At 55.1% G+C, this 57,671-nt stretch carries 53 protein-coding genes (2 of these 53 only partly in view); 27 read left to right on the top strand and 26 right to left on the bottom strand.

All coding sequences use genetic code 11. From position 1 onward, the window contains the following. Nucleotides 1-1,822, top strand: partial view of a Fe-S protein assembly chaperone HscA gene (hscA, locus tag INT32_RS01515; protein ID WP_193086961.1) — the 3' portion only. It extends 41 nt beyond the left edge of the window; only the last 1,822 of its 1,863 coding nucleotides appear in the window; its start codon lies beyond the left edge, outside the window; its stop codon occupies nt 1,820-1,822. 24 nt (nt 1,823-1,846) lie between these two features. Further along, the gene (gene fdx, locus INT32_RS01510) at nt 1,847-2,188 is read left to right on the top strand and encodes an ISC system 2Fe-2S type ferredoxin (RefSeq protein ID WP_193086960.1); all 342 of its coding nucleotides are present in this window, start codon (nt 1,847-1,849) and stop codon (nt 2,186-2,188) included. 1,010 nt (nt 2,189-3,198) lie between these two features. On the opposite strand, the gene INT32_RS01505 is transcribed toward fdx, so the two are convergent. The 7 genes from INT32_RS01505 to INT32_RS01480 all read right to left on the bottom strand — a co-directional run bounded on the left by INT32_RS01505 (nt 3,199) and on the right by INT32_RS01480 (nt 10,705). Continuing rightward, nucleotides 3,199-5,313, bottom strand: coding sequence for an acetate--CoA ligase family protein (locus tag INT32_RS01505; protein WP_193086959.1), 2,115 nt, complete (start codon nt 5,311-5,313; stop codon nt 3,199-3,201). Between the two features lie 23 nt (nt 5,314-5,336). Further along, a complete protein-coding gene (locus INT32_RS01500; RefSeq protein ID WP_193086958.1) occupies nt 5,337-6,326 on the bottom strand; it encodes a YhdH/YhfP family quinone oxidoreductase in 990 nt (329 codons plus the stop codon). A gap of 9 nt (nt 6,327-6,335) precedes the next feature. Next, nucleotides 6,336-7,493, bottom strand: coding sequence for an acyl-CoA dehydrogenase family protein (locus INT32_RS01495; RefSeq protein WP_193086957.1), 1,158 nt, complete (start codon nt 7,491-7,493; stop codon nt 6,336-6,338). An 18-nt stretch (nt 7,494-7,511) separates the two neighbouring features. Further along, on the bottom strand, nt 7,512-8,474 hold the full coding sequence (locus tag INT32_RS01490) for a tripartite tricarboxylate transporter substrate binding protein (protein WP_193086956.1): 963 nt from the start codon (nt 8,472-8,474) through the stop codon (nt 7,512-7,514). Nucleotides 8,475-8,494: 20 nt separating this feature from the next. Further along, complete coding sequence (locus INT32_RS01485; protein ID WP_370540161.1) at nt 8,495-9,196, bottom strand: Bug family tripartite tricarboxylate transporter substrate binding protein; 702 nt, start codon at nt 9,194-9,196, stop codon at nt 8,495-8,497. After that, nucleotides 9,145-9,468: a Bug family tripartite tricarboxylate transporter substrate binding protein gene (locus INT32_RS22305; RefSeq protein ID WP_370540148.1), complete on the bottom strand. Its 324-nt coding sequence runs from the start codon at nt 9,466-9,468 to the stop codon at nt 9,145-9,147. Before INT32_RS22305 ends, INT32_RS01485 begins: the two co-directional genes overlap by 52 nt. 70 nt (nt 9,469-9,538) lie before the next feature. Then, nucleotides 9,539-10,705 carry an acyl-CoA dehydrogenase family protein gene (locus INT32_RS01480; protein ID WP_193086955.1) on the bottom strand — a complete coding sequence of 389 codons (1,167 nt, stop codon included), beginning with the start codon at nt 10,703-10,705 and terminating at the stop codon, nt 9,539-9,541. A 161-nt stretch (nt 10,706-10,866) separates the two neighbouring features. On the opposite strand from INT32_RS01480, the gene INT32_RS01475 reads away from it, so the two are divergent. Both INT32_RS01475 and INT32_RS01470 read left to right on the top strand, forming a co-directional pair. Continuing rightward, complete coding sequence (locus tag INT32_RS01475) at nt 10,867-11,661, top strand: IclR family transcriptional regulator (RefSeq protein WP_193086954.1); 795 nt, start codon at nt 10,867-10,869, stop codon at nt 11,659-11,661. Continuing rightward, the gene (locus tag INT32_RS01470) at nt 11,654-12,436 is read left to right on the top strand and encodes an IclR family transcriptional regulator (RefSeq protein ID WP_193086953.1); all 783 of its coding nucleotides are present in this window, start codon (nt 11,654-11,656) and stop codon (nt 12,434-12,436) included. The genes INT32_RS01475 and INT32_RS01470 overlap by 8 nt, the downstream gene beginning before the upstream one ends. 151 nt (nt 12,437-12,587) lie before the next feature. Here the strand turns inward: INT32_RS01470 and INT32_RS01465 are convergent, their stop codons facing one another. Then, the gene (locus tag INT32_RS01465; protein ID WP_193086952.1) at nt 12,588-14,537 is read right to left on the bottom strand and encodes a PhoX family phosphatase; all 1,950 of its coding nucleotides are present in this window, start codon (nt 14,535-14,537) and stop codon (nt 12,588-12,590) included. 627 nt (nt 14,538-15,164) lie between these two features. On the opposite strand from INT32_RS01465, the gene INT32_RS01460 reads away from it, so the two are divergent. Both INT32_RS01460 and INT32_RS01455 read left to right on the top strand, forming a co-directional pair. Beyond that, a complete protein-coding gene (locus INT32_RS01460; RefSeq protein ID WP_193086951.1) occupies nt 15,165-15,929 on the top strand; it encodes an alanyl-tRNA editing protein in 765 nt (254 codons plus the stop codon). A gap of 713 nt (nt 15,930-16,642) precedes the next feature. Continuing rightward, a complete protein-coding gene (locus INT32_RS01455; RefSeq protein WP_193086950.1) occupies nt 16,643-16,831 on the top strand; it encodes a helix-turn-helix transcriptional regulator in 189 nt (62 codons plus the stop codon). 67 nt (nt 16,832-16,898) lie between these two features. Here INT32_RS01455 and INT32_RS01450 read toward each other — a convergent pair whose 3' ends face one another. Next, nucleotides 16,899-17,090 carry a hypothetical protein gene (locus INT32_RS01450; RefSeq protein WP_226816373.1) on the bottom strand — a complete coding sequence of 64 codons (192 nt, stop codon included), beginning with the start codon at nt 17,088-17,090 and terminating at the stop codon, nt 16,899-16,901. Nucleotides 17,091-17,459: 369 nt separating this feature from the next. Here INT32_RS01450 and INT32_RS01445 point away from each other — a divergent pair, with 369 nt between their 5' ends. Further along, nucleotides 17,460-18,722, top strand: a complete 1,263-nt coding sequence (locus tag INT32_RS01445; protein ID WP_193086948.1) for a Zn-dependent hydrolase — start codon at nt 17,460-17,462, stop codon at nt 18,720-18,722. A 69-nt stretch (nt 18,723-18,791) separates the two neighbouring features. Here INT32_RS01445 and lysS read toward each other — a convergent pair whose 3' ends face one another. The 7 genes from lysS to INT32_RS01410 all read right to left on the bottom strand — a co-directional run bounded on the left by lysS (nt 18,792) and on the right by INT32_RS01410 (nt 26,250). Next, entirely contained in the window at nt 18,792-20,318 is a 1,527-nt protein-coding gene (lysS, locus tag INT32_RS01440) for a lysine--tRNA ligase (protein ID WP_193086947.1), read from the bottom strand. Nucleotides 20,319-20,433: 115 nt separating this feature from the next. Beyond that, complete coding sequence (locus INT32_RS01435) at nt 20,434-21,186, bottom strand: SDR family NAD(P)-dependent oxidoreductase (RefSeq protein WP_193086946.1); 753 nt, start codon at nt 21,184-21,186, stop codon at nt 20,434-20,436. A 1-nt stretch (nt 21,187) separates the two neighbouring features. Then, nucleotides 21,188-22,292 (bottom strand): peptide chain release factor 2 gene (gene prfB / locus INT32_RS01430; RefSeq protein WP_193086945.1). Its coding sequence is split into 2 segments (ribosomal slippage): nt 21,188-22,210 and nt 22,212-22,292, totalling 1,104 coding nucleotides; the frame shifts between segments, so codons are not numbered across the junction. Between the two features lie 141 nt (nt 22,293-22,433). Beyond that, nucleotides 22,434-22,580, bottom strand: a complete 147-nt coding sequence (locus INT32_RS01425; protein WP_193086944.1) for a hypothetical protein — start codon at nt 22,578-22,580, stop codon at nt 22,434-22,436. Between the two features lie 140 nt (nt 22,581-22,720). Continuing rightward, entirely contained in the window at nt 22,721-24,433 is a 1,713-nt protein-coding gene (recJ, locus tag INT32_RS01420; protein ID WP_370540160.1) for a single-stranded-DNA-specific exonuclease RecJ, read from the bottom strand. Next, a complete protein-coding gene (locus tag INT32_RS01415) occupies nt 24,421-25,380 on the bottom strand; it encodes a hypothetical protein (RefSeq protein WP_193086943.1) in 960 nt (319 codons plus the stop codon). The genes recJ and INT32_RS01415 overlap by 13 nt, the downstream gene beginning before the upstream one ends. A 483-nt stretch (nt 25,381-25,863) precedes the next feature. After that, nucleotides 25,864-26,250: a hypothetical protein gene (locus INT32_RS01410; RefSeq protein ID WP_193086942.1), complete on the bottom strand. Its 387-nt coding sequence runs from the start codon at nt 26,248-26,250 to the stop codon at nt 25,864-25,866. Between the two features lie 163 nt (nt 26,251-26,413). Here INT32_RS01410 and INT32_RS01405 point away from each other — a divergent pair, with 163 nt between their 5' ends. Next, on the top strand, nt 26,414-26,611 hold the full coding sequence (locus INT32_RS01405) for a hypothetical protein (RefSeq protein ID WP_193086941.1): 198 nt from the start codon (nt 26,414-26,416) through the stop codon (nt 26,609-26,611). Nucleotides 26,612-26,880: 269 nt separating this feature from the next. Here INT32_RS01405 and INT32_RS01400 read toward each other — a convergent pair whose 3' ends face one another. Next, complete coding sequence (locus INT32_RS01400; protein WP_193086940.1) at nt 26,881-27,213, bottom strand: DHCW motif cupin fold protein; 333 nt, start codon at nt 27,211-27,213, stop codon at nt 26,881-26,883. A 519-nt stretch (nt 27,214-27,732) separates the two neighbouring features. On the opposite strand from INT32_RS01400, the gene INT32_RS01395 reads away from it, so the two are divergent. The 5 genes from INT32_RS01395 to INT32_RS01375 all read left to right on the top strand — a co-directional run bounded on the left by INT32_RS01395 (nt 27,733) and on the right by INT32_RS01375 (nt 32,553). Further along, nucleotides 27,733-28,215, top strand: a complete 483-nt coding sequence (locus INT32_RS01395) for a hypothetical protein (RefSeq protein WP_193086939.1) — start codon at nt 27,733-27,735, stop codon at nt 28,213-28,215. Nucleotides 28,216-28,219: 4 nt separating this feature from the next. Continuing rightward, nucleotides 28,220-28,846 carry an OmpA family protein gene (locus INT32_RS01390; protein ID WP_226816372.1) on the top strand — a complete coding sequence of 209 codons (627 nt, stop codon included), beginning with the start codon at nt 28,220-28,222 and terminating at the stop codon, nt 28,844-28,846. Nucleotides 28,847-29,781: 935 nt separating this feature from the next. Further along, entirely contained in the window at nt 29,782-31,014 is a 1,233-nt protein-coding gene (locus INT32_RS01385) for a lipoprotein-releasing ABC transporter permease subunit (RefSeq protein WP_226816426.1), read from the top strand. Then, on the top strand, nt 31,007-31,717 hold the full coding sequence (gene lolD / locus INT32_RS01380) for a lipoprotein-releasing ABC transporter ATP-binding protein LolD (RefSeq protein ID WP_193086938.1): 711 nt from the start codon (nt 31,007-31,009) through the stop codon (nt 31,715-31,717). The genes INT32_RS01385 and lolD overlap by 8 nt, the downstream gene beginning before the upstream one ends. A gap of 35 nt (nt 31,718-31,752) precedes the next feature. Next, nucleotides 31,753-32,553, top strand: coding sequence for a TatD family hydrolase (locus INT32_RS01375; RefSeq protein WP_193086937.1), 801 nt, complete (start codon nt 31,753-31,755; stop codon nt 32,551-32,553). A 272-nt stretch (nt 32,554-32,825) separates the two neighbouring features. Here the strand turns inward: INT32_RS01375 and INT32_RS22055 are convergent, their stop codons facing one another. Continuing rightward, the gene (locus INT32_RS22055; RefSeq protein ID WP_226816371.1) at nt 32,826-33,170 is read right to left on the bottom strand and encodes a hypothetical protein; all 345 of its coding nucleotides are present in this window, start codon (nt 33,168-33,170) and stop codon (nt 32,826-32,828) included. A 46-nt stretch (nt 33,171-33,216) separates the two neighbouring features. Between INT32_RS22055 and INT32_RS01370 the strand changes: the two genes are divergently transcribed. The 4 genes from INT32_RS01370 (at nt 33,217) to greB (ending at nt 38,252) form a co-directional block, all read left to right on the top strand. Further along, a complete protein-coding gene (locus INT32_RS01370) occupies nt 33,217-35,562 on the top strand; it encodes a DNA internalization-related competence protein ComEC/Rec2 (protein ID WP_226816370.1) in 2,346 nt (781 codons plus the stop codon). A 139-nt stretch (nt 35,563-35,701) separates the two neighbouring features. Continuing rightward, nucleotides 35,702-36,625 carry an alpha/beta fold hydrolase gene (locus tag INT32_RS01365; RefSeq protein ID WP_193086935.1) on the top strand — a complete coding sequence of 308 codons (924 nt, stop codon included), beginning with the start codon at nt 35,702-35,704 and terminating at the stop codon, nt 36,623-36,625. 216 nt (nt 36,626-36,841) lie between these two features. Continuing rightward, a complete protein-coding gene (locus INT32_RS01360) occupies nt 36,842-37,690 on the top strand; it encodes a 3',5'-nucleoside bisphosphate phosphatase (RefSeq protein ID WP_193086934.1) in 849 nt (282 codons plus the stop codon). A gap of 4 nt (nt 37,691-37,694) precedes the next feature. Continuing rightward, on the top strand, nt 37,695-38,252 hold the full coding sequence (greB, locus tag INT32_RS01355) for a transcription elongation factor GreB (protein ID WP_193086933.1): 558 nt from the start codon (nt 37,695-37,697) through the stop codon (nt 38,250-38,252). Here greB and INT32_RS01350 read toward each other — a convergent pair. Continuing rightward, nucleotides 38,233-39,090 (bottom strand): 23S rRNA (adenine(2030)-N(6))-methyltransferase RlmJ, encoded by an 858-nt coding sequence (locus INT32_RS01350; protein ID WP_193086932.1) that lies wholly within the window; start codon nt 39,088-39,090, stop codon nt 38,233-38,235. The two genes, greB and INT32_RS01350, sit on opposite strands and share 20 nt — an antisense overlap. Before the next feature lie 11 nt (nt 39,091-39,101). Beyond that, complete coding sequence (ugpQ, locus tag INT32_RS01345) at nt 39,102-39,863, bottom strand: glycerophosphodiester phosphodiesterase (protein WP_193086931.1); 762 nt, start codon at nt 39,861-39,863, stop codon at nt 39,102-39,104. A gap of 219 nt (nt 39,864-40,082) precedes the next feature. On the opposite strand from ugpQ, the gene INT32_RS01340 reads away from it, so the two are divergent. After that, nucleotides 40,083-42,047: a SurA N-terminal domain-containing protein gene (locus tag INT32_RS01340; RefSeq protein ID WP_193086930.1), complete on the top strand. Its 1,965-nt coding sequence runs from the start codon at nt 40,083-40,085 to the stop codon at nt 42,045-42,047. On the opposite strand, the gene INT32_RS01335 is transcribed toward INT32_RS01340, so the two are convergent. Next, on the bottom strand, nt 42,022-42,696 hold the full coding sequence (locus INT32_RS01335) for an arylesterase (protein ID WP_226816369.1): 675 nt from the start codon (nt 42,694-42,696) through the stop codon (nt 42,022-42,024). The genes INT32_RS01340 and INT32_RS01335 overlap by 26 nt on opposite strands. On the opposite strand from INT32_RS01335, the gene INT32_RS01330 reads away from it, so the two are divergent. Continuing rightward, nucleotides 42,677-43,372, top strand: coding sequence for an ABC transporter ATP-binding protein (locus INT32_RS01330; RefSeq protein ID WP_193086929.1), 696 nt, complete (start codon nt 42,677-42,679; stop codon nt 43,370-43,372). The two genes, INT32_RS01335 and INT32_RS01330, sit on opposite strands and share 20 nt — an antisense overlap. Here INT32_RS01330 and INT32_RS01325 read toward each other — a convergent pair. The 3 genes from INT32_RS01325 to gmk are packed head-to-tail and all read right to left on the bottom strand — an operon-like array spanning nt 43,344 to nt 46,582. Next, nucleotides 43,344-45,704: a bifunctional (p)ppGpp synthetase/guanosine-3',5'-bis(diphosphate) 3'-pyrophosphohydrolase gene (locus tag INT32_RS01325; protein ID WP_193086928.1), complete on the bottom strand. Its 2,361-nt coding sequence runs from the start codon at nt 45,702-45,704 to the stop codon at nt 43,344-43,346. The genes INT32_RS01330 and INT32_RS01325 overlap by 29 nt on opposite strands. Before the next feature lie 21 nt (nt 45,705-45,725). Continuing rightward, complete coding sequence (gene rpoZ / locus INT32_RS01320; RefSeq protein ID WP_100696355.1) at nt 45,726-45,932, bottom strand: DNA-directed RNA polymerase subunit omega; 207 nt, start codon at nt 45,930-45,932, stop codon at nt 45,726-45,728. 41 nt (nt 45,933-45,973) lie between these two features. Beyond that, nucleotides 45,974-46,582, bottom strand: coding sequence for a guanylate kinase (gmk, locus tag INT32_RS01315; protein ID WP_255509657.1), 609 nt, complete (start codon nt 46,580-46,582; stop codon nt 45,974-45,976). Nucleotides 46,583-46,838: 256 nt separating this feature from the next. Between gmk and INT32_RS01310 the strand changes: the two genes are divergently transcribed. Together INT32_RS01310 and INT32_RS01305 are read left to right on the top strand one after the other, a co-directional pair. Next, nucleotides 46,839-47,600, top strand: a complete 762-nt coding sequence (locus tag INT32_RS01310; RefSeq protein WP_193086926.1) for an SDR family oxidoreductase — start codon at nt 46,839-46,841, stop codon at nt 47,598-47,600. Between the two features lie 107 nt (nt 47,601-47,707). Continuing rightward, on the top strand, nt 47,708-48,601 hold the full coding sequence (locus INT32_RS01305; protein WP_193086925.1) for a pirin family protein: 894 nt from the start codon (nt 47,708-47,710) through the stop codon (nt 48,599-48,601). Between the two features lie 39 nt (nt 48,602-48,640). Here INT32_RS01305 and INT32_RS01300 read toward each other — a convergent pair whose 3' ends face one another. Continuing rightward, nucleotides 48,641-49,573 (bottom strand): YicC/YloC family endoribonuclease, encoded by a 933-nt coding sequence (locus INT32_RS01300; protein ID WP_193086924.1) that lies wholly within the window; start codon nt 49,571-49,573, stop codon nt 48,641-48,643. A 161-nt stretch (nt 49,574-49,734) separates the two neighbouring features. Between INT32_RS01300 and rph the strand changes: the two genes are divergently transcribed. The 6 genes from rph (at nt 49,735) to ntrC (ending at nt 57,174) form a co-directional block, all read left to right on the top strand. Then, complete coding sequence (gene rph / locus INT32_RS01295) at nt 49,735-50,481, top strand: ribonuclease PH (RefSeq protein WP_193086923.1); 747 nt, start codon at nt 49,735-49,737, stop codon at nt 50,479-50,481. 329 nt (nt 50,482-50,810) lie between these two features. Next, on the top strand, nt 50,811-51,404 hold the full coding sequence (gene rdgB, locus INT32_RS01290; RefSeq protein ID WP_193086922.1) for an RdgB/HAM1 family non-canonical purine NTP pyrophosphatase: 594 nt from the start codon (nt 50,811-50,813) through the stop codon (nt 51,402-51,404). Beyond that, nucleotides 51,401-52,618: a radical SAM family heme chaperone HemW gene (gene hemW, locus INT32_RS01285; RefSeq protein ID WP_193086921.1), complete on the top strand. Its 1,218-nt coding sequence runs from the start codon at nt 51,401-51,403 to the stop codon at nt 52,616-52,618. The genes rdgB and hemW overlap by 4 nt, the downstream gene beginning before the upstream one ends. Nucleotides 52,619-52,869: 251 nt before the next feature. Then, on the top strand, nt 52,870-54,282 hold the full coding sequence (gene glnA / locus INT32_RS01280) for a type I glutamate--ammonia ligase (RefSeq protein ID WP_193086920.1): 1,413 nt from the start codon (nt 52,870-52,872) through the stop codon (nt 54,280-54,282). A 190-nt stretch (nt 54,283-54,472) separates the two neighbouring features. Continuing rightward, a complete protein-coding gene (locus INT32_RS01275) occupies nt 54,473-55,612 on the top strand; it encodes a nitrogen regulation protein NR(II) (RefSeq protein ID WP_193086919.1) in 1,140 nt (379 codons plus the stop codon). After that, nucleotides 55,609-57,174 carry a nitrogen regulation protein NR(I) gene (ntrC, locus tag INT32_RS01270; protein ID WP_193086918.1) on the top strand — a complete coding sequence of 522 codons (1,566 nt, stop codon included), beginning with the start codon at nt 55,609-55,611 and terminating at the stop codon, nt 57,172-57,174. The genes INT32_RS01275 and ntrC overlap by 4 nt, the downstream gene beginning before the upstream one ends. Nucleotides 57,175-57,476: 302 nt before the next feature. Here the strand turns inward: ntrC and INT32_RS01265 are convergent, their stop codons facing one another. Next, on the bottom strand, nt 57,477-57,671 hold the 3' portion of the coding sequence (locus INT32_RS01265) for an ABC transporter ATP-binding protein (RefSeq protein WP_193086917.1). 522 nt of this gene lie beyond the right edge of the window; only the last 195 of its 717 coding nucleotides appear in the window; its start codon lies off the right edge, out of view; it ends in the stop codon at nt 57,477-57,479.

Genomic DNA, 57,671 nt, shown 5'->3' with positions numbered 1-57,671 from the left:
CCCCCATCAACGTCGTTTCGCTGTTGGTATTGATCTGGGCACGACCCACTCGCTGGTTGCCGCAGTGCGCAACAGCATTCCCGAAGTCCTGGCCGACGAGAACGGCAAGGAACTGTTGCCGTCTGTTGTGCGATACCTGGATGACCAGGGCGTGGAAATTGGCTACCCGGCCGTTCGCAAGCAAAACACCGATCCGTTGAACACACTGGTTTCCGTCAAACGGCTTATGGGCCGCTCCTATGACGAAGCGATCAGCATGAAATTGCCCTATGAGTTTTCGCCAGGCGAGGGTACAGTGCGCATTCGTACTCGCCAGGGCGACAAAACACCGGTAGATGTCTCGGCGCAGATCCTGGCCAAATTGCGTCAGCGTGCCGAAGATGTGCTGGGCGACGATCTGGTGGGTGCGGTCATCACCGTGCCGGCTTATTTTGACGATACACAGCGTCAGGCAACCCGCGATGCCGCTCGCGTGGCGGGCCTGAACGTATTGCGCCTGCTGAACGAACCGACAGCGGCAGCGATTGCCTATGGGCTGGATAATGCCTCCGAAGGGATGTTCGCTGTATACGATCTGGGCGGCGGCACATTTGATATATCCATACTGCGCCTGAGCAAAGGCGTGTTTGAAGTGGTAGCCACTGGTGGTGACACGCAACTGGGTGGCGACGATTTTGACGAAGCCATAGTGGCCGATATCATGAAGCACCACAGCCAGGAGCAACTGACTGTCGCGGATCGCCGGCTTTTGCTCAGCCGCGCGCGTCAGATGCGGGAAAAACTCTCCGGCGCCACCAAGGCTGCCTTTGAGGTGTCATTGTCCAATGGCCTGAATATTGACCAGATGTTCCCCCAAAACCATTTCGAAAACATCAGCCGTCATCTGATTACACGGACGCTGACGCTGGTAGACGACGTGCTGCACAGTGCCGGGCTGGCCCTGCAACAGATCAATGGCGTGGTGCTGGTTGGTGGTGCGACCCGTATGCCGGTGGTGCGTAACCGCGTGCGCGAGTATTTCAATCAGCAACCGTTGACTGATCTGGATCCGGACAAAGTCGTGGCGCTTGGCGCAGCGCGCCAGGCGCATTTGCTGGCAGGCAACCGCGCCCCTGGCGAAGATTGGCTGCTGCTGGACGTGACGCCGCTGTCGTTGGGTTTGGAAACCATGGGCGGCCTGGTCGAGACAATCATTCCACGCAACAGCACCATTCCGGTAGCCCGCGCACAGGAATTTACGACCTACAAGGATGGGCAGACCGCCATGAGCATCCATGTGTTGCAGGGCGAACGCGACCTGGTCACCGATTGTCGCTCATTGGCGCGTTTTGAACTGCGGGACATCCCACCGATGGTGGCCGGTGCAGCGCGCATCCGCGTGACTTTCCAGGTGGATGCGGATGGACTGCTCAGTGTCACTGCCGCTGAGCAAAGCACCGGCAAAGAATCGCAGATTACCGTCAAACCCTCTTATGGTTTGACCGACGAACAGATTACCGCCATGTTGCAGGAAAGCATGCAGAACGCCGGCGAAGATTCAGAGCAGCGCATGCTGCGCGAACAGCAGGTAGATGCACGCCAGTTGATCGACTCAGTCAAGGCCGCCATGGAAAAAGACCGTGACCTGTTGAGCGAAGAGGAAATTCGCGACATTACCGAGCACATTCAATCGCTATCGGGTCTGTCCGATACCGATGATATAGTCGATTGGCGTGACGCCACTGACCGGTTGGCCAAGGTCACCGAAGATTTTGCTGCTCGTCGCATGGACAGAAGCATTCGCGATGCGCTCGCCGGCAAATCGCTTAACGATATCGCTTAACGATCTCATAACGGACCCAAGTTTATGCCCAAGATTACCGTATTGCCGCATCCCGATGTCTGCCCGGAAGGCGCCGTCATTAACGATGCACCAGAAGGCACATCCATTTGCAGGATTTTGCTAGACAATCATATTGAGATCGAACACGCCTGCGAACTGTCCTGTGCCTGCACCACCTGCCACGTCGTGATCAAGGAAGGTTTCAATTCAATGGAAGAAGCCACTGACGACGAGGAAGACTTGCTGGATAAAGCCTGGGGGTTGACCCCGGTATCGCGATTGTCATGTCAGGCAATGGTGGCCGATCAGGATCTGATTGTGGAAATTCCCAAGTACACTATCAATCATGCCAAGGAAAACCACTGACAGGTAGCCGCTAGCTGCCTTGCCAGCTGACCAGGAACGCCCCTGAATCCATTTGTGATTTTCAGGGGCGTTTTTGATTCAGGACGCGCGGTGCCGCGCCTTGGCATGGTGACTTGCCTGTAGGGTCGCGCAAGGTGATTCCATGGCGTTCAACGTCAGTCGTAGTGTCGAAGAATGTTGATTTTTGGCAAGATCATGACATGACCAGCGGCGCCAGCTGCATAGCGGACTCTGGGTGATTATTTCAAAAATGGATTGCTTCAGAAGCGGATCATTTTGAAAATGAATCACCTCATAAGAGGATCATTTCAAAAGCGGGTTCCTTCAAAATGATATGGGGGTAGATGACGCCCAGCAGGCCTGTGACCATTGTAGGCGGGAGCACCTGCGGATTTGTGCGGACTGGAGGCGGAGGCGTAGTGGTGGCCAATGCCCGGCAAATCACAAACAGCAGTAATACAAACATAGCCCGCGCTCTAAACCTCATGGGTCACCCCTGAGCCGTGTTTACTCACATTCCTGTTGGGTTGATTCGGGCTCATATAGTCGTCTTTTTCTCTCAACGTTGATGTGAAGGATGCACCTGTCTTGCCGGGACAGCGTCCTATGCAGCGTTTGATTAAAAATCCGAAAACGGTCTTGGCTTGTGCGTTGGCAAGACAATTAAGTTGCGGCAAGTGCAGGCCGAAATGACCATGCTGCAAGTACCCAAGTATGACGCATGTGATGCGAAATCGAATTGACACGGATCAAGAAAAAGGCCACCGCAGGTGAAAATTTTAGCAGTCAGCCTCGTGGCACGATTGGAGAGGCTGGCAACGAGTGCCGACGCTGCCGAATGCCAGATATCAGCCATGCAGGACGAGCCTGGATGGCATGCCAATGTCGGTTCACGAATGCAGGGCTCGGCATTTTTGCATTCAATGAACCAGTGTCCTTCTAAACAGCCGAAGCAGGCATGCAATTGAGCGCTTCTGGATGGACCTTCGGCCGGCGTAGCGCAGTCCGACTCAGTTCACCGGTTGAGCAGTTCGATTGCGAATAATGACGCCATCCAGTGCCAGTACCCCTTGTCCTTCAGGTAATGCAAGAATCGGATTGATATCGATTGACTCAATATACTCACGTTGCTCATAAGCTAATCTAGAGAGAGCGACCAGTGTGTCGGCAAGTGCCGGAATATCTGCCGGGCCCTGACCTCTGGCGCCAGAAAGCAATGCTGTTGCCCGAATTTCCTGAATCATTGAAAGGGCTTGCCCACGGTCGAACGGAGCAAGGCGAAAACTGACATCTTTCAGGATTTCTACAAAAATGCCTCCCAGCCCGAACATGACGACGGGGCCGAAAACAGCGTCGCGATGCACGCCCATAATGCACTCGATACCCCCATTGCGCATGGGTGCAACCAGTACGCCGTCAATTTTCGCCTGCGGCATTTTGGATTGCACAGACGATAATATGTCGTCGTAGGCGTGTGAGACTGCTTGGTCGCCTTTGATGCCAAGCTTGACGCCGCCCACATCACTTTTGTGCAGGATGTCGGCCGATACAATTTTCATCACGGCCGGACTATTCCACCGGCGGGCAATGGCTTGGGCTTCAGACGCTGAGTTTGCAACGGCAAACGGGATGACCGGGATTGTGGCATTGTTCAGCAGTGCCAATGAGTCTGCTTCATTGAGCGCGCCGACGCCTTCGGGCGGACTCACAGAAGACTGTCCGTCAGTCACTGCCGGGATCATTGCCGGCCGGTGACGCATGATTCTGGAAAGGGTACGGATTGCCACGCTTGGATCAGCAAACACCATCGACCCGCTTTGTTGCAGCACGTTTTTGCGTTCGGGTGGTAGCAGGGCGCTGATCGTCAGCGGTATATCAGGGTACTCAGTATGAAGCACGCTGACCAATTCCTGCAAATAGGGCCACAGTGTTTCCGAAGATCCAGCTGCCGCCAGAAAAATGGCCAGGGCGCCGTAGTTGCCAGTCGAAAGCAGATCGCGGCTGGTATCCAGAAGGATAGACAGGTCGGTCAGTGCATGGCCGGTCACATCGACAGGATTATTCGCACCAGCAAACGGAATACGGGCCAGTAGCCTGGCTTTCACTTCATCAGGCGGCGTTGGCAGGTTCAGCCTATGTTCATCTGCTTCATCGGCCATCAGTGCGCCGACACCGCCGGATATGGAAATAATGGCCAGGTTATGGTTGGCCGAACGGCGAGGCCATTTGCTCAGCGCCTGTCCCACGTTGAAAAATTCTTCAATTGTGTAGGCCCGAATTGCGCCGTACTGTTTGAACAGCGCGTCATAAACCGCATCATCACCGGCGAGCGCCGCGGTATGCGAGGCGGCAGCCAGAGCCCCCGAGTTTGTCCTGCCGATTTTGGTCACAACCACAGGCTTGCTGGCATTATTTGCTGCCGCCAGTGCACGCTTGAGTTTGTCGCCATTTTTGCAGCCTTCGATATAGGCCATGATAACGTTGGTATCGGGGTCGTCGACCAGCCATTGGATGCAGTCGGCAACATCAAGATCGCTTTCGTTTCCGGTACTGATCCAGCATGACAGGCCGAGATGGCGTTCGCGTGCCAGGCAATAGGCATACGCGCCGAAAGCGCCGCTTTGAGTGACCATGCCGACGTCGCCCGCCGGCAACCGGCCGTTGAGCGGAGCAGGGGAGAAGGTTGCATAGGTATGAGTGCGAACATTGATAAAGCCAAGACAGTTCGGTCCCAGCAACCGTATGTGCCGCTCCTGCGCAAAGGCACGAAGCTGTTGTTGCAATTGAAAGCCGGTATCTCCCACCTCGGCAAATCCGGAGCTGAAGATCACTGCGTTGCTAATCTGCCCAGGCCGGGATTTTTCAAGAGCAGCAAGTACATGGGCGGCGGGGACGGCAACAATGACAAGGTCAATCGCATCGTCGATATCGCTCAGACAGGCATGGCAGGGCAGGCCGTAAATCGTATTCTGCCTGGGGTTGACCGGATAAATTTTTCCGGCATATCCGGCCTCAAGAAGAAGCGCAATGGGTACGGCCCCCGATTGACCGGCCGTATTGGACGCGCCCAGAATGGCAATGCTCTTGGGCGAAAACAGAGAGTTCAGTGTCTGGCATGTATTCATATTAAGCATATCAACTAGGGGTTTCAAAGTGCCATGTCAATGACATTGCGACCGGTTGTCTTGCGTTCCAGCATTTGTTTCGTAACCTGTGGCAGGCTGCGCAGTGATACCACCTGGCAGATATCATCCAGATGATCGGGACGATAGACCGTAGCCAGCTTGTCCCAGATTTTCCTGCGCAGCGCCATCGGGCCGCCCGCGTTGATACCCAGCAGCTTGACTCCTCGCAGAATGAAAGGAAATACGCTGGTAGAAAGGCTGGCACCACCAGCGTTGCCGAAGGCGGTGATAATGCCTTCCGGTTTTGTTGTCCGGAGCAGCCAGGCCAGGACCGGGCCGCCCACCGAGTCAATGGCACCGGCCCACTGGCCGGAAGCAAGCGGTCCGTTCGGTGCAAGATCGGGAACCGCCATCACTCTGGCCGCGCCAAGCTTTTTGAGATAATCATGCGCCGCGTGCTTGCCGGTGATGGCGACCGCCTGATAGCCGCAATGATTCAATATGTCAATCGCAATGCTGGCGACGCCACCTGTCGCACCGGTGACAGCGATTTCGCCTTGATCGGGGCATAATCCGCACATCTCCATCCAGTGCAGTGCCAGTGCCGCAGTGTATCCGGCAGCGCCAAGCGTCGCTGCCTCGCGCAGGCTGAGTCCGGCAGGCAAGGGCAGAACCCAGTCGGACGACACACGCGCATACTGTGCATGCCCGCCGTCGTGCTCGACACCCAGTCCGAACCCGTGGACAACCACAGGATCTCCTTCTTTCAGTTGGCCGTTCGCAGACGAGACGATGTGCCCGCTCAAATCAATGCCACTGATGCGTGGATAATCCCGGACAATTTTTCCCTGACCGTTTGCAGCGAGTGCATCTTTATAGTTCACCCCGGCGAAAGCCACTTTGATGAGGGTGTCGCCTGGCGACAGGTCATCAACCTGCAGTTGCCGGATATGACTTTCGGGCGGCGTCTGCGCACCCGGAATCTCCAGGCGAAAGGCTGAGAATGAAGTCATGCTGTTTCCTTATGGAGTGGTGGAGGACTGTAAAATACGCCGTGCCAGGAACGCCCGGTGCAGCTCATTGGCACCATCGTAAATGCGAAACGGACGTGCTTCGCGCCAAATGCACGAGACAATGGTGTCATCCGATACGCCAAGCGCGCCCATCATCTGTACGCATCGATCGGCAACCCGGCCGACAGCTTCCGATACGAATATCTTTGTCATTGCAGATTCATTTTTTACCGACGTATGCTGATCCATTAGCGTGGCGCATTCCCGTGTCATGAGCCGGCTCGCATGCAGATCTATATGGGAGTCGGCAATCATGGCTTGAATCTGCTGCAGGTCCGATAAACGGTTACCAAAGGCGTCTCTTGTCTGCACATAGTCTTGCGCAACTTCCAGGGCACGCCTGGCCCGGCCGATAAATCGCATGCAATGTGAAAGACGAGCCGGTTCCAGGCGCAGTTGAATGTGCTTCATCCCCATGCCAATCTGGCCCAGCACGGCGCTATCAGGGACATGGCAGTTTTCAAGCTGGATTTCTGCATGACCGCCAATTTGGTAACCGGTGACGGTCGCGATATCCCGGGTGACACGATAGCCAGGCGTGTTAGTGGGAACGATAAACAGCGTCACACCCTCGTTCGTTTTTGCGGGGACAATGGCGAAATCGGCAGCAACGCCGCCACTGATGAATTTTTTGTGCCCATTGATCAGCCAGCCGTTTGTGCTCCGTGTTGCCTTGGTTTGCAACATATTGGGATCAGAACCTGCGCCGGGCGCCGGCTCGGTCATGGCAAAACACGCACGTTTTTCACCGCGGGTCAGCGGGCCGAGATAGGCCTGTTTTTGTTCTTCGGTGCCAAGATGTAGCAGGGTCAGCATATTCGGCTGATCCGGTGGCGCGCAATTGAGCGCAAGCGGACCGAGCATGCCGCGACCCGCCTCTTCAAAAACCTCGGCGCATTCGATCCAGTTCAAGCCGAGCCCACCCCATTCGCGGGGTAACTGCGGGCCGTAGATACCTGCTATCGTGGCTTGTGCACGCAGTTGCCTGCAGGCGGCATCCAGTTGAGCAACATCTTTTTCCAGCGCTGGGTGCTCAAGGGGTATCGCTACCGTATCGATAAAGTGCCTGACTTTATCCTTGAGGGATTCTGTTTTTTCATCCAACATAAGTCAATATGTCCTGGTTCAATTTTCTAGATGCAGATCGGCCTCACGAACAATGGCTTGCCATTTTTCGGATTCCTCGTGGATGTACTGCGTAAATTGTTCTGGTGTCCCGCCGACGGTGTGAATACCTTGTTGAAGCAGAAAGTCTTGTACCGATTTATCTTTGACCACGTCGTTAATCTGTGTATTCAACTTGCGGATCACCGCTGGCGGGGTGCCGGCCGGCGCAAGGACGCCCCACCAGGATGCCGCGACCACGGGGATGCCCAGTTCCTTGAGCGTTGGTATATCCGGCAGGGCAGGGCTGCGTTTGTCGGCGGCGATGGCCAATGGCACCAGGCGGCCTGCCTTCACCTGTCCGTAAGCGGGTGCCAGATTGTCAAAACTCAAGGGAACCTGATTGCCGGCGGCCGCAACGACGGCTTCGGCGCTACCCTTGTATGGCACATGTTGTAAATGCAGGCCTGTTTTGCGATTGAAGATTTCAGCTGCCATATGTGGAATGCTGCCAACCCCCGCGGTGGCATAAGATAAAGCCCTGCCTTGTTTGCTTTGGGTCCGAATGTCTTGAACCTTTTTGACGCTGGCATTGGGGCTGGTAAATATGTAAACCGGCACATCGGTTGCCAGCACGACCGGTGTCAGATCTGTTTTTACGTTATAGGGTAGCGTTTTATAAAATGCAGGATTGGTAGCCAGGTTTGCAGTGCCCATTAGCAGGGTATAACCATCGGGCTTGGCACGGACCACGTAGCTGGTGCCGATCTGCGTCGCACCACCTGCCTTGTTTTCGACAACAACCGGCTGCTTCAGTTTCCTGGCGAGCTTTTTGGCTATGATACGTGCCGCCGTATCCGTACCGCCGCCGGCGGCGTACGGAACAACAAGTGTGATTGGTTTGTTCGGATAGTCATTGGCCTGCACCAATGCAGGAAGCCCGGTCGCTGCAGATAGGGCGACGAGGAGAATCGTGTTTTTCATATCATTACTCCGGTGGCCTGTTAATTGACGCTGACATTGGTCTGTTTGATCATATCGGCCCACCAACGTGTTTCTTCACTGATCTGCTTCGCAAAGGCTTCTGGCGTATTGCCTTCGGGCTCTGCCCCCAGTTCGGTCAGGCGCTTGCGAATGTCGGGACGCTTTAACACTTGTATTGCCGCATCATGCAGAGCCCGGACAATGGGCTCCGGAGTGCCTTTGGATACCATCAAGCCCTTCCAGGCCATGATGACATAACCGTTAAGTCCCTGTTCTTCAAATGTAGGAACATTGGGCAGGGCCTCGGCTCTTTTTGAACTGGGCACGCCCAGTGCGTGAAGCTTTCCGCTAAGCACATGGGGCAATAGCGGCGGCATATTGTCAATCATCACACTGATATGGTTGGCCAACAGGTCACTAATCGCCGGGCCCGACCCCTTGTAGGGCACATGCTGCATTTTCAGACCCGCCATTTTATTCAGGAGTTCGCCTGCCAGATGTGCCGGACTTCCCGCGCCTGGAGAGCCGATGGACAGGGTCTGCGGGTGGTTCTTTGCGTAAGTAATGAACTCCTTGAGATTTTTGGCGGGGATTTCCGGATTGACGACCATCAGGTTGTGTTCTCGGGTCAATGCAGTTACGGGCACAAGATCCTTGCCGGGGCTGTAGTTCATCTCTTTGTACAGGCTGGGATTGATGACCGTTGGGCCCGCTGCTGCCAGAAGGACCGTATAGCCATCCGGCTTTGCCTTGGCGACAAAAAATGCCCCCCAATATTGCCGCCTGCCCCAGGTTTGTTTTCGACCACGATCACCTGGCCCAGAACAGGACGCATGGCTTCGGCAAGCAGCCGGCCCAAAATATCGGTTGATCCACCTGGCGCAAATGGGACAATCAGCCTGATCGGCTGGTCGGGATACGCGGCACTGGCTAAGCCGGGCGCGATACCGAATATGGCAGTTGCAATAATCGTGGCAATGGTTCTTTTCAACATGATAGTCTCCGTTGTTAATGTGCCTTCTGACGAGGCAATGCGGTACTGCGATGGAAAAATAACAGGGCCCTTAACGTGCGGGTTCGAAGCCGGCGCTTTTCAATGTCAGGCGGGCAATATTGAGTTGGTGAATCTGGCTGGTTCCTTCATACAGGCGGAACAGCCGTACATCGCGGTAGAAGCGTTCTATGCCAAAGTCCGCGATATAGCCATAGCCGCCAAACATCTGTACGCAACGATCGGCGACCCGCCCGCACATCTCCGAGCAAAAGTATTTGCAAATGGATGCGTTCATGGTGACGTCCTTGCCTTCGTCGCGCTCTCGAGCCGTTTGCAGCACAAGCGCTTTTGCCGTTTCAATGTCAGTTTTACAATCGGCGATCATTGCCTGGATCAATTGAAAATTCATCAGAGGCTGACCGAATTGAGAGCGTTTGCCCACAAACTGCATGGCTTCGTCCAGCATGCGGATTGCCGGACCAATACACAGCGCCGCCAGATGGATACGCTGTTTGTTCAATACTTTCATGGCGGTTTTGAAACCCATGCCTTCTATGCCGCCAATCAGGTTGGACGCGGGAACGCGGCAGTTGTCAAAATGCACTTCCGACACGGGTGAACCGGCCTGTCCCATTTTCTCGTATGGTTGCCCGGTAGTCAGGCCTGGCATGCTGCGTTCTACCAGAAATGCGGAAATACCGCCTGCTTTGCGGTTATCTGGATCGGTGCGAGCCATCACGGTAAATAGGTCGGCCAGCGGGGCATTGGTAATAAAGCATTTTGTGCCGTTAAGCACATAATGATCGCCTTCGCGTCTTGCAGTGGTCTGCAATGCAGTGGCATCTGAACCGGCTTCGGGTTCAGTCAAGGCAAAAGAACCAGTCATTCGTCCGCTGGCCAGTTCGGGCAGATAACGCTGCTTCTGTTCCGGTGTGCCATCGGCCACCAGCCCTTCGGATCCGATACCGGTATTGGTGCCTACACGTGCTCGAAATGCGACTGAGCATTGGGATAGCTCCATCGCGGCAAGGACCAGTTCTTCCGTTGTCATGCCGAGTCCGCCGTATTCCTCGGGTATCGAGTAGCCGAACATATTCTGCTTTGCCATGTCCCTGACAACATCGTCAGGAACCTCGTCGGATTGTGCAACGTGCTTCTCCTGTGGCACCAGGCGTTCTTGTACAAAACGTCGCAGTGAATCTAAAAACATGGTGAACGACTCGGGATCCCGCAGCATATTGATGCTCCTTGTCTGCTTTGGTTGGTGGTGCGATGGCTATAGTGCTAACGTTGTAAAAGCATAGCAATTTATATTTAATAGCGATATTATTGTTTTGATATATTGAATTTAAAGTTAATATACTTCGATTGTGAACCGTTTTTTTTTGGGCAGTCGGCATGAAAGACACAGATAGACACAGCGATCCCCGTTTTGCGACAACCGTAGCGCATGGCATGTCGGTCTTGCAGTGTTTCCGGATGGCAGAGCCCGCGCTCAGCAACAAAGAGCTGGCTGAACGGACGGGCCTGTCCAAAGCGACCATCTCGCGGCTGACCTATACCCTTGCGCTCAAGGGGCTATTGCTGTACGACGTGCAGTTGCGACGATACCGTCTGGGGGCCGGTATTCTGTCGCTGGCACATCCCATGCTTAGCGGTATTCGCTTGCGTCAAATGGCAAGACCCTACATGCGGGCGCTGGCTGATCATTGCGAAGGATCTGTGTCGCTTGGTCTGAATGACAAGCTGCATATGGTGTACATCGAAACCAGTCGAGGTCACGAGGTGATCGGCTATAGGCCGGATATCGGCGCTCGCCTGCCATTGCTGGCCTCAGCAATGGGGCGCGCCTGGCTGGCGAATGCGTCCTCGGAAATACGTGAACGCGTGCTGGATCAGATTCGTAGCGAAGATGCGTCGCAGTTGCAGATGCATGGTGCTGCCTGGGAGCGGGCCCGACATGACTGGAACACAAAAGGTTATTGCCTCTCTTATGGCGACTGGCAGGCTGATGTCCACGCGGTTGCGGTGGCGTTGCGCGATCCGGTAGGCGGCGACTACCTGGTCTTCAATTGCGGGGTGCCAGTATCAAGGCTGAAAGATAGAACCATTGAGACGGTCGCAGCCCGACCGTTGCTTGCTATGGTAGATGAAATAAATAAATGCCGGCTTCAGGAGGCACATAATGACTGACCCCGATAGCAAAGTCACTGATCCGCAATTTGCCTCGACGCTGGCTCAGGCAATTGACGTGCTTGCCTGCTTCAGATCAGGAGAGCCGACGCTGGGAAATAAGCAGATTTCGGTGCGTACCGGCCTGTCTCCGAGCACGATTGCCAGACTGACCCATACGCTTGTTCAGCTCGGATATTTGCGGCGCGCACCGCAGGGCAGGCGCTATTTGCTGGGACCGGCGCTACTGACATTGAGCTATCCACTTCTTGCGAGCTTGCAGTTAAGGCAGATTGCTCGTCCTCTGATGTTGCGGCTGGCGCTGGAGATCAACGGGGCTGTCTCACTGGTTATTCGGGATCGTTGTAATATGGTTTATGTGGAAACATCGCGCGCCAACGAAACCCTGCAAGCTCATCCCGATATTGGCGCCGCATTGCCCATGATGTCAACCGCTGCCGGCAAGGCCTGGCTTTGCCGCGCCTGCGCAGAAGAGCGCAATGCAGCCCTGAATCGCATTCGGGTGGAGCAGCCAGACCACTACAAGGCGCATCATCACAGTCTGGCCGCGACTTATCGAGAATTCGAGCGCTATGGTTATTGCTCGAATAACCAGCAATGGGTACCGCATTCGTTCGGCTTTGCGGTTCCCTTTGCGAAGCCGATAGATGGCAATATTTTTGTCCTAAACTGCGGTGTCCCAATCACTGATGGATCATTTGCCGAGCGCAACAGGCAAATCCCAAAACGGCTGCAGGTACTGATCAACAGTGTGCAAAATACGCTTGGTTTGTGAGCGCTTAATCAGTAAGTGCTGTAAGCAAAAAAACGACGCTGATCAATCGTTAGCAAACCGGCCATTTCCGTCATCGCCAGCAAAAAAGCCGGCCATCAAAACCTGCATTGCACAGGCTCCGATGGCCGGCTTCGAACCGGTTGCTTTGCAATTAAAGCTTGACGGCTTTTTCCTTGCCAGTCAGATAGCCTACTGCGGCGCTGAAACGATCATGATATTTTTCATCAATCAGCGGGGCGACCTTGTCCTTGACCACGTCGTGCAGGCCAGGTTTACCGCCTTTGCCTTTTTCCCAGTCACCGGGGTGCTGGAAGTTGCTCATGATGTAAGTCCAGCCATTGAGCTCGTCCACCGATTGCAGGCCTGTTGATTCGGCACCAGCAGGACAGGACAGCAGGCGTGTCAGTTGCTTGGTATCTACGTTGTAGGCCCACAGGAAATTGTTAACATGCGTGCCGCTGTCCTCGCCAATGAACAGGGTGCGCAATTTCTCTGAAAACTTGATATTGTCCGGATTGGCGATTTTATCGGCATTGGCCAGATTGCCCAGCGCGTCCGGTGTTTGCAGGTCTTCACCAACCAGTTCTGCGGGCGGTTTCATGTCGACCGGAACCCATTCGCTGTTGATCTCTTTGCCATTGCTGTCTTTCTGCCCGGCTTTCAGATTCAACGCATAGACGGCACCGGCAAAAGGGCCTTGAACCTTGATATCGCTGGAGCCATCGAGCATGGAATCGCGCACATAGGACATGGCCGAGTAGGCAATTTTGTCTTTGGCGTTAACTGTCGTGCCTTCCATTTTTGAAAAGCCCATGCTGCCGCCGGCGACTGCGGCGTGACGGTGGGTTTCCAGGAAAGTGGCTGCTTTTTCCATGCCGGGTTTGAGCTTGACCCAGTTGACCTTCTTGTCAAAGACGATTTTCTTGAAGGAATCATCATTAGGGTCTTCGGTTTTCACTTCCATGATGTCTTCGGGCGCCAGCTTGTCAGCCAGCGCTTCAATTTCGTCGCTGCTCGCATGACCCAGATGAATCCAGGTCAGATCGGCCGAGCCTGGGCCTTCGCCGCTGGTCTGGTGCCATTTTGCAACATAGAGGTTACCGGCAGACAGGTCTTCCTCTTTGTCTGCAACAAACATGAACAAGCCACCGTGGTTGGTATCGTCGCCCATCAATGCGGTACGTTTGTCCGGCATCACCTGAATCAATTCATGAGAAATACGGCCCAGGTTGTAATGTTTCTTGATGGTGGCAGTGCCGTCGGGGTTGACCGTGACTTCAGGCATATGGCCGTAATGATACGGATTGGCTTTTTTCTCGTCGCCGAACAGCGCCTTGCTGAAGCCTTTGAATTCGTCGTTCTGGGCCACTTTGAAGGCATCCGGTTCATACTCTTCGCTGGACAGATGCGTGTTCCATGGAGAGAGCGACGCGCCACAGGTAATCCACAGGCCATGGACACCAGAGGTATCGACATTGTGATATTTTACCAGCGACAGGTGCCCTGTATCAGGATCCTGGTCCAGGGTGAGCACGGCGATGGGAGAGGGCAGCTTGCCGTACATATCGTCGCCATTCAGATTGCGGGTGGTGTATTCGAACTGTACCACTGCAAATACCGTATTGCCTTTGACGCCCTCGACTTTGGCATTGTCCAGCTTGAGCAGCGACGTGCCATCGGGGCTGTCGGAGAAAATCTGGCGCTCTTTGCCGGCAACGGACGTGTCCATAATAGGCTTGTTGTTGATATCGAAGTATCCGCCAGCAATGACCTGGCCGCCTTTGCCGTCGGGCACTTTATCGCCGGTCAGAAAAAACGGCTTGTAAGCCAGTTCAAACGTGGTGTCGGTCTTGTCGGCCCAGTGTATTTTCAAGGAAGAGCCCACTGTGGTGTCAGCCAGCGCGGCAGGATTATCCAGCGTGGGCGCGGCCATGCCGATAAACTCGGCAGACGCAAACGCTTTTTTCACAGCGTCGGCTGTCTGGGCGGTGGCAAAGCCGGCAAAGCTACCCAGAAAGCCAGTGGTGAGCGGCAACATGGGTGCACTGGCCAGGGCCATCAGGCTGCGACGACGGGAAGGAGAGAATTGAGCGGATTTCATATTACGTGATCCTGTTGACGATAATGCACAGATGTTACAGGTTTAATATGACAGGAATTTGTACGTTGGCGGGTAAGCGGCAGTCAGCGAAGGCGTGCATCATTCGTGTGACTCAATTTCGCAACCCCATGGCGCGTAATAGAGCGTCAAGTTGCCCGAAGGCTCTGGGCACTGTTAGTAAATGTGGTTCAGCGTTTCAACACGTCGACATTTAGCAAAAATATTTTAGATACACGTTATGGATAAGGGCAATAAGTAGAGTAAGTGCATTACATAGAATGAAGGGTATGAACTTATTCTCACCTTCCAAATTGTATTTTCTTTTGGTTAGGCAGAAGTGTAGTTTGTTGATCGATAATAGAATGGCAATACTCAGAGCATAATAATACGCCATGTTCATTGTCCGAATGCAGATTAGCCGAAGGGGTGAGCTCGTATAGGATACTGATATTTCAATTTTTTTCATTGATGTGGTTCAACGATTTCGGCTTGTGGTCCCGTACTTAGTGAGTAGCGATTTTGCAAACGGAATGAATGCATACGCTTATTTCGTATCAATGAAATCCATGACTATATTCGGTATGCTGCGATAACTTTGCGTGTATCCATATCTGGAAGCAAGACACCATGAAATTCCACAGACAAACCCGCAAGCGTTATTATGAGGATAACTATCTCAGCCACTGCCAGGCCAGCATTATCAAAATTGAAGCCGACATGGTTGAGCTTGATGTCACGGTGGCTTTTCCTGAAGGAGGGGGGCAGGAAGCGGACCATGGCACGATCACGCTGGACAATGGTCGCGTTCTGAGGTTTATCGACGCAAGGAAAATGTACGGGCATTCGCCCGGGATTGATGGTTTTCCTGATGTCCAGGTGGGTGGCGTCATCTGGCACAAAGTGCATCCGGATGAGGTGTCACTTTTGAGCGATCTGCATATTGGCGATAGCGTCACGGTGCGTATTGATACGGATCGAAGAGCGCGATTGATGCTCAGCCATACGGCCTCCCATATACTTTACGTGGCTGTCGATATGATCCGGCCGGACGCCGTGCAGGCCACCTTGGGCTGCCATATTCGGATAGACGGGGCGCGGTTTGACTTTGGCATAAATGCGCGCTTTACACCGGAACAGGTCAGTCAGATCGAAGCCTGTGCCAATGACCTGGTTTTACGCAATGCGGCCATTACCATGAGTGCACACCCGCAAGAACCGGATTTGCGCAGTTGGCATTGCGAACAATACCAGATTGCCTGCGGCGGCACCCATTTGAACTGTACCGGGCCTGTTGGCCGGCTGGTGGTGAAACGCAAAAGTCTCGGATCGGGCAAAGAGCGCCTGTCCTGCAGTTTTCCTGATACCGTGTTTGATACGACACGCTTTTATTGAATGTCTCTGCTTCCTGCAATTAGGGTACTTTGGCTTGGATTTGCCACTACATAAGTGGGCACTAATCCAATTTTCGGGGGGCGCTCGCTTTGCTTTTTGTAAAACCCTGTCGACTTCTGAAGGCAGAGGCAGGAGCATTCTGATTTTCGATCAGAAAGCACATTGATGGGTCGTAAAATCACTTTGAATTACCGGAACCCATACGCCTGTGACAGCTGCTGAGGAAAATGACCGCGGCCAGAATGGAATGCAGAAGAACTTCAATGGCGTAAAGTATGCTTTACATTAGATTTAATTGAATGTTATAGTAAAGCTTCCTTTACATGACGGCTGGGACTATTATTTATGAAACGCTATTTGCTAGAATTGGGGTCGAGCATAGTTATCTATATGATCGCCATTTTTGCCTCAGGGCACCTATTGGGTACTATTGACGGCGCTTCGCCGATACGCCCGATAGTTGCGCTTATTCCCATGGTTCCGGCGGTTGGTATATGTTGGGTGGTAATTCGACAACTTAGACGGTTAGATGAACTACAGCGAAAAATCCAATTCGAAGCGTTAAGCTGGGCGTTCGGCTTAACAGCGGTGGCCACATTCAGCTATGGATTTCTTGAAACAGTGGGATATCCGAAATTGTCCTATTTCTTTATCTGGCCATTAATGGCAGTGCTTTGGATAACTGGAATTGTCGTTAGCATCAGGCGATATTCATGAAGAATATCATTAAGCAGCTTCGAGCTGAGAACGGCTGGTCTCAGGCCGATTTGGCTGCGTTGCTCGAAGTATCCAGGCAAACTGTGAACGCGATCGAAAACGAGCGATATGATCCCAGTCTGCCGCTGGCATTTACAATTGCACGAGTGTTTAACAAGACTATTGAAACCATCTTTAAGGAATGATCATAGATCCCAATAATGGGTGTCAACCACTCGTAAGGCCAAAATAAAACCCGTCGGAGCCGGCCTGTTAGCAAAGCGCATTAATGGCGGCGGTGATGCCCGTGATGAGACCGATGGCCGCGATAGTCCCGATGACTGCGATATTTTCTGTGGTAGGACCGAGGGCGGTGGTATCGATGACGACTGTAATGGTTGTATTTTCTTTCATACTTTGGTCCGCCGTTGCGATAACCATCGCGATACCCATAATGGCGATCATGCACCACGCAACCGGTCAGAAAAATGGCCAGAAAACCGATAATTACAAGCAGTTTTTTCATTAAAGTGCTCCCTATTTATTTTGCCGATATAGTAAACAGGATTAACTTTGATGTGTATTGCTCAGTTGTAAGCTAAATTTCAGTCGGGTACAGAGAAATCGGCGGAATAAATGAAAAATCCGTACGCTTATGCTGCGCAAGCAGTAGACACAACTTTCGAATTGGAGTCTGTGCATTGATGGTACGATCGACTGTAGAATGAATAAAATCAGGGCGTGTAGCAACAGGGTAGTCGGCGATAGTAATGTTACTAGGAAGCCCGGTGCCGTTCGGTTTATTTGCCTCTTATCAACATCAGGATTATTTTTATGATGAAAGCTAATGAGCAGCGTTATTGGGATGCTCTGATGGAACTGGGCACCATGACAGATGCGGCGCAGCCTTATACAAGGCGATCCTTTAGCGAGATTTTCCTGAAGGGGCGCCTGTGGATCACTGAGCGTATGCAGCAATTGGGTATGGTGGTGCATGTGGATGCGGCCGGCAATCTCGTGGGAAGACTGTCCGGTACAGACAAAAATAATGGGGTGATCGCTATCGGTTCACATAGCGATACGGTGCCAGGTGGCGGACGCTTTGATGGCGTTGCCGGCGTTGTTGCCGGACTGGAATGCGTGGCCTCGCTGCAGGAACGCAATATTCAGTTGAACCATACGCTTGAGGTCATTGATTTTCTGGCGGAAGAGCCCAGTGAGTGGGGCCAGTCATGCATTGGCAGCAGGGGCATCAGCGGTCATTTGTCAGAGGATATTCTGCGTTGCGCCCACCCGCAGACCGGGGAACTGCTCGCCGATGCGATTGTCCGTATGGGCGGCAGGCCATATGATCTGGCCAAACGAAAAGACATTAAGGCTTTTTTTGAAATTCATATTGAGCAAGGGTGCGTGCTGGAAAACGAGGCGTTGCCGATCGGCGTTGTCAGCGCCATTGTCGGCATTATCAGGGTGCGTCTGAAATTTAAAGGACAGTCCGCACATGCGGGAACGACGCCCATGCATATGCGTAGCGATGCACTGCTTGCGGCAGCACAAACGGCCTGTGACATTCGCCATATTGCAGCTCAGATGGCCAGCGAGAAGCCGGAACATTACGTTGTTGCCACTTGTGGCCAGTTCAATGTCAGACCCAATGCCAGCAATGTCGTGCCAGGGTTTGCCGAAATTTCAGTCGAAATGCGCTCGGACCATCGACCAAGCATGGAGGCTTTGAACAGGAAACTTGAGCAGATTGCCGCGCAGGCGGCAGCAATGAATCAGGTTACGCTGCTAGCCTGTGAGACGGTCACCGATACCCAGCCCGTCGTTTGTGCACCGCAACTGATGGCGCATATACGTGATGCCAGCGACGGCCTGGGTTTGCCGTACAAAGTCATGCCCAGCGGTGCTGGCCATGACGCCGCGTTTTTAAGCCATATCAGTCCATCAGCAATGATTTTCGTGCCCAGCAAAGAGGGTAAAAGCCATTGCGCGCAGGAGTGGACGTCGGCTCAAGAACTCGCCCAGGGAGTCAGCGTGCTGATCGATGCGGTCGAGCGATTCGACGATGCGCAAAAAATAAAAAAGGTGGCATGATTGCCACCTTTTCCGTGCAACATTGCGTTGCTTACTACTGTCGGATTTGCGTCGCTTATTACTAACGGATCAGTCTTCCTTGCGCAGATGCGGAAAGAGCAGTACGTCACGAATGGTCGGGCTGTCAGTCAACAGCATAATGTACCGGTCAATGCCGATGCCGCAGCCACCGGCAGGTGGCATGCCGTATTCGAGCGCACGAATATAATCGGCGTCGTAATACATGGCTTCTTCGTCGCCGGCATCCTTGGCAACCACCTGTGCCTGAAAGCGTGCCGCCTGGTCTTCGGGATCATTTAGCTCGGAGAAACCGTTGGCAATTTCGCGGCCGGTAATAAACAGTTCAAAGCGTTCAGTGATTTGCGGGTTGCTGTCCGAGGCGCGAGCCAGCGGAGAGACTTCCACCGGATAGTCAATGATGAAGGTCGGGTTCCACAATTGTGATTCGGCCGTTTCTTCGAACAACGCCAGTTGCAATGCACCAATACCGGCACGCGCCAATACCGGGCCATCTACTTCTGCGCCCAGCTTGCGCAATTGCGTGCGCAGGAACTCGATGTCATTCAATTGTGGTTCTGTATAACCCTGGGCGTACTTCATGATGGCTTGGGTGATTGTCAGGCGATCGAACGGCTGGCTCAGGTCCAGTGGTTTGCCCTGATGGGTCAGAACGGCAGTGCCGGTGGCTTGTACAGCGACATCGCGCAGCAATTGTTCGGTAAAGTCCATGAGCCACTGATAGTCGGTATAGGCTGCGTAGAACTCCATCATCGTAAATTCAGGATTGTGCCGCGGGCTGACGCCTTCGTTGCGAAAGTTGCGGTTGATTTCGAAGACGCGTTCGAAACCACCCACGACAAGCCGTTTCAGATATAGTTCCGGTGCGATACGCAGGAACATCTGCATATCCAGCGCGTTGTGATGCGTCACAAACGGCTTGGCCGCAGCGCCGCCGGGAATGGGGTGCAGCATGGGCGTTTCCACTTCCAGAAAGCCAGAGTCGTTCATGATCGAGCGCATGGCAGCAATGGCCTTGCTGCGCACCTTGAAGGTGTTGCGTGATTCTTCAGTCATGATCAGATCGACGTAACGCTGGCGATAGCGTAGTTCCTGGTCGGCAATGCCGTGAAATTTGTCGGGCAGGGGCCGCAGGGATTTGGAAATCAGATTGATTGATGCCGCGTGAATAGAGAGCTCGCCCTTGTTGGTCTTGAATACGCGCCCACTGACGCCGATAATGTCACCAATGTCCCAGGTTTTGAATTGTTCGTAAACCTCTTCACCCACGCCTTTTTTGTCCAGATAAATCTGAATACGTCCGCTGGCATCCTGGATGGTGGCAAAACTGGCTTTGCCCATGACGCGCTTGAGCATCATGCGGCCGGCAACGCAGGCTGGATTGGCCTGAGGGTCCAGGGTTTCTTTGTCGAATTGGCCAAACTGCTCGTGCAGCGCCTGCGCCTTGTGTTCGGGTTTGAAGCTGTTGGGATAAGCTACGCCTGCCGAGCGCAGGCGTGACAGTTTTCCTCGCCTTTCAGCAATGAGTTTGTTTTCGTCCACTTCGGTAGCGGGCGCGTCTTTCTGGATGTCGTTCATAGAGTTTACTGATGTTTAGCTTGGCATGTCAGGCACATCTGACATGTCAGGGTGAATGGGGTTACAACATTGCGGTGCGCTGCCCAGACAGGGCTACGACACCGCTATTGCCTGCTTACTGGCTGTACTGGCGTATATCATCAAGCTCTTTGCTCGCAAAGTGCTCGCTATTGATATACCGGATAAGATTTTCTGCCACTGCCTGGGGGCTGCGCAGCACACCCGTTTCGTTCATCGCGTTAAAGCGCGCCAGATCGGGAAAATCGTCTGTGTTGCCGGACCTGATAGTGGCCTGCATGGTAGTGTCGATGACGCCGGGGGCAAGCGAAACCAGCCTGGCGTGCGGCGCTTCAAGACGGGCGACGCGTGTATACATGTCCAGCGCAGCCTTGGTAGCGCAGTACACGCCCCAGCCGGCTGTGGGAGAGCGTCCGGCGCCCGAGGAGATGTTGACGACCCGTACATCGGCGCTCAGCGCGCGGGTGGCGCGTAGCAGGGCGGTGGTCAGCAGCATGGCGCTGGTCACATTCAGATTGAAAGTGCTGGATATGGCATGGGCGTCGTCGAGCGTATCGTACTGGGCGACCGGGCCCAGCGAACCGGCGTTGTTGATCAGCAGATACTGGTCTGCGGTCTGATCCAGCTGGGCAAAAATACCCAATGCAGCCGCTTCGATATGCTGCACATCTGACAGGTCATGACCATAATGAACATGCTGGCACCCGGATGCTTCGGCCAGCCGCTGCGTTTGCTGGTCGCTGTTGCGCGATACGGTAATGAGCTGGCGCGCGCTGCCCGCCAGATTGCGGGCCAGTGCTGCCCCCAGGCCACGCGAGGCACCGGTAACGATAGCGATGGTTCCACTCATATCAGACTCCCTGCTTTAAGCTGGCTTCGATAAACGGGTCAAGATCGCCGTCCAGCACCTTTTGGGTATTGGATATTTCGACATTGGTTCGCAGATCCTTGATGCGGCTATTGTCCAGCACATAGGAACGGATCTGGTGACCCCAGCCCACTTCGGTCTTGGCGTCTTCCAGTTTCTGCTGTTCAGCCAGGCGGTTGCGCATTTCCAGCTCGTACAATTTGGAGCGCAACATGGACATGGCTTCGGTCCGGTTGCGATGTTGCGAACGGTCATTCTGGCACTGTACAACAATACCAGTGGGCGCGTGGGTGATACGCACGGCCGAATCGGTTTTGTTGATGTGCTGCCCCCCTGCGCCACTGGCGCGGTAAGTATCGACCCGTAAATCCGCAGGGTTGATGTCGATCTCGATGGAGTCATCGATTTCGGGGTAGACGTAAACACTGGCAAAGGATGTGTGACGACCATTGGAGGAGTCGAACGGGCTTTTGCGCACCAGTCGGTGTACACCGCTTTCCGTGCGCAGATAGCCGAATGCGTATTCGCCTTCTACCTTGATGGTTGCCGATTTGATGCCGGCTACGTCGCCATCTGACTCTTCCAGCACTTCGGTTTTGAAGTCCTTGCGTTCGCAATATCTGAGGTATTGGCGCAAAAGCATGGAGGCCCAGTCCTGGGCTTCGGTGCCACCGGCGCCGGCCTGGATGTCGACAAAGCAATTGAGGGGGTCGGCCGGGTTGGAGAACATGCGGCGAAACTCGAAGCCGTCTATGATCTTGCCAAAGCCGTCGGTATCTTCTTCGATGGCAAGCAGGGTCGCATCGTCATCGTCGGCACTGGCCAGTTCGAACAGTTCTTGCGTATCGCGGATGTTTTGCTGGAGTTCATCCAGGACAAGGACGACGTTTTCCAGTGTCTTTTTCTCCCGGCCTAGCTCCTGGGCTTTCTCGGGATCGTTCCAGACGTCTGGATTTTCCAACTCCAGATTGACTACCTGCAGTCGTTCCGATTTAGATTCGACGTCAAAGATACCTCCGAAGCGCGTCCTCGCGCTCAGCGTAGTCTTCGAGACGGGCGGCGAGTTGGTTTTGACGTTCTGCTTCCATGCGTGTTATTCCCTTGCTGAGTAATTTTGCTTAACCCATTATTTTAGCGCACCCACGCGCCATGGCTGGCCGAATGCCGACATTCGGCTGCAAAACTTGACCAGCGCTTGTACACGCGATTTAGAACTGAAGCTGCAGCTATCAGCGTGCAGGTTGCTGGCCGGATACGTTGCCGAAGGCGCCGCCGACCGTGCCAACCACGCCATCAATATGCTGTCCGGGTGTGCCGGTCGTCGTGCAGGCGGTCAAAGTCAGAAGGGTAAAAAGAAGGGCGCTGGTAAGTTTCATAATTTTCTTGGGAAATAAAAGGGCAGCGTAACAAATTGCCGTCTGCTTGCCTTGTCGGGACGGTAAACGTTGTAACAAGAATACCTGAAAACGGCCCGTTTGATAGCGATCGTAATAAATGGCACGCCGCCGCGATACCCCTAGAAGGCAGCAGGCTCGGCGTGACGCACCATCAGTTGCACATTTACAACGCCATTCCAGGCATTGGGTGCAATTTCATAGATAAGATCGGTATATTCAGGCAATGCTTCGGCATGATTGAACCAGATCGCATCGTATTGCTGGTTCATGCGTTCCAGGCGCAATTTGAGGTGTTTTTCCTTGAGCAGACGCTGATTAAGGACTCTGAACGTGTCCCGGAAAAGCGGGGGAGGGAAACCAGCACCCCACACATGCTCGTGCAACATGCCGGCCACTTCTGCTGTCGTAAAAAGGGGATCCAGCGACCCATCGGTCTCGATCAGCGGCTCAAAGCTGTCTTTGCCGCTGATGCGGCGTACCGCCAGGTCAAAGGCCTCTTCGAATTCGGCAAAAGCCTCTTGACGCAGTGTCAGTCCTGCGGCCATGGCGTGCCCCCCGAACTTCAGAATCATGCCCGAATGGGTTTTGGACACCAGATCCAGTACATCGCGCAAATGCACATCAGGGACCGACCGGCCCGAGCCGCGTAGCTCGCCGGGGTCGCCCGGGGCAAAGGCCAGGGTGGGTTTCCAGAATTTTTCCTTCAGCCGTGACGCTACAATCCCCACCACGCCCTGATGCCAGTCTGGATGAAAAACGCAGACAGTGGCATTGCGGGCCTTTTCAGGCGCTTCCAGGCTGGCCTGGGCTTGCTCGCTCATATCCTGTTCGATCGTTCGGCGCCGATGGTTCATCGTATCCAGTTCGCGGGCCAGCGCCAGCGCTTCAGCCTCGTCATCCGTCGTAAGGCAGCGGATCCCGATGCTCATGTCGGCCAGACGGCCAGCGGCATTGATGCGCGGGCCGATGCGAAAACCCAGATCCAGTGCTGTTGCTTCACGGTTGTCGCAACTGGCGACCAGGAACAGGGCTTTGAGGCCGGGCTGCAACTGATTATTACGGATCTTTTTCAATCCCTGCGATACCAGCAGGCGATTGTTGGGGTCCAGCCGCACCACATCGGCCACAGTTCCCAGCGCGACCAGATCGGCCAGCGCGTCAAGCCTGGGGCCCGCCTTGGCATCAACCCAGCCACGGCGGCGGAACTCCGCGCGCAGCGCCAACAAGACATAAAAGATCACACCCACGCCGGCCAGGTTCTTGGAAGGAAATTGGCATTCGGGATGGTTGGGATTCACGATCGCGATGGCTTCGGGCAGCGCATCGCCAGGCAGGTGATGGTCTGTGACCAGTACCTGCATGCCAAGGTCGTTGGCCGCTTGTACGCCATCGATACTGGCAATGCCGTTGTCCACCGTAATCAGCATATCCGGCTTGCCGGCATGGTGTCGGCTGGCCAGCTCCACCACTGCGGGCGACAGGCCATAGCCGGTTTCGAATCGGTTTGGCACCAGAAAATCCACATCGGCGCCAAAGGCGCGCAAACCACGCAGGGCGACAGCGCATGCGGTGGCGCCATCACAGTCGTAATCGGCAATAATCAGCAGTTTTTTCTTGGCGGCGATGGCATCGGCAAGAATGGCCGCAGCCTTGTCGGCCTGATTGAGTTCAGACGGGTTGATCAGGTCGCTCCAGGACAGGCGCGTTTGCTCGGACGAGGCCACGCCGCGCGCGGCCCACAGACGGGCCAGCAGCGTGTGAATGCCACTTTCCTGCAATTGTTTTTCATAGTCCGGATTCACCAGACGGGCTGTGATTTTTACTGAGACCACCATTGCTTCCATTGCTTGCGTTGACCGGGCAGCCACTTGAGCAGCACCGGTGTAGGTTCCAGGGTAAGCGTGACCCATCGGTCGTCGCCGGTCAGGATCAGGCTGACTGGCATGGTAACAGGGTTGCCCCTAGATTGGGTTTTAAGGGCTGCCGCCAGTTCAAGTGTAAGTGTGCGCTCCACTGCCGGCAACCGCGCCAGCCAGTGGCCCCATTGGCGCTGGCGATGAGGCGTTTCCAGGTCGCGTATCATGATCGGCATTGTCGTTGATGGTGCGGCCAATTGCGCCGGCGCGGCGCCGCCAAACAGCCAGCCGCCATTGATCAACGGCATTTGCCTGTCGCGTCGCGTCTCATTTACGGGGTGATGATGCCACGCAATCTGCAGTTCACTGAGCAGGCGGCGCAAGGGTTTGAAGGCATCCTCCTGGGGCCAGGCGTGTGCCAGATCGGCGCTGGCAATCAGCGTCGGGCTGCATGACGGCAAACTGAAACCGTCCGGTACGGCGACTGTCCAGCCTTCAGCGGTGTGGCCGGTCAAGGTGAACGGGGTATCGGTAAATATATCAGCCGCACTTTCATAAAGCGCCATGCTTTCCTGCTCTGTCACAGCAATGTCGCTCGCGGTCAGCATGTGCGCGCCGCTGTTGCTCAGACCAAAGTGTGCAAGCTGAAACAGCCAGACGGGTTCAGCGCTCTGCGCTTGCGGCACCAGAATTGGTGCCAGGGCGGCACAGGGTGCCTGGCCAGGCGTGGGCGTAAATTGATAATGCTGCACCAGCCAGGCTTCGTATGGCGTGCAGCCTGTCAGGTCTGGATCGGCCAGGTGAATATGCGGGGTGGCGTATTCGAACAAGCGTCGCAGTAGCGGCGCGGTTTTTTCCAAATGGATGGCGGTTTCGGCCGCCACGGAATGCGGGGGCAGCGCCCCGGGAATGATCAGTTCCATGCTGGACAGGTGCGCATAATCAAAACCCAGGTTCTATGCAGTGCCAGGGATTCTGGTTTATTGAGAAATATTGAAAATGAAAGAGTTTGGGACATGGATTCGCATGAGGCGCCATTCATTGCTGGTGCATCGCGGTCCCAGTGCGGGACCTTTGTGCAGGAAGGCGTGCAGCGCGCTCAGATGGCTTCAATTTAAGTGACCGATCAGGGGATTATAACGGCTAAGTCTCGGCAGCAAGCGTATCTGCAACAGGACGGCGACGGGCGTGCTCCTGGGTACGGGCAATGTCCGGTGTTGCATTTTGGCTGTAAACAACAGCGTGGCCTGCGGACAACGCGTGCAAGCGCTGCCACGATAGTGCGGCCAGGCACCGGGCAACTGATGGGGAAAGACGCTTTAACACTATAGGGCCGTCAGGCGGGCAAGAGGGCGGTCAGGCAGGCACGTTCTGGTTTGCACGGATCTTTCCCGGGCCGCATGAACTTATCCTGTGCGTTCATCCTGTGCGCGCTTGATATCCTGGATGATACTATCTTCGATCAACTCGGCGTCGGAGGTGATGTTAACGCTGTATCCGTTGCCAATCGTCACCCATTTTCTGCGCCTGCTGCCTGAGCTCGGCATTTTGCAGGATACCTTGAAATTGTATTGGCTTTGCGCCGGAAGGCGGCTCTTGCTCGCACCCACTTCGTAGTAGCTGGTGACCGATATCCTCAGATCTTTCTGGTCAACCTGAGCATCACGACAGATACGATCCCGGGAAATCAGTTTCCAGATCTGCTCTTCGGTATTGTTGTTGGAACGGAAAAAATAATTAAAAATGAGGAACGCAGCTATACCTGCAATAATTAATACACTATCGATACTCATTGGTTGTCCTCATTTAGATAAGCTAGAGATCTTACCTATCATTTGCCTTCTTGGGTCAGGTATTGGCCTTTTATGAAGAACCGTTTTTGCTTTTACAGGGTTTATGGCATTAATCCGGGCTCACAGGGGCATAATGGTTAGTCAACTATCAAATGGGTACGCCATGAACAGAAAAGCCATGCAAATCGCCACAGCACCGCTAAACGCAGGTGGCGTCGTGTTAATCACTGTGGCCAATGACGGTTCGATCTGGCAATCGAACAGGCAAAACACTTCTTCATCAAGTGACAAATGGTCCGAATGGACCAAGCTGCCGGATCTGCCTCAAGGGGATTTTGACGAAGCACTCAAAGAAGGGTGACAACGTTCAAGCCACGCTATCGGTTCGTTCCCGGTTTGATCGACCAGGGCAAAGTGACCTGAGCGATCTGTGTTGTTGCGCCATGACGGTTGGCGGTTAAGTAATAGTATTCTGTAATGATACTACGGCCCGTTGTGATACGGGGATGTCGCCATGAAATATCACCGGTCACCTGCTCTGGACGTCCAGTGCCTTTTGTGATGAGACTATAAAAGAAGTGGACAGGAACGCTGATCTGATGCGCGATTGATGATCGTGTTTTTATACTGTCAGTCCACAATAAACAGTTTGACGCCGGTGCGTGTGAAAGAACGGTGGGCTGCATCGCCGAAATCCGAGACCTGATAGCTCATGCCCGCTGTGAGTGTGAATGTGCGGCCGTCTTTCAGTTGTGATTCCAGCTCTCCTTCCAGCACATACAGAATATGCCCGCGATCGCACCAATGATCTGCCAGATAGCCTGGCGTGTATTGAACCATCCGCACGCGAACGTCGCCGATATTGAGCGTACGCCATAATGCCTTGCCTTGCTCGCCCGGATGTTCGGTAGCCGGTATTTTGTCCCAATCGGTGACGGTAAAGGCCAGGGCAGGTATCTTCAAAGTAAACCTTTGCGCAAAATAGTTGTATGCCCGCAATTATAGCCCAGCCATTGCATTTTTTATCAAATATATGTGACCAGGATGGCGCCCATGACAACTGTCATTGGCGCCATCTTTTTGCTGTGTCTGGACAGCAGCCGGCTTCAGAGCCATACCCGGCAGGGGCGAGCCGTGAAACGGCCATGCGCTCCATGGGTCTGTTGATCGTGCTGCACCTGATGCACAGCCCACAGGCGCCTGGGATGCTAATGAAAATGATGATTGGCAACGAAACGCCGTACTCGCGACGTATTCAGGGAAATAGGCGCCCAGAGCAAGGCCAGCGCGCTTGCATGAGTCGCCCTGGTGGGTTGTATACAAATGTAATAATTGTCACTCTGTTGCCTTAACGATATAGGGAAATAGTCGCGTCAATATAATCGGCATAGTGGTCGTGGCGAGTTCTTGCCGCTTACCTTTCATGCTGGAAATATCCCCATACCCTGATCCACCAGACTGACCAACCAGGACTAAAATCAGATGAAACTTCGCACTACCGTTACCTCGCTGTCTTTGCTTATTGCTGCCATGCTTCCGTTATCTTGTTTTTCACAGACGGGAGCGGCAGACGCCCAGCAAAGTTCTCTGGCAAGCGGTCTGGTGGCCGATGGCGGCGCATCGGCAGAGCTGACTTCAGTCGTAAAAACGGGTAATCGCGTGACGATCAAAGTGCGTTTCATAGAAACGGACCCGGAAATAAACAAGATCAGTGTACTGTATTCGCGTCTGGACAAATCGGCGTACGAAAACGACTTTTACCTTCTGGCTGGAGATAAAAAGTACCTTTTATTGAAAGACTCCGCAGGCAAGCCATTGGCTCCCGAAAAACTGGTATTGGCCGGCAAGGGGAAATTGCGCGGCATCTGGTACGGCACGTTTCCCGCGCCGCCCGCAGGTGAAAGCCTGATGTTATTTCTGCCGAATATCGAGCCGCTTGGCCCGTTCACAACCACGGATGAATGAGCCAATGCAGCGCGGTTATCTTATCCGCATGGCGCGGTTATCCTGGATGCTGCTGGCGCTGGGGCTGTCAGGCCTGGCGATCGCGCAAAGCGATTATGACCCTGACCAGTACGTTCTGGACCTGGTACCTCAGGTACTTGATTTGCAGGCCACTTCCTCTGATTTACAGGTAGCTTCATCGGATTTGAATGCGGCAACCAGCGAGCTGTCCGAGAGTGCGAAAAAGCTTATCGAAGAAAATGGCCGCATCTCCGTGCGCAAGGCCGATGGCGGCACGGTTCTTTCCGTTGCCAGTGATATTCTGTTTGCTTTCGATAGCGCGGATTTGTCGCCAAAGGCTCAGGCAACATTGAAGGATATCAGCACCATCATCCATGATAGCCAGGTGAAGGTGGTCAAAGTGATCGGGCATACGGATGCCAGGGGAACAGACGCCTACAATCTGAAACTGTCCAAGACTCGCGCACAATTGGTGGCGGCGTTTCTTGTCCGGGAAGGGGTGGCGCAATCAAGGATAGCCCCGGAAGGTCGGGGAGAAGCCGAACCCGTGGCCGAAAATGAAATCAACGGCAAGGATAACCCGTCAGGGCGCGCGAAAAACCGGCGCGTTGAATTCGTTCTGCCCAAGTAGGTATATCTCATCCTGGGCCCGGCGCCTGTTATATTTTTTTTGCGATCTACTCCAGAATGTTCATTTGTTTTTATGCACATCACGCTGAGCATCCTGCTGGTTTTTCAATCAGATAAGACGCCATGTGTGCCATTTATGCAGCGGCGTCGGCATGACAGCGGTCAGGGACGGCGGATTTTTTCTGCGCATTATTTCAATAGTCATTTTCCAGTGAGCAGTTCTGGCAGCGCTTTTTTTCGAATGTTGCTGTCGCCGAACAACGGGCTGGTGGTGGACAAAGTACGTGTTATGTGATGGCCGCGTTCCATGGATCCATAAGGCAGACGTCGTAGCACAATTTACTGCTGTAGCGAAACTTGCGCGACCAGCCCGGCAATGGGCGCAGGCAAAAGGGCTGAATCCAGTGCAAAGGCAGGGTGCGTTAACGCACCCATTGCTTCATTTTTGCAATATTGCGGGTTTGCCGGCACCCTGTTTTTTGGGCCACCGGTTAGGTTCGGCCACCACAATGGCGATCACCGATTATCCGACATTACTTGATATGTAGACGTGCAGTGACGGCACAAACCGCGCTCGCCAGTGTCCCGGCCAGAGCTGTGACCGGCACTGCCGGGAGCTGAGTCTGTAGTGCAGGGTAATGGGTGTCGGTATGGGAATGCAAATTGAACGGAACAAAATACACTGAAATACAATCTTATAGAGGAGTCTGGGCTTGCCTGTCAGCCATAGGGGTTTTCAGATATCATCGGGGGCTTGATCCCTATTTGTTGCGCCCGCCGTTTATGGCCGTATCCGCCGGTTATCCGGTAACCGCATGATAGATAAATGAAATTTTCTTTTAATTCTGTTGTTCCATGCTGGAATGCTGATCTTTGTAAAGAACAATATACGTGAAAATACCTTTTGAATTATGGATTGGTGCCCGGTACGCCGGCCTGACACGCACGCGTGGGCGAGGCAGAAAAGGCGACCGGTTTGTCTCTTTTATCGCAGGCACCTCCATGGTCGGGATTGCATTGGGCGTTGCTGCGCTGATTATCGTGCTGTCGGTCATGAATGGTTTCCAGGTTGATGTGCGCGATCGCATGTTGTCGGTGCTGCCTCATATCCAGCTGGTCGTTCCCAATGAAGATCCGGTTGCGGTCACGGATAACTGGCAGAAGCTGGCTGAGCAGGCCAAGCAGAATCCGCAAGTAGAGGGCGCCTCGGCCTTTGTTGCAGCGGGCGGCATGCTGGCGCGGGGCGATGTACTCAAAGGCGTGGAGATACGCGGCATTGATCCGAAAAACGAAGGCAACGTTTCGGAATTACCGCAGCAAATGATCAACGGCGCGCTCGACAGCCTTGAGCCTGGCAGCTTCAAATTGGTGATCGGCAGCAACCTGGCCCAGTATATGGGCGTGACGGTTGGCGACACGCTGTTGCTGATGACACCCCAGGGTTCAATCAATCCGTCGGGCTTTTCGCCCCGCATGCGTCAGTTCACCGTATCCGGTATTTTCTCGTCCGGCCATTACGAATATGATTCCAATATGGCCTTTATTGCAGTAAAAGATGCGGCCGTGCTGTTTCGCGATGTTGGGTCAGCAGGGGTTCGGCTGAAAATTCATGACATGATCGGTGCGCCCGAAGTGGCTACGCAATTGACCAACTCATTGCCGCCAGGGGTGGTGGCGCGTGACTGGACCATGGATAACCGAACCTGGTTTGCTGCGGTCAAAACCGAAAAGCGCATGATGTTCCTGATTCTGGTTCTGATTGTCGCGGTCGCTGCATTCAACCTGCTATCGTCGCTGGTGATGGCGGTCAAGGACAAGCAGTCGGATATTGCGATTTTGCGCACGCTGGGCGTCAGCCCCTTTCAGATCGGCAAGATTTTTCTGGTGCAGGGTTCGTTGATCGGCTTTATCGGAACCTTCCTGGGCGTATTGTGCGGCTGTCTGGTTGCTTACAATATCGATGTGGTGATTCCTTTCATTGAGCGGCTGTTCGGCATCCATTTCCTGGATCCCAGCATTTACTTCGTTAGTACGCTGCCATCGCACCCCGAAGTGGATGACATCGGCCTGATCGGCATCACGTCGCTGGTGCTGTCGTTGCTGGCTACTATTTACCCAAGCTGGCGGGCTTCCCGCCTGCAACCTGCAGAGGTGCTGCGCCATGATTAAGCCGGAAAATACCGCCACGCAACAGGATTCTTATGCCCTGGAAACACGCGATGTGGTCAAATATTACGAGGACGGAGACGCGCGCCTGGATATTCTGAAAGGCGTGTCGCTGCAGGTTTCTGCCGGCGAAATGGTCGCCATTATTGGCGCATCGGGCTCGGGGAAAAGTACCTTGCTGCATATGCTGGGTCTGTTAGACAAGCCTACCTCGGGCCAGATCCTGATCAATGGACAGCAGACCCATGCGCTGCCTGAAAAGGCCATCAGCCGTATTCGCAATGAGAGCCTGGGCTTTGTCTATCAGTTTCATCATCTGCTCAATGAATTCAATGCGCTGGATAACGTGGCCATGCCATTGATCGTGCGACGAATGGATCGCAAGCAGGCGCGCTCCCAGGCCGAGGCTGTACTTGAACGTGTAGGCCTGAAAGAGCGGATCCATCATACACCAGGACAACTGTCGGGCGGTGAGCGTCAGCGTGTGGCATTGGCGCGAGCCCTGGTAACGCGACCAGTGTGCGTGCTGGCCGATGAACCTACAGGGAACCTGGATCGTGAAACGGCGGCCAGCATGTTTGCTTTGCTCAAGCAAATGAACACGGAATTCAAAACGGCGTTTGTGATTGTGACCCATGATGGCAAACTGGCGTCGCTGGCCGACCGGCAACTATTGATGGAACGGGGCGTGTTGCAGGCGACATAATCACACGCAACGCGCTGCCGCGCGAAGGAGAGGTCATGTTCATAGATACACATTGTCATCTCGACGCATCCGAATTCAATGACGATCGCAATGCTGTTATTGCGCGTGCTGAACACGCCGGAGTCAGGCAGATCGTCATTCCCGCCATCGGGCGCAGTAATTTTTCCATGGTTCGGCAACTGGCTCATTCTTTTGCCGGTGGCTATTATGCACTTGGTATTCACCCTTTATTCGTTGCGCATGCGGCCGAGGATGATCTGGATATCTTGGCGCAGGAAGTAGAGCGGTCTTTGGCTGATCCGCGATTTGTCGCCATCGGCGAAATCGGCCTGGATTTTTTCGTGAAGGATATTGCCCAGGGGCCGCCGCGCGAACGCCAGGAGTTTTTCTACCAGCAGCAGCTCAAACTGGCGCGCGAGTATGACTTGCCTGTGCTGCTGCATGTGCGTCGTTCTCAGGATATTATTTTGAAGTACCTGCGTCGCTACCCGGGCGTCGGCGGTATTGCCCATGCTTTCAATGGCAGCGATCAGCAGGCTGATCATTTTGTTGGCCTGGGATTTGCTTTAGGCTTCGGTGGCGCAATGACGTTTACCCGTGCGCATCAGATCCGTCGGCTGGCCTGCCGCGTTCCCCTGGCAAATATCGTGCTGGAAACCGACGCTCCGGATATTCCCCCGGCCTGGCTGCATGAGGATCATCCGCGCAATACACCGGAGCAGATTGCGGCCATCGCCCAGGTGCTGGCTCAATTGCGCGACCAGTCGGTCGATGAGATTGCCCAGGCTACCGGCGCAACATCCTTGCAGGTTCTGCCTCGCTTGGCAGCGTCCTGAGGCCCGAACCAGGCAGGCATGGTAAATTTAGGCGCCGTACAGTCTGCAGCCTGTGGCTATACCTCATGGTACGCGGCAATCGCAAAGGCCAGATTGCTCCATGATGGGACGGGCGGTACGCAGTCCATTCTTGGCGGCGCTTGTCGTATGGCCTGATTGATAAATCAGTCACGAGCACCTTGCTGTGTAGCTCGGGCCGTTGAACAATGACAGCAGTAAGATTGTTGATCCTGACCCGGCCTTATGCACGCGCGCGCTACGCTTTCCGTTTTTCACCGTTCACCTCTTGAGTGCGCGACGCAATGTTCGCCTGCGCGCGGCACGTTCGCGGCAAGCGCTCCCGAGCCGGTTGCACACCGCTTGCATTTACCTGCGTTCGTCTGGATTTTCTGCTTCTCGTTGGGCATTGCCATTGTGCAATGGTGCCCGGTGCTGCCTTCTGTGCGTGTGCTGATCCCTGTATGGCTGGCCTGCCTGTGTATCTGCTGGTCGTTGAAGGCTTCATCGCGGGTGTCGTCAAAGGGATTTCGACCGCTACAAGTCTCGTTATTGCAGCGGGTAAGCGCAGCAAACCGGGCAACACAGGGCAACGCAAGGCACCATACCGATAGCTGCATAGATGACCGCACCGATAGCAATAAAGATATACGCCTTTGCCGGTTCATGCCAATCCTCATCCGCGTCGCGCTACCACTAAGTGTGCTGGGTCTGTGCGTGCTCAGCGGCATGTTGTATTCGGTCTGGCGGGCGCAATGGCGCCTGGCAGACAGCCTTGATCGGCGACTGGAAAATCGCCCGCTATCGGTGCAGGTGCAAGTGACTGGGTTGCCCCGAGACCTGATCAATGGGTGGGCATTCGAGGCGCGCATTGTCGCGGGTGCGCTTGCGCAGCGCGTGCCCGAAAGGGTACTACTGCGCTGGTATACCGGCGCGCGTAGCGGACCGTTTACGCCACCGCAACGGCCGGCGGCAGGCTTGCCCGATCTTCGCCCCGGGCAACTATGGCAAATGACGGTCAAGCTCAAACACAATCATGGATTACGCAATTTTCATGGCTTCGATTACGATGCCTTCCTGTTTGCTGCGGGTGTACGCGCCAGCGGTACGGTCATCGGTGCGGGGCGCCTGCTGCGTGACGAAGTCTGTGGCGCATGGGGACCCTGTATTGAACGGGCCCGGTTCTCCCTGCGCCGTGCATTGGACCAGGTTTTGCAAGGCAAGCGCTATGGCCCTGTGATTATTGCGCTTGTCATGGGAGACCAGAACGGCATCAGCAACGACGACTGGCAAGTCTTCAATCTCACTGGTATCACGCATCTGGTATCTATCAGCGGCTCGCATATTACGATGCTCGCTGCACTGGGCAGCCTGGGCGTGTTTCGATTGTGGCGACGGCTGCGTCTGCAAGGCAAGCAATTGGCTGAACGCAGGCCGGCCCAGATCGTGGCCGCCAGCGCGGGCTTGCTGGTCGCTGCGACCTATTCGGTGCTGGCAGGATGGGGCGTCCCGGCGCAGCGCACCTTTATGATGCTTGCAATATTCTGGCTGTCTGTCGTCTGGCGTGCCCGTATAAAAAGTGTAACCCTGCTTGCCCTCGCGGCCTTGTGCATACTGGTGCTGGATCCGTGGGCTGTGCTGTCTATCGGATTCTGCCTGTCCTTTGCCGCTATTGCCAGTCTCATGTTGTGGGGATCCCGTAGCAAGCAACACGTGTCGGCAACGCCAGCTCTGGTAGTCAGTGGTTTGCAGCGGCTGTGGGACGCTGCCAAAATGCAGCTGTTCATGAGCGTTGCCCTGGCGCCGTTGCTCATAGGCCTGTTTCAACAATATGCTTTTGTTTCGCCGCTGGTCAATGCCTTTGCCATCCCGGTGATCGGCGGACTGGTTACGCCGTTGGCGCTGTTGCTGGCCGTGCTGTGTGCAATCGGCTTGTGGCCATCGGCAGCCGTCTGGTTGGCCGATGGCGTGCATCGGCTGCTGGAGACTGTTTTAGTTGCGGCACATGGGTTAGCAGGCATCGAATGGGCGACGCCCGATTTTCCTGCCGTACCCAGCCACTGGATTGCACTGGGTATGCTCGGGCTGTTTGTGTTCGTTCTGCCCAAAGGCATTCCTGGGCGTGCGCTGGGGTTGGTATTGCTGATTCCTGTGCTGTTTTTTCGGCCGCCCCGACCATTGGCGGGAGACTGGTTCATGACCGTGCTGGATGTCGGGCAGGGTGCCGCCGTGCTGGTCAGTACGCAGCAGCATCACCTGCTTTTTGATACGGGCGTGCGCAGCAGTGCCAATAGCGATAGCGGCAGCCAGGTTGTCGTTCCATATCTGCGGGCCGTGGGCATTGATGCGCTGGACGAGCTGATCATTTCCCATTCCGATATTGATCATGCCGGAGGAGCGGGCAGCGTGCTGCAGCAGGTTAATGTGAAGCACGCCTATGCCTCATTTGCGCTTAATCATTACCTGGAACGCGAACAGGATGCCCTGCAGCGGAATTTGCTTGTGAAAAACCCGCAAGCGACCTTTGATTATTGTCGGCGCGATGTGAGCTTTGAATACGATGGCGTTCAATTTCGTTTCTATCATCCTTCCGAAATCCAGGGGATGCCTGCCAAGGCGGATAATGACCACAGTTGTGTTTTGCGGATACAGGGCAGGCATCATTCTGCGTTATTGACTGGTGATATCGGCGCTGCTGTTGAAGCCCGGTTGCTGCAGGCGCCTTCGCCAATTCCCGCGACTGATGTGATTATGGCGCCGCACCATGGCTCTGCAAGTTCATCGTCGATGGCGTTGGTCCAGGCCATGCAGCCGACCCTTGCCTTTGCCCAGGCGGGTTATCTGAATCGTTACGGGCATCCGGCCAGCGACGTGGCGACGCGTTGGCGCAATGCCGCACAGCTGTATCTGGATACCATTGCTGCTGGCGCGATTCAGATCCGATCCGGCGCCAATGGTTTATGGGTAAATTGCGCAAGGGCATCGCGGCAGCGCTATTGGGATGGCTTTTAGCTTATGATAATCAGGCCCGGGGGACCCCCATGCCTGCGACACGTTGTTTCTGTTGCGATGCTTCTGAGCCTATGCGTCCACACCCCAGGATATGCTGTTTTGCATCCCGTTTAACGCCATTCCGTTCAAGGAGTTTTTTATGCAATCGCCCCGTTTGAATTTCGTCAACTGCATGAGTCCCGCCGGTATTCATCGCATGGCCTATCGGGAGTGGGGAGATCCGGCCAACGGACGGGTGCTGTTGTGCGTGCATGGATTGTCGCGCAATGGCAATGACTTTGATGAAGTGGCCAGGGCCATGTCCAAAGAGTATCGTGTCGTCTGTCCGGATATCGCCGGACGCGGCGCATCCGATTTCCTGACCAATCCTGCCAGCTATGTCGTGCCTCAGTATGTTTCGGATATCACCACGTTGCTGGCAAGATTGCAGCCGCAATCGCTCGACTGGCTGGGCACGTCCATGGGCGGCCTGATCGCATTGGCTTTTTCCGCCGTGGTCGGCGCCAAGCACGCAGCCATCGCAGCGGCGGGCGACAGCGCGTTGCCCAAGACCACCGGGCTGTCCCTGGGCAAGCTGATCCTGAACGATGTCGGGCCGGCGATCGAGCTGGCCTCTATCGAGCGGATTGCCGGCTATGTTGGCCTTCCTCTGCAATTTGACGCCTTTGAGGATGCGGTCAACCATATGAAAACCAATGCGGCCGCTTTCGGTCCGCTAAGCGATGAGCAATGGGTGACGTTTACCAAGGCGGCCATGGTGCAAAAAGGCCAGGTGTGGACCCAGCATTATGACCTGGCGATCGCCCAGGCCTTTGCAGGCCTGAAAGACGAAAAAATGCTCAAAGCCGGTGAAGCCATGCTGTGGCGGGCCTTTGAGTCATTGCAATGCCCGATTCTGCTGATCCGAGGCGAGCGTTCCGATTTGTTAAGCAAAACGACAGCGGAACAAATGCAGGCGCGCAATAAGCACCTGCAAATGATCGAAATCCCCGAAACAGGCCATGCGCCTTCATTATTGCCGCAGTCACAGGTGCAGGCCGTGCGCCAGTTCCTGCTGTCCTGAGCCGCGACGAAGGCAGCTTCGCGCCATAAAATCGCTCGGGAGATGTCTTTGCAGGGCAGAGGGCGTAAAATATCAGCAGGATGACAGCTTTTTTATGCAGGCGTTTTTGCAGAGCGCCTCTCTTGAGCGCTCGTTCGCAACCCCCGGGCTTGGACAACTCAGTTTATATGGGTTGCTGGACCACATAGAACATCAATCGGCATTACAGGAAGGACCATGACAGAGTCGCTCGCATTCAAGGCAGATTTACACTGCCACTCTACCGCATCGGACGGCGTATTGGCGCCTGTCGAGGTAGCAGCGCGCGCGCACGCCAATGGCGTGACCCTATGGAGTCTGACTGATCACGATGAAATCCGCGGAATCCCGCAAGCCAGGGAAGCGGCCCGGTCGCTGGGCATGCAGTTCGTTTCGGGCATTGAAATCTCGGTGAGCTGGGCCGAGCACACCTTGCATGTGGTAGGACTCAATATCGATATTGAAAACAGACGGCTCAACCAGGGGCTTGAACAGATTCGGCGAGATCGCGAGACGCGTGCCCATCTGATGGCAGACAAGCTGGCTGAACTGGGGATTGCCGGAACCTATGAGGGCGCCCTCAGTTATGCCGGTAACCCGAACTTGCTGAGCCGAACCCATTTCGCACGCTATCTGGTTGAGCAGGGATATTGCAAAAGTATGCAGGATGTATTCGATCGCTACCTGGCCGATGGCAAGCCCGCCTATGTAGCCGGCCAATGGGCCGGGCTGGATGAGGCGCTCGACTGGATCCATGACGCCGGTGGCATCGCGGTCATCGCACATCCTGGTCGCTACAAGTATTCACGCCGGGAGTTCACGACGCTGTTTCGCACGTTCAAACTGATGGGAGGCAAGGGGATCGAAGTCGTTACCGGTTCACACACGCCCGATCAGTACCACCAGTACGCCAATGTGGCACGCCAGTATGGTTTTCTGGCGTCCTGCGGATCAGATTTTCATAGTCCCAAGGAAAGCCGCATGGACCTGGGCAGATTGCCCCCCATGCCAAGCGACCTTGTTCCCGTCTGGAAAGCATTCAACTGAAATTATGAATAAAGCATTTGTCAAGGAAAAGGAAGACGACGACGAGGACGATCAGAGTCCCGAGGCCGTTGCCCTGCCGCCAGGCACCCGCAATTACATGACGCGTGGTGGCTACACGATGCTGCGCGATGAATTGACGCATCTGATGAATGAAGAGCGGCCCGAAGTGGTCCAGATTGTGTCATGGGCCGCTTCAAACGGGGATCGCTCTGAAAACGGCGATTATCTCTATGGGAAGAAACGATTGCGCGAAATTGATCGCCGGATCCGCTTTCTGACCAAACGGCTGGAGATTGCCGAGGTGGTGGATCCCGGCAAGCAGCCTGATCGCGACCGAGTGTTTTTTGGCGCCCAGGTGCTCTATTGCGATGAACTGGGCCAAGAGTTTCGTATCACCATTGTAGGCGTTGACGAAGCCGAGCCCCTGCAGGGGAAAATCAGCTGGATTTCGCCGGTCGCCCGGGCGCTGCTCAAGGCCCAGGAAGGCGACACGGTCACGTTGCGCACGCCTTCAGGCGTCAAACAACTGGAAGTGCTGGAAATTATTTATCCTGATGAGTGAGTGAACACTGCGCCTGATCGTCCTGTGCCAGCTGTTTTTCCAGCACGGGTATGGCTTGGCGCAGTGCCGTCACCAGGGTATATGGTGGATTGACAACAAACATGGCGCTGCCATACAGGCCATAGCCGTTTTCCGGCGGCCTTTTTACCGCCAGGCGAACGTGCACCCAGCTTGCGTCGCTGATCTTTTCCAGCTGCTTTTGCATATCGTGCACTTCTTTACGCCGCACCAGCGGGTACCAGACCGCAAAGCAGCCGGTCGCAAATTTTTTCAGACCTTCCCTGATGGCTGTCAGGGTATGGCGGTAGTCATTCTTGTCTTCGTAGGACGGATCAATCAGGATAATGCCGCGTCGTGGGGCAGGTGGCAGTTGCGAGAGCAGGCCGGTAAACCCGTCTTTCTCAAAGACGCTGACCTGTCTTGCCACATCCCGCGATTGCATCTGTATATTTTCATCCAGATGCGTGATTTCGGTAGGATGCAGTTCGAACAGGCGCAGCCTGTCCACAGGGCGCATCAACTGCAATGCGATCCATGGCGAGCCAGGATAGACGCTCAGGCCACCCTGATCATTGAGCTGTCGCACATGGTCGACGTAGTCGGCCAGCAGCGCGGGCAACTGGGGCAGGTGCCACAGCCGCTCGATGCCGTCGCGAAATTCGGCGGTTTTCTCCGCCCAGGCATCGGTCAGATCATAGACGCCGGCACCGGCATGGGTGTCAATGACCCAGTAGGGCGCGTCCTTGCGATTGTAATAATCGAGAATATGCAACAGGACTGCGTGTTTGAGCACGTCGGCATGATTGCCGGCGTGAAATGCGTGACGGTAACTGAACATGTGGCAGTACTTTAATAGGCGCCGAGATCGGCAGGAATGCGGACGAGCTCGTCCGTGAAAATGGCATCGCAGCCCCAGGCCAGCAGCTGTTTGGCCCGACGGTAATCATTGACCGTATAGGCGCATACTTTGTAGCCGGCGGCGTGGATCCGAGCGATCGTAGGTTCGTCCAGATATTTCTGGTTCAGATTGATGGCATGGCAGCCCAGCGATTCGAGCGTGCTTTCAAAATCTTCGGGCAGGGTGTCGATCAGGAAAGCCCGTGGCACATCGGCGGCATCGCGTGCAAAGGCAGCCAGCGCCTCGCGTGAAAAGGACGAAACCAGCGGGGCGACGCCGCCATTTGCCCACCATTGCGTCACGGCCTGGGCCACTGCGGCGCCGGTTTGTGCTTCACGGCCAGGACATGGTTTGATTTCGATATTGCAAAGCAGGCTGTTTTCCAAAATGAAGCGGGCAAACTGGCTGAAGGCCGGCAATGGCTCCCCTGCGTACCAGGCCGAATGCCAACTGCCCATATCCAACTGGCCCAGCGCTTTGAATGGCATGCCGGCTGCCGCACCCGTGCCGTCAGAGGTGCGATCCACTGTGTCGTCGTGCAGCACAATCAATACGTCGTCGCCGCTGAGCTTGACGTCAAACTCCGACATGATAAAGCCATGGTCGTAGCCGCAGCGCAGGCCGGCAAGCGTGTTTTCAGGGGCAATGCAGCCGCCGCCACGATGTGCGATAACGGCGGGGTACGGCCAGGATACAGGGGATTTTGAGGACATGCGGGCACCAGGGGTCGTAAAATAAGGGCAATAGCAGGCATTGTCGCACGCCGGCTGGCGCAGCACATGCTACAGCCTCATGCCAGCCAATTGCCTGAATTGATGCTAAAGTTTTATTTTAATTGAAAAAGCGCTTAAAATAAGCGGTTATTCTGAATCGCTTTGCCATCAGGCGGCGTTTCGCTTTCGCATCAGACATTCATTTTGGTCGGGAACACAATGCTAGAATCCTTTCGCACGCATAAACGTTTATTGCTCGTTGTACTGTTCGTTCTGGTCGTGCCTTCTTTCGTCTTTTTAGGTGTTGCCGACTACCAGTCGTTTACCAATAATGACGTGAAACTGGCTTCGGTCCGGAAAAACGACATTACCCAGGCGCAGTTTGACCAGTCCTGGCGCGAGCGTCTGAACCAGTTGCGCGAGCAAAATGGCAGCAACTTCAACATCAATGCCGTCGATACGCCGGCTAATCGTCAGGCCTGGCTTGACCAACTGGTGGACAATCAGGTGCTGCAGCAGGAAATGCTGGACCAGCATTTCAATGCGACCGACAATATGGTGCGCCAGGCCATTGCCAGCACGCCCGATTTTCAGGACAACGGCAAGTACTCTTTTCAGAAATACAGCCAGTTTCTGACCGAGCGCAATATCCGTGACGTCGATTATGAGCAGTATGTGCGTCAGAGCCTGGCATTTGCGCAGTTGCTCGAGCCGGTTTCGAGCACGGTAGGGATTCCTGCGCAAACGGCGGCGCTGCTTCAGACGGCCATGACGCAGGAGCGTACCGTCAGACTCAAGAGCTTCGAAGCGGCGGCTTACGAGCAGTCGGTGCAGGTTAGTGATCAGGAAATTGCCGAATGGTACGAAAAGAACAAGCAGTCGCTGCAGGTGCCTGAGTATGTCGACGTGGACTACATCGTCCTGAACCAGGACGTGGCCCTGAACACCGTAGGCGAAATTTCCGACGCCGATATTGAAAGCTATTACAAGGCAAACATCGCCAAGTACACCAAAAAAGAGCGGCGCCAGATCAACCATATCCAGATCCAGATTCCTGCCGGCGCCGATGAAGCGGCCCAGAAAGCCGCTCAGGACAAGGCGATTGAAGTGGCCGAAAAGGCCAGGCAGAATCCTGAATCCTTTGCCGAATTGGCAAAAACCTATTCCGACGATGCTGGTTCAAAAAATCAGGGTGGCAGCCTGGGCACCTTGGCCAAAGGCGATATTGCCCCCCTGGATAATGCCGCTTTTGGTCCAAAGGCCCCCGGCATTTCCGATCCGGTCAAAATCGACAATGCCTGGCATGTGCTGCAGATTGCCAATATCGAGCCTGGCCAGGTCGAACCACTGGCGCAACTGAAGGAAAGCCTGAAAAAAGAAATTGCGTTGCAGCAGGCCTCTGAAAAATTTGCCGATCTGTCTACCCGATTGACCCAATTGTCCAGCACGGAACGGGACTCCCTGCAGCCGCTGGCCGACGCGCTTGCGCTGGACATTCGCCATGTAGGGGGTGTAAGCCAGACGACTTTGCTGCCAAAAGAACAGGTGGGTGATAATGCCGCGATTGACAGCAAGGATGCCGCCTATTTTGAATCGGGCCGGGTTCGCGAAACGCTGTTTTCCGACGAAGTGCGCAAGCAGAAAAAGAACTCCGGGGTCATTGAGATTTCCCCATCCGAGCTGATGGTCGTGCGTGTGGCCAAGGATGTTCCAGCAGCGGTACCTGCGCTGGACGACGTCCGTGAAATCGTCCTTAATCGCATTCGTGATGAAAAAGGCAAACAGCAGGCAGCCGAAGACGGCGCAGCGGAACTGGCCATGCTCAAGGAAAAAGGATCGGGTGAGCTGACTGGCTTTGGCAAGGAAACCACCATCAGCCGCCTGACACAGTCGCAACTGCCACCTACCATGCTCAATGCGATCATGAGCGCGCCTGCCGACAATCTGCCTGCCTTTGTTGGTTTTGAACTGCCTAATGGCTATGCCATTGCCCAGATCGAGAAAGTGACCGAGCCGACCGCCGAGGCGCGCAATATGTTTGACCAGTATCTGCGTCAGGCCATGATTGCCGGTACCGGGGCGCAAGTGGCCCAGAGCGTGACCCGACTGATTCGCCAGACACATGACGTCAAAGTGTATCCCGAGGCAGAGAGAGTCATTAGCGACGCTGCCGGTAATCAGTAAGCGCTTTTTCCAGAACAGGCCAAACCGTCTGAGCCATCAGCGGCTGGGCCTGTTCAGCGGGGTGAATACCGTCATCCTGGTACATATCCCTTTGCAGGGCAAATGAGGCAAACAGAAAGGGCACCAGATAGGTGCTCGTTTCTTTTGCCAGCGTACCGAACATCTGCTGAAACTGGCGAGCATAATCAGGCCCGAAGTTGGGCGGGATCTGCATGCCGATCAGGACCACTTCGGTCTTGAGGGCTTTGGCGCTATCGATCATGCTTTGCAGGTTGTCACGGCTGGCCTCAAGCGAGAGGCCTCGCAGCGCATCATTGGCGCCCAGTTCCAGTATCATGATGGCAGGCTGATGTTTTTTCAGCAGGGCGGGCAGGCGGCTGCGTCCTCCTGCGGTGGTGTCGCCGCTGATACTGGCATTGACCAGTTGGGCATCGCCCAGCGCCTCTTTTTTATTCTCCACCAGCCACTGCACCCAGCCGGCACCGCGTCTGATACCATATTCGGCAGACAGGCTGTCACCCACGACCAGGATAACCGGTGCGTTGGCCGATACCGGTTTTTCCTGGGCTTTGACCGCTTGCGGCCAGACGAACACCCACAGACTTATCAGAATGGACAGAACACGAATCATGGACGCAGATGTTGTCATTGAAGTTTCTCATTTGAAAAAACACGTTGCCGAGGCAACTGGTACGCTGGATATTTTAGATGATATTTCCTTTGAGCTCGAACACAGTGCGACATTAGCCATTACAGGCAGTTCCGGATCAGGAAAATCGACGTTGCTGGGTATTCTGGCAGGCCTGGACACCCCGTCTTCGGGGCAGGTAAGGCTGATGGGCAGAAATATTTTTGACATGGATGAAGATGCCCGCGCCGTGCTGCGAGCCCAGAATATCGGTTTTGTGTTCCAGTCGTTCCAGCTGCTGCCAAATCTTACAGCGCTGGAAAACGTCATGCTGCCGCTGGAATTGCAGGGGCAGCCGGCGCGAGAGGCCGCGCAGCAGATGCTTGAGCGGGTTGGGCTGGCCTCACGAATGCATCATTATCCCAAAACACTGTCCGGGGGAGAAAAGCAACGTGTGGCCTTGGCCCGTGCTTTCGTGGTGAGCCCTGCAATCTTGTTCGCTGATGAACCGACGGGCAGCCTGGATACGGAAACCGGTCAGCGCATTGCGGATCTGATGTTTGAGATGAATCGGGAAAAGGCCGCTACATTGGTACTGGTAACACATGACCAGAAACTGGCTGCGCGCTGTGACCGGAAAATTACGCTGATCTCGGGCCGGCTGGCCGCTACAGTACCGGATCCTGATTTGGTCTGACTTTCAGCCGTGCCACTTTCTGTACCTGGGAGACATGGCGGACCATGCGGAAAACCCGCGCCAGATGCTTGCGATCATGGACCTGGATCGTCAGGTGCACCACGGCCAGATTCTGGGCATCTTCATTCATGGACATTGTCAGGATATTGGAGTCGGCTGCCGAGATCTGTGCGGCAATACGGCCCAGCACCCCTTTTTCGTTACGGATAACGATTTCCATGCGCACCGGCAGGTGAGAGGCGGTTTCCTCATCCCAGTACACTTGCACCCAGCGGTCCGGTTCCCGGGAGCGCAGGCGCATCGCAGTCGGGCAATCATCGGTATGAACGACGAGCCCATGGCCCGGGCGGATCAGCGCGACCAGGCTGTCACCGGGAATAGGACTGCAGCAGCCCGAAAGCTGGACGGCCTGACCTTCGTTACCCTGAATGAAGATCATCCCGGCGTGAGCAATGGAGACTTCATCAATGACTGCGGCACTGGTGGCCAGCATGGCGTTTTCGACTGCAAAGCGGCGGGCGACCACGGCGGCCAGCCTGCGACCCAGCCCAATGTCGGCCAGAATCTCTTCGCGTGAGGACGCGCCCGAACTGCGCGCCAGTTTTTCCCATTCGGCATTGTCGGCATCGGGCAGAGGGATGTTCAGTTCCTGCAATGCCTGCTTGAGCATTTTTTCGCCAAAATGAATAGAGTCTTCATATTTGACGGTTTTCAGGAAATGACGGATTTCGGAGCGTGCCTTGCCTGTGCGCACGTGATTAAGCCACTGTACGTTGGGTTCCGAAGCGGGGGAGGTGACAATTTCGATGGTATCGCCGCTTTTTATTTCGGTTTTCAATGGGACAAATTCGCCATTGATTTTTGCAGCGACCGCCTGATTTCCAATATCGGTATGAATGCCATAGGCAAAATCGATCGGCGTAGCACCGCGCGGCAGGGAGACGATTTTTCCTTTCGGTGTCAGTACATAGACAGCATCGGGGAACAGATCAACCTTGACGTGTTCAAGAAACTCACCAGAATCACCGGTCTGGCTCTGGATGTCCAGCAACGACTGCAGCCAGCGGTGGGTTTGCTTTTGCAGATCGTTCAGCGAGATATCGTCTTCCTTGTACATCCAGTGCGAGGCGACGCCTTTTTCGGCAATGTGATCCATGTCCCGCGTACGAATCTGAAACTCGATGGGTGTGCCATAGGGGCCGACCAGCGTGGTATGCAGGGACTGATAGCCGTTGATTTTGGGGATGGCGATGTAGTCCTTGAACTTGCCCGGCACCGGTCGGTATAACTGGTGGATGGTGCCCAACGTCAGATAGCATTCCTGCAGGGTGTGCACGATGATTCGAAAGCCATAGATGTCTAGCACTTCGGAGAAGGACTTTTTCTGCTCGCGCATCTTGTTGTAGATACTGAACAGCGATTTTTCCCGGCCGCTGATTTCCGCTTCGATGCCATTGGCAGGCATGGCAGAGGTTATGTTTTCGGCGATCCGGGTGAGTACTTCGCGACGATTGCCGCGTGCGGCCAGCACAGCCTTTTTCAATACGTTGTAGCGATTCGGGTTGCTGGCTTCAAAGCACAGATCCTGTAACTCCCGCACCAATGCGTTCAGGCCCAGCCGGTGCGCAATGGGCGCGTAGATTTCCAGGGTCTCGTTGGCCACCCGTCGGCGTTTATCCGCGCCGACCGCATCCAGCGTGCGCATATTATGCAGCCGGTCGGCCAGTTTGATCAAAATGACGCGAACGTCTTTGGCCATGGCCAACAGCATTTTGCGAAAGCTTTCCGCCTGCTGTTCTGCCTTGGTGGCAAAATTGAGTTTTTCCAGTTTGGTCAGGCCGTCGACCAGGTTGGCCACGTCCGGATTGAATTTTTCGGCCAGCTCTGCCTTGGATACGTTCTGGTCTTCGATAACATCATGCAGCAGCGCAGCCATCAGGGCGTTGGAGTCCAGCTTCCAGCCGGCGCAGATTTCGGTAACCGCAATCGGGTGAGTAATATACGGTGCGCCGGATGATCGGAATTGGCCCAGATGCGCCTGATCGGCAAAGCGGTAGGCTTCCCGTACCTTGTCGATTTCCTTGCTGTCCATGTAGGTGGACAGCATTTCGGTCAAATGCGCCAGCGATGCAATGGCCGGTTCGTGGCGCGTGGCGCTGTTGGGGACGGCTTGCGGGGGAATGCGCTGCTCGTCGTCCTGCAGTATCGATGCGTTTGCAATAGAGGTGGCAGCCTGCGCAGACTGCCGGTGGCCGTTACGGTTTCGTCGGCGGAAAGGGGACCCGGCCCGCAGCGCGTGCAACAGCGAGGAAGATGCGTCCTTGAGTCCCATATGACCTGCCTGTGCCTGAAATCAGGTAGGCACTTTACGCAGCATTTCCGCTCCGGTCAGACCTTTGGCAATTTCACGCAGCGCGATCACGGTCGGTTTGTCCTTGTCCGGATCGACGCGCGGTTCATGGCCCTGAGCCAGTTCGCGGGCGCGGTAGGTCGCAGCCAGCGTCAGGTTGAAGCGATTGGGGATGTGCATCATGCAATCATCGATAGTAATACGAGCCATGGTGTTGTCCTTAGCGGGTAAGCAAAAAAGGTAAAGTCAAATTATCGAACGGAATCGGAAATCCCGAGCTGGGAGAAGAGTTGGGCATGCCGGGCGGCCTGAGACTGGTATCGGAGCCTTGCGGCTGCAACGATTTTCTGTAATTCATTCAGGGCTGTGGCAAAATCTTCATTGATAATAACATATTCGCACTCCGGAGCGTGCGCAATCTCGCTTCCTGCCGCCAGTATCCGGCGGGTGATAACGCTGGGTGAATCCTGTCCGCGCTGGGCCAGCCGGGTTTCCAGCACCTCGATGGACGGTGGCAGGATGAAAATGCCCATTACGCCCGGGAAATGCTGGCGGACCTGGCGCGCGCCTTGCCAGTCGATTTCCAGAAGAATGTCCTTGCCTTGGGCAATGGCCTTTTCTATCGGTGGTCGTGGCGTGCCGTAAAAATTGCCATGGACTTCGGCCCACTCAAGCAATTGGTCGGTTTCGCGCAATTGCAGAAAGTCTTGCTTGGTGGTGAAATAATATTCGCGACCTTCCTGCTCACTGGGGCGCGGATCGCGCGTGGTGCATGATATGGACAGGGAAATGTTGTTGTCCTGCGCAAGCAACGCATTGACCAGACTTGATTTGCCCGCACCGCTGGGTGCGATAATCATGAAGACATTACCGGGAAATTTAAGCATAATGATGACGGTGGCGGCAAAAGAAAATCATAGCAAAAAAAACACTACTTTTCGGCAATTGCCTGAACCGGTACGTTTTTTGTCATTGTGATGGGGCTGGATTGGTCAGCACACACATCTTAAACTGAGTGCGGCATGAAACAGCATGAAAAAACCAGGCAGTTGGTGCCTGTAGGAATTATTTCAAACCTGATAGCATAGCGGTTCCGTTTCCAAAGGAGTAACAAGAATGAATACACCCCCCCTTAAAGTCGCCGTGGTCACAGGAGCAGGATCTGGTATCGGGCGTGCTGTGGCGCTTGAGCTGCTGGGTACCGGCTATGCCGTTGTGCTGGCCGGCAGGCGCGCCGATGCTCTTGAGAAAACCCGCACAGCGGCCGGGGCCGATGCAACTCGGGCTTTGGTGGTGCCAACGGATGTGACCAGCGAGCAGGAGGTTCGCAGGTTGTTCGATACGGCCCAGCGTGAGTACGGACGCGTCGATGCGCTTTTCAATAATGCGGGGCGGGGTGGTACGCCGGTTCCTGTCGATGAGTTCTCGGTGCAGGAGTGGCGTGATATTGTTGATGTGAATCTGACCGGCATGTTTTTATGCGCCCAGGCAGCATTCCGCGTCATGCGCCAGCAGGATCCGCAAGGTGGTCGCATCATCAATAATGGTTCAATTTCGGCCTATGCGCCGCGGCCCATGAGCATTGCCTACACCGCCACAAAACACGCCGTTACCGGATTGACAAAATCCCTGTCACTCGACGGGCGGGCCTACAATATTGCTTGCGGCCAGGTGGATATCGGCAACGCTGGCACCGACATGACGCAACGTATGCAGAAGGGCATCATCCAGGCAAACGGCGAGACACGTGTGGAACCGGTTATGGATGTGGCGCACGTTGCGCAGACAGTGCGGGCCATGTGTGATTTTCCATTAGAAACCAACGTGCAGTTTGTGACCATCATGGCCACCAAAATGCCTTTTGTCGGACGCGGCTGACGGGTGCGCCAGACGCAAGCGACAGCGCGTTGTGCAGGGCATGGTATGGCAGGCCGCCGGCTTGTCCCGGCGTATAACCGCCAATTTCACCTAACAAGGAGCAGGGCATGACCCTTCAGAAAATCAAACCGCGTATTGCCGATGTCGGCGGCATTCCCGTTGCCCGCGCGCTGCCAAACCGTGAGCGGCGCACGATCGGGTCCTGGTGTTTTCTGGATCATGCCGGTCCAGCTCGCTTTGAAGAAGGCAATCCGGGCATGCAGGTGGGTGAACATCCGCATATCAACCTTCAGACCTTTACCTGGATGCTTGAAGGGGAAGTCCTGCACAAAGACAGCCTGGGCAACGAGCAATTGATTCGCCGCAAGCAGGTCAATCTGATGACCGCCGGTCACGGTATTGCGCATACCGAACAGACGCCGCCAGGTATTAACGTGCTGCATGCAGTGCAGTTGTGGATTGCCTTGCCCCAGTCGGAAACGCCCATTGCTGCGGCCTTTGAACATTATCCCGAACTGCCGGAGTGGACGCAGGCCAATACGCGATTTACGTTGCTGACGGGCGAATTTGCCGGGCGACGCGCACCTACCCGCCAGTTCACGCCGTTGGTCTGTGTTGACATAGAGGCGCTGGGGCAGGACAGTATTGAGCTGACACTGAATCCGGAATTCGAGTACGGCCTGTTCTTGATTACCGGCGCCCCGGCCAGTATCAACAATGAGCTGTTTGAATTGAATGAAGTGGCTTTTCTTGGCACGGGCAAAAATACCGTGCGCATCGATACCACGGCCGAGTCCCGTTTGCTGCTGCTGGGTGGCACACCGATTGATGTTCCGGATTTTCAGATTTGGTGGAATTTCGTCGGTGCGCGCAACGACATTATTCAGGCGCAAAAGGACTGGAACGCCCATGACCCGCGATTCGGGAAGGTGGACACGGACATGAAACGCTTGACGCCGCCCGATTTGCCCTGGGTAGACAAGGCGCAGCCTGCGTCTTGAGCAAGCGAGCCGCACCCGTCCGCTTACGGCAGGCGCTGCCTATTCGATATTCTGTGCCTGCTCACGCAACTGCTCAATAAGCAGTTTGAGGTCAATGACCGACTGCGTGATTTCCAGGGAGCTTGACTTGGACCCCAGGGTGTTGACTTCCCGGTTCATTTCCTGGAAGAGAAAATCCAGGCGTTTGCCCAAGCTGAGCGACTTGGCCGCCGATCTAGACTCGGAGTTGCCGGAAGACAGAATGACACGAAGTTCGGTCAGATGGGAGTCCAGCCGCGTGAGTTCTTCTGCCACATCAATGCGCAGGGAAAACAGGGACGATTCCGCAGCAATGCGTGCGGAAAGCTCGGCGCCGCTGATTTGCTCAAAGCCGTTGGGGCAAGCGGCATTCAGGGTGTCGGTCAGTTTCCCGGCCAGCTTCTTGCGGTATTCGTCAAGAATCCCGGGCAGTCGCTGCTCGATGGTGCCGATCACTTTTTTCATCTCTTGGGCAGCCTCGAGCATTGCCGTGGCTAGACGCTGGCCTTCCCTGGCGCGGGCAAGAATGAGCTCTTGCAGGGCGCTGCGTCCCGCCTGCATGCACTGGTTCAGCCACATGGCCGGCGAGTCATCCTCGTTGTACTCGTTCGGGGCAGGCCAGTGTAGTAGGTCGGTCATGCCAGGGGCAGCCAAATCAGGAATAATTTTGAGCGCAGCCTGGTAGCGTTCGTTAATCAGCGTCAATTGATCGACCTCGAAGGCGCGCTGTTGCAGGCTGCCGGATCGGGCAAAAGAGACACGTACTTCCAGTTTGCCGCGCTTAAGATGGCTGCCAAGCAGTTCTCTGAGCGCAGTTTCTGCATGACGCAATTCATCGGGGATTCTGAAGGCAAGATCAAGATAGCGGCTATTGACGCCCTTGAGTTCTACGCTTACGCTGCCAAGCAGAAATTCGGAACGGGCACTGCCGAAAGCCGTCATGCTGTGGATCATATGTTGTCCGCTATTATTAAGTTTAGGTGTCCAGGGTAATGCGTCTTTCCAGCAGATTCAAAATTGCGACTGGATGACTGATCCGATTATAAGTGATGCAAATGACCATTTTATGCGCACGGCGCACTACAATGTAACTATTGATAATCGATGAGGATATTATGCCCAGCGCAGATCTCAACCTAAACTTTGCTCGTCCTTCGGGTCGGGAGCACGATATGATTCGTCCGCTTTCAGTTACACGCAGTTACACCAACTATGCGGAAGGGTCCGTGTTGATCGAGGCTGGCAATACCCGCGTGTTATGCAATGCCAGTGTGATCGAGAGCGTACCGCCTTTTTTGCGAGGCAAAGGCCAGGGCTGGGTAACGGCAGAATACGGCATGTTGCCGCGTTCAACCCATACCCGTTCCGACCGTGAGGCCGCGCGCGGCAAACAGAACGGCCGGACGCAGGAAATCCAGCGTTTGATTGGGCGCAGCCTGCGCGCCGTTATTGATATGCAAAAGCTGGGCGAGCGCACTATTCAGATTGACTGCGATGTTATCCAGGCCGATGGCGGGACCCGTTGCGCGAGCATTACCGGCGCCTGGATCGCCATGGCCGACGCGGTCAGCTTTCTGCTCAGGGACGGGCGGCTGTCGGCCAACCCCCTCAGAGACAGGGTTGCCGCAATTTCAGTCGGCATGTACAAAGGACATGCCGTCCTGGATCTGGATTACGAAGAGGATTCGGCCTGCGATGCCGATATGAATGTGGTCATGACCGGCTCGGGCCAGTTTGTGGAAGTGCAGGGCACGGCCGAAGGCCAGGTATTCAGCCGCCAGGATTTGGACAGTTTGCTGGCGCTGGCCGAGTCGGGCATTGCCCGGTTGTTGCGCGAGCAACAGTCTGCCTGGCCGGCGTAGCATCGCAACGAGGCGGCGGGGTGCGTTGAACCAGTTGCGTTACTGGCGTTGGTGTAGCTTCGGTCGCAGCGCAGCCCCTGTATGGCGACTGTGATATCTGTCTGCCGCTGGCGAGAGTACCGCTCCTGATTTGTGACTTGTGATTTATGACTCGCGCTTCGTGATTCGCAATTGCAGGGCGAGGTGCCGATCAGATGGCGCCTATTGCGCTAGGCCGTTTGCCGGTGCAGGTCGGGCAGAGGGCGAGCGTTGCCTGGCTTGCGTTGACGCTGGTCGTCTTCGTAGATTGTTATTGTTGAACAATAGTGTTGAATGTAGAGTGTAAATATATGGATGTTGTACTGGCTTCCGGGAATAAGGGAAAGTTGCGCGAGTTCAGTGCGCTGTTTGCGCCACTGGGCATGCGTCTTATTCCACAGCAGGAACTGAATGTGTCGGAGGCGCCCGAGCCTTTTCATACTTTTGTCGAAAATGCGCTAGGCAAGGCGCGCCATGCCAGTGGGCAAACTGGTTTGCCGGCGTTGGCTGACGATTCAGGCCTGTCGGTCCAAGCCCTGGATGGCGCCCCCGGCGTGCTATCGGCGCGGTATGCCACGCTGTTCGGTGAAGAAAAATCCGATGCGGCCAACAACCGCCGCCTTTTGCTGGAGCTGCAAGATCATGAAAACCGCCGGGCTGCCTATATAGCCGTGCTGGTTTTCGTTCGATCCGAAAATGATCCCTGTCCTGTCATCGCGCAGGGCACCTGGCATGGTGAAATCGCCCTGCAGGCTGCAGGTGACAACGGGTTCGGTTATGACCCCTATTTTTATATTCCCGAGTTGGGGAAAACCGCTGCTCAGCTTGATCCGCAGGTCAAGAATAGTGTGAGTCATCGTGCCATGGCGCTCAAGCGTTTGCTGGCGGACCTGGGTGCCGCGTGATCGAAAATATCGTTCCTCTGCAGCGGCTGAAGCCGGCAATCAACTTCAACATCAGCCTGCCGCCGTTGTCTTTGTATATTCATGTGCCGTGGTGCGTGCGCAAATGTCCGTATTGTGATTTCAACTCCCATGAGAAAAAACAGGACATTCCCGAAGCGCGTTTTCTGGCGGCACTGCGTCGCGACCTGGAAGAGACGCTGCCATTGGTGTGGGGCCGTTCGGTTTATACCGTATTTATCGGTGGCGGCACGCCCAGCCTCTTGTCTGGAGAAGCAATCGAGCAGATGTTGGCCATGGTTCGGTCGTATCTGCCACTGGCGCCATCTGCAGAAATTACCATGGAGGCCAATCCAGGGACGGCCGAGGCAGACCGGTTCGCGCAGTATGCGGCGGCCGGGGTCAACCGCTTTTCCCTGGGCGTGCAAAGTTTTGACGACAACGCGCTGCAGCAGCTAGGGCGTATTCACAATGCCCACCAGGCCGAAAAAGCCATTGAACTGGCCATGAACGCAGTGCCCCAAGTCAATATCGATCTGATGTATGCGTTGCCCGGGCAGACGGTCGCCAAAGCCCGCGCCGATGTGCAGCGGGCGCTAGCCTTTGGTACCCAGCACCTGTCGCTCTATCATCTGACCATGGAGCCGAACACGGTCTTTGCCAAATTCCCGCCAAAAGACCTGCCTGATGAAGATAGCGCTGCCGACATCCAGGATATGCTTTTTGAGCAGACCCGGGATGCCGGTTTCGAGCATTATGAGATCTCGGCCTACGCCCGACCGGGTTGCCGTGCACGCCACAACCTCAATTACTGGGAGTTCGGCGACTATATCGGTATCGGACCTGGCGCACATGGCAAGTTGTCTTTTCAGGACCGCATTATCCGTCGGGCCAACGTCAAGAGTCCGCAGACCTGGATGGATCGTGCGCTTGAGGCAGATGGCGCCGGCAGAATTATGCACGAGCAGACCCTGGCTGTGGCAGATTTACCCTTCGAATTCATGCTAAATGCGTTGCGACTGGTTCAAGGGGTTCCCGCGACGCTGTTTGAAGAGCGCACCAGCCTTTCATTGCTGGCCGTGGCCCCGATCATTCGCAAGGCGGTTGAGCGCGGGCTGCTCGAGCCCGATCCGATGAGCATACGACCCACCGAGCGCGGTCAGGCATTCCTGAACGATCTGCAGGCGATGTTTTTGCCCGAAAAGAAGGCATCCTGAAGGCTTGTTTCCCGCGCTCACATAACAGTCAGTTGTTTCTTTACTTCGGGCTGCGTCTGTACATTATTGGTGCGTTTTTTGCCACAAGGCACCAATTAAGTGCATATAGAATAATTTCAGGCTCTAAAATAGTGCGTGCAAATCACAAGTCTGCCACGCATCCGGTCACAAAAGCTGGCATGATACTTGCTTTTAAGTACGGTATACGGCCGGCTCAGGCCCTGTCATTGGACATTACTCATGGAGATAGTATGACAACCCCTCAAGACGTTCTAAAGCTGATTGGTGATCGTGAAGTGACTTTTGTCGATTTCCGGTTTACGGATACGGTCGGTAAAGAACACCATATGACCATTCCGTCTAAACTGCTGGACGAAGACAAGTTCGAATCCGGTCAGGCTTTTGATGGTTCGTCCATTGCGGGCTGGAAAGGCATTGAGGCTTCCGATATGCTGCTGGTTCCTGATGCCAAATCTGCCCGTCTGGATCCATTCCGTGAAGAACCGACGCTGATTATGACCTGCGACGTGGTTGAACCGTCCGATCTGAAAGGATATGATCGCGATCCACGTTCTTTGGCCAAGCGTGCCGAAGCCTACCTCAAATCCAGCGGCCTGGGCGACACCGCTTACTTCGGTCCTGAGCCGGAATTCTTTGTTTTTGACGGCATCACCTGGACCGACGATATGTCTGGCTGCTCGTTCAAAATCAAATCCGACGAAGCGCCATGGTCATCAGGCACTGAGTCGGAGTCTGGCAATCTGGGACACCGCCCGCGCGTCAAAGGCGGCTATGTGCCTGTTTCACCGGTTGATTCCTTCGCCGACCTGCGTTCCGAAATGAGCCTGATTCTGGAAGAGCAGGGCGTGCCGGTAGAAATCCACCATCATGAGGTGGCCGGCGCCGGTCAGCTGGAAATCGGTACCCAGTTCTCTACACTGGTTCAGCGTGCAGACTGGAACCAGATTCTGAAATACACTGTGCATAATGTAGCGCATATGTACGGCAAAACCGCGACATTCATGCCCAAACCGCTGTTTGGCGATAACGGTTCAGGCATGCACGTTCACCAGTCAATCTGGAAAGATGGCCAGAACCTGTTCGCGGGTAATGGTTATGCCGGTTTGTCCGAGTTCGCCTTGTTCTATATCGGCGGTATCATCAAGCATGCCCGTGCGCTCAATGCGATTACCAATCCAGGCACCAATTCCTACAAGCGTCTGGTGCCGCACTATGAAGCCCCGGTCAAACTGGCTTATTCAGCCCGTAATCGTTCTGCCTCGATTCGCATTCCTTATGTAGGAAATCCGAAAGGCCGTCGTATCGAAGCGCGCTTTCCCGATCCGCTGGCCAACCCGTATCTGGCGTTCTCTGCGCTGATGATGGCCGGCCTGGACGGTGTGCAGAACAAGATTCATCCTGGCGATCCTGCAGACAAAAACCTATACGATTTGCCGCCTGAAGAAGACAAGAAAATCCCGACCGTTGCCACGTCGCTGGAAGAAGCACTGGCCGCACTGGACACAGATCGCGAGTTCCTGACCCGCGGTGGTGTCTTCAGCAACGATATGCTGGATGCATACATTGATCTGAAAATGCAGGAAGTGACCCGTCTACGTATGACACCGCATCCGGTCGAATACGATCTGTACTATTCGGTGTAACTGCTGCATACGGGCCTGTCATACCTGAAAGGGGGATGGCGTTCGCCATCCGGCCCGATTGTTTCTCCCATGGCAGACTGGCATCTGTCGCCTTAAGGCTGAATCCGGCACGCATGGCCGCTTCGGGCCGGAAGGATGACGCTTAGTCAATCATCTCGCTTTATGCAGCGTGGATACTTCAGGACTCCCAATGGCAACGAAACTCACAGACGCATACGATCTTCTTGCCACATCCGTTTTGCTGGTGGATGACGATGGACGTCTCCTGCATATCAATAGCGCCGCCCAGGACCTGCTGGAGCGATCGCTCAAATCTCTGGAAAGATCGGCCGCTGTAGATTTGTTTACCGATGCTGAAGCCTTCAACAAGGCGCTCGATTACGTATCGGGCAGAAAACTCTCGAGCGTGCGCCTGACGCTGACGTTGCGCAAGCCTCTGGAAAGCGTGCCTGCCAATGTGACGCTGACCCGCCTGGAGGCTATGCCGTGGCGCATATTGATTGAAATACGTGAGTTCGAACAGCATGCGCTGGCCGAGCGCAACGAGCGGCTGTTTCACGAAATCGAGATCTACAAGGACACTTTTCGCAACCTGGCTCATGAAGTCAAAAATCCGCTGGGCGGCTTGCGTGGTGCGGCACAGTTGCTGGAAATGGAGCTGCAGGATCCCCCGCTCAAGGAGTATACGCAGGTCATTATTGATGAAGCCGACCGCCTGCAGGGTCTGGTGGATCGTCTGATCCGCCCGAGGCAGTCGCAGTTGTCCCTGTCGGTGATCAATATCCATGAGGTATGCGAACGGGTGCATGCACTGATCAAGGCAGAATATCAGGATCGCATCGCGATTGTGAAAGATTACGATGCGTCGGTGCCGGATATGAAAGCCGATATGGCCAAATTGGTGCAGGCCTACCTGAATCTGGCGCGCAACGCTGCGCAGTCGTTGCTTGGCGATTTGCCGTCGCGATTGCTGTCCGACAGCGAGCACGAAACCTCTGCAGACAATGGCTTTATTGAACGTGCCGACGATAGCCTGGAGCACGTCGGGCCGCTGCTGACACTGCGCACTCGCATACTGAATAAATTTTATCTGCTCAATAAGGTGCACCGCCTGGTGGTGGTGGTCTCTGTCGTAGATAACGGCGCAGGCGTTCCCAAGCAATTGAAAGACAGGATTTTCCACCCCCTGGTCACTGGCCGCGCAGAAGGCACCGGGCTGGGGCTGAGCCTGGCCCAGGAGCTGGTGCATCAGCACGGCGGACTTATCGAATTTGATTCAGAACCGGGTCATACCGAGTTCAGAATGTTGTTACCGTTGGAGCAAGTATGAAAACAATCTGGGTTGTCGACGATGATCAGGCCATTCGCTGGGTGCTGGACAAGGCGCTGCAGCGTGCAGGGATGGCGCCGACCTGTTTTGAACGGGCCAGAGACGTGCTCGATGCATTGCAAACGGAACGACCTGATGTACTGGTTACGGATATCCGCATGCCGGATATGTCAGGGATTGATCTGCTCAAGGCGATCAAACAGCGAGCGGCAGATTTGCCGGTCATTGTGATGACAGCCTATACCGATCTGGACAGTACAGTGACGGCTTTTCATGAAGGCGCGTTTGACTATCTGGTCAAGCCGTTTGATGTGAATGAAGCGGTGGCGCTGATTGAGCGGGCATACGAACATGGTCGTGAAAACGCGGAACATGTCGTGGAACAAAGCGTCCTGGCGCCGGCGCTGGCCGCCGATTACGACAAGATGATGACCCAATCGGCGTCCAGGCAGATGCAGGAAATTTTCCGCGCCATTGGCCGCCTGGCGCCCTCCAAGGTCACCGTGCTGATTACGGGTGAGTCCGGCACCGGCAAGGAATTGATTGCCCGCGCTGTGCACAAGCATGGCACGCGGGCGGGCAAGCCTTTTGTTGCACTGAATGCGGCGGCCATTCCCCGTGACCTGCTTGAAGCGGAACTGTTCGGGCATGAGCGCGGTTCGTTTACAGGCGCCAGCGCACAGCGCCGCGGCCGTTTTGAAGAGGCCAATGGCGGGACGCTGTTCCTGGACGAAATCGGCGACATGCCGCTGGAGTTGCAAACCCGCCTTCTGCGGGTGCTCGCCGAAGGCAACTTCTACAGAATCGGCGGCTCCCAGCCGGTAAGTGTGGACGTACGCATTATTGCGGCGACCCATCAGCCGCTTGAGGTGCGGGTCGAGCAGGGCACCTTTCGTGAAGATCTGTTCCATCGGCTGAATGTCATCCGCTTGCGGGTGCCGCCATTGCGTGAGCGTCGAGAAGATATCGGTCAGCTGGCAGCGCATTTTCTCAAGGTCGCGGCCAGCAGTCTGGGCGTGGCGCCCAAGCAATTGAGCGCGGAGGCGCTGGATATTCTTCAGCAATTCGATTTTCCGGGCAACGTGCGCCAGCTGGAGAATTTTTGTCATTGGCTCACTGTCATGTCGCCGGCTCAGCGGATCGATAGGAACGATCTGCCGCCAGAGCTGATGGCAAGCCTGAGCTTTTCGCCAAGGACGGAACGTGCGTCGGACGGCGTGGCGCCGACACCAGGCAGTGTCGGCGGCGCCTCGGATACGACGACGCATTGGTCTTCGGCACCCACTGCTGCAGCCGCAGGCCCTTTGTCCCATGCGCCGCTGCCGGGGAGCGATAACAGTCAATCGAATTGGCTGGACAAACTGGAGTTTGAGGTTCAGCAACGCCTGCAAAGCAATGAAAAGGACATCATGGCGCATCTGACGCAGGAGTTCGAGCGGATTGTGCTCACAACAACGCTGGAAAATTGTCGGGGGCGACGTATCGACGCCGCCGCCAGACTGGGTATCGGCCGCAACACGGTGACCCGAAAGCTCAAGGAACTGGGAATAGAGAATCTTTGATCGCCGGCTTGGCTGCCGTCAGGCTGATGCAACTGCCGAGCGGCGCTTGTGGGCGATGCCGCAAGCGGTCGAGCACCAGGCGGTGAGGGCGGGCAGACAATGGCCGCTTAAGCGCCTTTGATATTCCTCGCCGAGATGTGGGCCGTGCATCGGTCCAGAACTTCCATCCTTTGAATTATCCCGTATGTGGTGCTGTGGTACCACAAATGACTTGAAAATGTTGTCCACCAACACGGTGCAAGGACAACGTCCCGATGTCGGTGAGCAGACCATGTCTACCTGGCCATTACCCGATTTGCCGGTCAACTATAGCTCTGCCATTCGGTTGGCGTCTTGTCCATACGACGCCAGGCCTGCAGCTTGCCATCTTTCATCGTGCCGATATGATCAGCAATGGCTTCGGCTTCTTCCAGATTGTGTGTGACCAGAATGGCGCTGATGCCGCTGTTCTTCAGAATACTGCGCACCTCTACAACCAGTTGCCGGCGAATTTCCGT

This window comes from Advenella sp. FME57 (genome assembly GCF_014897675.1).
Lineage (GTDB): Bacteria > Pseudomonadota > Gammaproteobacteria > Burkholderiales > Burkholderiaceae_B > Advenella.
Note: the sequence above shows the minus strand (reverse complement) of the source record. Positions and strands in the feature narration are given on the sequence as shown.

Bases quoted from the DNA above. Each gene is read 5' to 3' on its own strand.
- INT32_RS01360 (WP_193086934.1), top strand. From the start codon at position 36,842: ATGACAGAGTCGCTCGCATTCAAGGCAGATTTACACTGCCACTCTACC.
- INT32_RS01370 (WP_226816370.1), top strand. From the start codon at position 33,217: ATGCCAATCCTCATCCGCGTCGCGCTACCACTAAGTGTGCTGGGTCTG.
- lysS (WP_193086947.1), bottom strand. From the start codon at position 20,318: ATGAACGACATCCAGAAAGACGCGCCCGCTACCGAAGTGGACGAAAAC.
- INT32_RS01470 (WP_193086953.1), top strand. From the start codon at position 11,654: ATGACTGACCCCGATAGCAAAGTCACTGATCCGCAATTTGCCTCGACG.
- INT32_RS01455 (WP_193086950.1), top strand. From the start codon at position 16,643: ATGAAGAATATCATTAAGCAGCTTCGAGCTGAGAACGGCTGGTCTCAG.
- INT32_RS01405 (WP_193086941.1), top strand. From the start codon at position 26,414: ATGAACAGAAAAGCCATGCAAATCGCCACAGCACCGCTAAACGCAGGT.
- INT32_RS01325 (WP_193086928.1), bottom strand. From the start codon at position 45,704: ATGGGACTCAAGGACGCATCTTCCTCGCTGTTGCACGCGCTGCGGGCC.
- INT32_RS01340 (WP_193086930.1), top strand. From the start codon at position 40,083: ATGCTAGAATCCTTTCGCACGCATAAACGTTTATTGCTCGTTGTACTG.
- INT32_RS01330 (WP_193086929.1), top strand. From the start codon at position 42,677: ATGGACGCAGATGTTGTCATTGAAGTTTCTCATTTGAAAAAACACGTT.
- INT32_RS01475 (WP_193086954.1), top strand. From the start codon at position 10,867: ATGAAAGACACAGATAGACACAGCGATCCCCGTTTTGCGACAACCGTA.
- INT32_RS01275 (WP_193086919.1), top strand. From the start codon at position 54,473: ATGGCAACGAAACTCACAGACGCATACGATCTTCTTGCCACATCCGTT.
- INT32_RS01450 (WP_226816373.1), bottom strand. From the start codon at position 17,090: ATGATCGCCATTATGGGTATCGCGATGGTTATCGCAACGGCGGACCAA.
- ugpQ (WP_193086931.1), bottom strand. From the start codon at position 39,863: ATGTCCTCAAAATCCCCTGTATCCTGGCCGTACCCCGCCGTTATCGCA.
- INT32_RS01395 (WP_193086939.1), top strand. From the start codon at position 27,733: ATGAAACTTCGCACTACCGTTACCTCGCTGTCTTTGCTTATTGCTGCC.
- glnA (WP_193086920.1), top strand. From the start codon at position 52,870: ATGACAACCCCTCAAGACGTTCTAAAGCTGATTGGTGATCGTGAAGTG.
- rdgB (WP_193086922.1), top strand. From the start codon at position 50,811: ATGGATGTTGTACTGGCTTCCGGGAATAAGGGAAAGTTGCGCGAGTTC.
- INT32_RS22055 (WP_226816371.1), bottom strand. From the start codon at position 33,170: ATGCAGCTATCGGTATGGTGCCTTGCGTTGCCCTGTGTTGCCCGGTTT.
- INT32_RS01465 (WP_193086952.1), bottom strand. From the start codon at position 14,537: ATGAAATCCGCTCAATTCTCTCCTTCCCGTCGTCGCAGCCTGATGGCC.
- INT32_RS01415 (WP_193086943.1), bottom strand. From the start codon at position 25,380: ATGGAACTGATCATTCCCGGGGCGCTGCCCCCGCATTCCGTGGCGGCC.
- INT32_RS01390 (WP_226816372.1), top strand. From the start codon at position 28,220: ATGCAGCGCGGTTATCTTATCCGCATGGCGCGGTTATCCTGGATGCTG.
- INT32_RS01350 (WP_193086932.1), bottom strand. From the start codon at position 39,090: ATGTTCAGTTACCGTCACGCATTTCACGCCGGCAATCATGCCGACGTG.
- INT32_RS01335 (WP_226816369.1), bottom strand. From the start codon at position 42,696: ATGACAACATCTGCGTCCATGATTCGTGTTCTGTCCATTCTGATAAGT.
- INT32_RS01375 (WP_193086937.1), top strand. From the start codon at position 31,753: ATGTTCATAGATACACATTGTCATCTCGACGCATCCGAATTCAATGAC.
- fdx (WP_193086960.1), top strand. From the start codon at position 1,847: ATGCCCAAGATTACCGTATTGCCGCATCCCGATGTCTGCCCGGAAGGC.
- INT32_RS01460 (WP_193086951.1), top strand. From the start codon at position 15,165: ATGAAATTCCACAGACAAACCCGCAAGCGTTATTATGAGGATAACTAT.
- INT32_RS01500 (WP_193086958.1), bottom strand. From the start codon at position 6,326: ATGACTTCATTCTCAGCCTTTCGCCTGGAGATTCCGGGTGCGCAGACG.
- INT32_RS01480 (WP_193086955.1), bottom strand. From the start codon at position 10,705: ATGCTGCGGGATCCCGAGTCGTTCACCATGTTTTTAGATTCACTGCGA.
- INT32_RS01300 (WP_193086924.1), bottom strand. From the start codon at position 49,573: ATGATCCACAGCATGACGGCTTTCGGCAGTGCCCGTTCCGAATTTCTG.
- INT32_RS01410 (WP_193086942.1), bottom strand. From the start codon at position 26,250: ATGAGTATCGATAGTGTATTAATTATTGCAGGTATAGCTGCGTTCCTC.
- INT32_RS01435 (WP_193086946.1), bottom strand. From the start codon at position 21,186: ATGAGTGGAACCATCGCTATCGTTACCGGTGCCTCGCGTGGCCTGGGG.
- rpoZ (WP_100696355.1), bottom strand. From the start codon at position 45,932: ATGGCTCGTATTACTATCGATGATTGCATGATGCACATCCCCAATCGC.
- gmk (WP_255509657.1), bottom strand. From the start codon at position 46,582: ATGATTATCGCACCCAGCGGTGCGGGCAAATCAAGTCTGGTCAATGCG.
- INT32_RS01365 (WP_193086935.1), top strand. From the start codon at position 35,702: ATGCAATCGCCCCGTTTGAATTTCGTCAACTGCATGAGTCCCGCCGGT.
- INT32_RS01305 (WP_193086925.1), top strand. From the start codon at position 47,708: ATGACCCTTCAGAAAATCAAACCGCGTATTGCCGATGTCGGCGGCATT.
- INT32_RS01310 (WP_193086926.1), top strand. From the start codon at position 46,839: ATGAATACACCCCCCCTTAAAGTCGCCGTGGTCACAGGAGCAGGATCT.
- INT32_RS01425 (WP_193086944.1), bottom strand. From the start codon at position 22,580: ATGAAACTTACCAGCGCCCTTCTTTTTACCCTTCTGACTTTGACCGCC.
- rph (WP_193086923.1), top strand. From the start codon at position 49,735: ATGCCCAGCGCAGATCTCAACCTAAACTTTGCTCGTCCTTCGGGTCGG.
- INT32_RS01490 (WP_193086956.1), bottom strand. From the start codon at position 8,474: ATGAAAAACACGATTCTCCTCGTCGCCCTATCTGCAGCGACCGGGCTT.
- lolD (WP_193086938.1), top strand. From the start codon at position 31,007: ATGATTAAGCCGGAAAATACCGCCACGCAACAGGATTCTTATGCCCTG.
- greB (WP_193086933.1), top strand. From the start codon at position 37,695: ATGAATAAAGCATTTGTCAAGGAAAAGGAAGACGACGACGAGGACGAT.
- INT32_RS01495 (WP_193086957.1), bottom strand. From the start codon at position 7,493: ATGTTGGATGAAAAAACAGAATCCCTCAAGGATAAAGTCAGGCACTTT.
- INT32_RS01445 (WP_193086948.1), top strand. From the start codon at position 17,460: ATGATGAAAGCTAATGAGCAGCGTTATTGGGATGCTCTGATGGAACTG.
- ntrC (WP_193086918.1), top strand. From the start codon at position 55,609: ATGAAAACAATCTGGGTTGTCGACGATGATCAGGCCATTCGCTGGGTG.
- INT32_RS22305 (WP_370540148.1), bottom strand. From the start codon at position 9,468: ATGTTGAAAAGAACCATTGCCACGATTATTGCAACTGCCATATTCGGT.
- INT32_RS01505 (WP_193086959.1), bottom strand. From the start codon at position 5,313: ATGAATACATGCCAGACACTGAACTCTCTGTTTTCGCCCAAGAGCATT.